Genomic DNA, 57,671 nt, shown 5'->3' with positions numbered 1-57,671 from the left:
TAATAAGCGATCGCGTGCATGAGGAAGTTTAATTCCCGGTATTAAATGCAAATAGTAATCGATGACCCGAGGATGAATGGGTTGAGAGGTCACATAAATTAGACGAATTCGGGGGTTTCGCAAGCGAATTAATGAAAATAGCAATCGTTCCTCGTATAGATGAACACCGGGAATTTTTTGGAGTTGTTGTTGATCGAGGGTGACGGATGGAATCACTAAAACATCGTAGTCATCTAAACTCAGTTTATCTACGGAAACTTGCTGACGGAGTTGATTTTGTAGAGACTGAAATTGTTTAATAATCTCTTCTGAGGAACTGCTAGATGCTGACATAAAACCCCCCGATAATCTGAATGAATATTTTAATTTTAGTTGAGGAATCGTCAGAAGATGTGGGTTTCGACAAGAATCTCAAACAATGGCTTAAAGTTTCTTCTCAAAATGGTAAGAAGTATAGATTCTTGGTTTTGCTCCTGAGTCACCCATCTGTTATTCTTGATAGAAATCTGTTTCTCCTGGTTGGCTGGTATCCACAGATAATGATTGAGTGTACCTGATCCGAGGTGAAAATGGCTATATAACTATGGACGTAGTTTCCACAGATCTCCCGGTTCAAAGATTAATTCGAGTTGATATCCTTTCTGTTCGAGGGTTTTTCGTAAGGAAGTTGAAGGTCGAAGGATGAAAACCCTTTTATATTTAGGAATCAAAGATAACTGGGGTTGCTGACTCATTAAGATAAATTTAACGTCTTTATCGAGTAAATAACTTAATGAAATTGTCTCTCCAAAATTAATATAGTTATCCCCTTGATCGGTGACAACATAAGGGAAATTAGGCACATTAATCTGACGAGCAATTTCGGGATTCCAATAGCTGAGGCTTTTAGACCACCAAGTTTCTGAATAAGCACTCAGACTCGCAGAAATAATGCTAGCAGTCAAACAAAGTGCTAACATTCCTCGCCACAAACCCACGCCATCAACCCATGAAAATCTACCACTATTAATGTGAACAGCAAATAAATAAGTTACCGCAAGTTGAATACCGGGAAAGCAAGAAACGAGATAACGAGTAACAGATGAACGTTGTCCTCCCATTAGTAAATCGGGTAAAACTAAAATCAGGAAAGGGACGAAAATTGAAGTGAGAATAAATTGTCGAGTCAAGGCAGGTGTTCGTTCACAAACTTGATACAAACCGATTAGAATAAGAGTTAAAAATGGTAGTCTTAAGAGATAAGTCCAAGGATTATTAAATCCAAAATCAATATCGATCAATAGGGAGGTAAAGCTGAGTATCCAATATTTGATTAAATCTAACAGACTGAGAGAAGCTTGAGTCCAATTGGTTGTATCGATTGCTCGTTGCAAATTGGAAATCATCACATGAATCCAAGGACTGAATAAAATCACAGCGACAACTAAAGCACTGAAGAATTTGAGCAATAAATAGAGGGAGTCTTTTTTCAGTCGAGATGAAGAAACCAGGAGAAAAATATAGGCAAATTGAGCAATAATAGTTAAGCCAAAAAAAGGATGTGTATAGAGTCCTAACGTACAAGCTAAACTATAAAGCCCCCAAAATAACCAACCGCTTGAACGAATTGATTTGAGGAGTAAATAATTACTGGCAATGATGAATACAGTGAGTAAACCATATTGTCGTGCAGTTTGAGCATGGATAATATCAATAGGAGATAAAGATAAAAAGGCTGTCGCTAGTAAAGCTGTGAAATGAGAACCAAATAATTCCAAAGCTAAACCGTACATGAACGGTAATGCCAATAAACTCAATAATGCAGGTAAAAAACGAGATGCGGTTATCGAACTTCCAAAAATAGACATCCAACCCCGAGCCATGAGAAAGTAGAGCGGAGGATGTTGAGGATCATCGATAATTAAGGAATTTATCGTATCGATAAAGTTGGTATTAGGTTGAATGCGTTGGTAGTTTAGGAGTGAGGGGGCTGCAACAATTTGATTATCAAAAAATTCGGGATAAACTTTTGTGAGCGTCAATCCTGATACCCTAAAGTTGGTATAGACTTCATCATGCCAGAATACTTTTCGATCTAGTTCTATAAAACGAAAAACTACACCGATAAGAATAGAAATCACTAATAAAATGACAAGATATCGATGCCGAGTCCCTGTAAACAACTTATATCGAGAGAACATTTTTCAATCAAAAGTTACAATGATAAATGATACACTCTCCAATGCCGTCACGTTTAATTTTTAGCGTGTATTTCTCAGCATTGTTGAGAAATGAGCTTAGTTTATCATATTTTGGCAGATCTATAGAAGGGAGTGAGCCGTTTCTCGGGCATCCTCCCCTGTGTTTGACTCTCCATCCTGTTTTTGATGAAAAAGTTCTGGCGATTGTCAATGAATAAGTGACTTTTCAAATCATGGATAGATTCAACAACGAACCAGGTGTTGCTGTAAAATTTTCATTAATTCTTTTTCATTCCAGGGTTTAGTAATGTAGTCATTTGAGCCTAATTGTTTTGCGAGTTTCCGATGACGCTCATTATTGCGGGAGGTGAGGATTAATACAGGCAGTACATCGCTTGAAAATTGACGGCGACAGTGACCTAAAAATTCAAATCCATTCATTTCTGGCATTTCTAAATCACAAATCACAATTGCAACTTGACTTTGTTTTTCGAGCTGTTTTAATCCTTCTTTACCATTGTTAGCTTGCAGAACATGATATCCCTCTTTTCGCAACATTGTAGATAAGGATTGACGAGTGGTAATCGAATCATCAATTACTAAAACTGTTGAAGATTTTGAAGGATTAGATTGAACTCGATTCGGCAATATTTTTAGCTGATTAACAGCAGATTGCTGTTGTTGATGCCAATAGGCTAATAATTCTGGACTATCAATCACAGGAACTAAACGACCATCTCCTAAAATCGTACAACCGTAGAAGTAGGAAGGCGAATTCAAGATTTCACCAAAAGGTTTAATGGTTAGGTTTTGTTCCATTAAAACCTGGTCTATTTTTAAGGCTACTGTGTCTAATCCTTGGGAAATTAAGAGCAGTATATAATTTTTATTTACTGTAGATTTTTCATTTATTTTTAAATTAACATGATTATTTTTTTGATTTAATTTTATTTGATTTGGATAATTATAGTTCAATAAAACAGACTGAACTAACGGGATTTTCTGCCCACACCAATTATAGAATTCTCGTTGACTATCTATCTGAATATCTTGAGAAGATGCTGAGACAATTCCGGCTAAGGTATCTAGAGGAATCGCAAATAAACTTTCAGCAATTTCAAAGACTAATAACTTTGTAATGGTCAGCGTCCAAGGTAAACGTAGAGTAAACGTTGTGCCTTTTCCAAGTTCTGACTGAATGGTAATATATCCTTTTAAGGCTTCAATTTGATTGCGAACCGCTTCTAAACCGACTCCTCGACCTGATAAATTGCTAACTTTTTCCCTTGTTGAAAAATCTGGATAAAACAAGAATTCATAAATTTGATTTTTAGATAGTTTTTCTGCTTCTTTACTGGAAATTATGCCTTTATAAATGGCTTTAGAACGAATTTTTTCAAGATCAATTCCTTGACCGTCATCTTTGATTTCTAAATAGGTATAGTTTCCCTGTTGATAGGCTTTTATTTCTATTTTTCCCTCAACGGTTTTTCCTCTCAACTGACGAACTGCGGGGGGTTCAATTCCATGATCAAAAGCATTACGAATGAGATGAACTAAAGGATCATATAATTTCTCTAAAATTGCTTTATCAACCAAGGTTTTTTTACCTTTAAGTTCGAGTTTAACTTGCTTTTGTTCACGAATTGATAAATCTCGAATCATCCGAGGAAATCGATTCAAGAGTGACTCTACAGGTAACATTCGGGTTTCTGTCAGATGCTTTTGAAGCTTGTGTAAGGTTTGTTGGCGTTTTTTAATAATTTGTTGACTTTGAAGGGTTAACCACTTCATATCATAAATCACTTCTCGAACTTGATCCAGTTCTTCTAATGTCCTTTGAACTAAAACATTAATGGATTTGGAGACTTGACGATCTTCCTCTTGATTAGATTGATCATTAGAACGATAAAAATCTGTATGATTTTGAGCTTTGACTAAGCTTTTCCGAAGTTGATCTCGAAGACTCTCTAAGCGTTCAAAAGCGGTTTGTGATTTTTGATTATTTAACAGGAAACTATTGTCTTGAGTTGCAAGTTCTCCCACTAAATTATTAATCAGATCCAAACGACTCACATCAACTCTAACCCCCAATGACATGGCGGAAGAAACTGGGGAAGTCACTGGAGTCGGAGAAGCTATTTTTTGAACTTCTTGTTGAACTTCTGATTTTTTATCTGTAAGTATCGTTTTTTGTACTGTCCAAAATTGCGCTAAAGCCAGTACACCAATTTTTAAATGAGAGAGCGGATTAGTTTCTAACTGGGCTAAAGTTGTTTGAGCGATCGCGCAAAACTCTGGTATATTTAACATATTTCCCAAAGTAGCGAACATCTCAACCTGAGTTTTAATTTCTTCGCTAATATTAGATTTTGGTTTAACTTGTGAACCGTTTAAGTTGACCTCTTCTTCATCGCTAACTTTCTCAAGTTGTTCATCTAAAAAGCAAAGATTGTTAAGTTTTTCGGTGTCTTCGAGAGAACATCCGAGTTTGGTTTCTAGTTGCTGTAAAATCGGAGAAATCGTGGCGATCGCCTGTTGATTATTATAGTCACCAGATTCGACTTTTTCTAACAGTGGAACTCGGAAACCATCAAAAGCTTGTAACAAAATTTCAGCCAACTCTGAACTTCTCAACTCCTGTAGAGATGTTTCATTAACTTCTTCTACCTGAATATCTTCTTCGTAAACTTCTTCTTGACTTCTATCTTTTGTCAACTCAATTAACGCCAAACTCAGTTTACCTCCTTCACTTCGATCCCCTTCTAAAACAGCTTTTTGTCCGGTCCAAAGATCGGTTAAAGCGACTTTTGAAATTTCTTGATAAGAATCAGGATAAAGTTGTAAAGCCTCTAAAGTGGTTTGAGCGATCGCAGTAAATCCAGACAAGTTTAACATACTCCCCAAAGTTGCTAACACCTCAAATTGAGCGTGTAATTCTTCTTGAATATTTTGAGGAGGAGAAGCCAATAAATCTTGAATACGGCGTAAACCCGCAGGAACTTCTTGATCAAATAGAAACAGCGTCATATCCATTTCTAGGGGAACTTCAGGAAGTTCAACCGCTTCTTCGAGGAGATATCCGAGTTTAGCTTCTAGATTCTCAACAATCGGTTGAACCCGAGTCAAGGGGCTTTCTTCGTCGCAGTAACCCGTTTCAATTTGTTCAATAATCGGTGATTTTAAACAATCAAAAGCCTGTAAAAGTAATTCTTCTAATTCTAAATCAAAAACCGTATCTTCTGGATATAAAGATCGAATCCCATTTTCTAATTGATGAGCAATTTGTTGAATTCCCATCAAACCCACACAAGCCGCTCCCCCTTTAATTGAATGAGCCGCCCGCATCAGTCCATGAAGTTTTTGAATGTCATGGGATTGAGAAAGATTCATCAATCCCTGTTCTAAAATTTGTAATAATTCCAGAGATTCTTGTACAAAAAATTCGTAAGATTTGTCTTGAGTAATCGTTGACATATTCCTCTTTAAAATAGGTATTTTTTTGATGAAAGCGGAAAAATCAATTGTAGAGGCGGGTTTAGAACAGTGAACAGTCTTGTAGGGGTAATTCATAAATTACCCCTACCAGCTATCAGTTCTTTTGGTTATTATCTGTTTACTGTTTACTGATCACTGATAACGGGTTACTGTTCTAACTTTCAACTTTGAACTGAGAAACACCCGTTTGCAATTGACCTGCAACCCCCAACAATTGAGTAAATGAATCCGCCACTTGCAGAGATTGTTCAGAAGTCGAACGAGCGATCACAGCCACTTCTTTAATCGTCTGAGAAAGTTGACCTGAAGTTTGCGCTTGTTCGGTTGCAGAATCGGCAATTTGTTCAACCAAATCTCGAATAAAATGACTAACCTCCACCAATTCTGTTAACGTTTGACGAGTTTGTTTAACAAGCTGAGTTCCCGTCATTACCCGCTTTAAACCCACTTTCATCGCCCTGACAACTTCATGAGTTTCAGCTTGAATTTCCTCAACAATTTGCTCAATTTCTTGCGTCGCACTCGCGGATTGTTCCGCTAAAGTTCTGACTTCAGTGGCGACTGTGGCAAATCCATGACCATCTTCACTCATGCGGGTACTTTCAACAGAAGCATTCAAGGCTAAAACATGAGTTTGATTGGCAAATTCATTAATTAAATTCACCACCCGAGAAATTTTCTGAGAAGCCTCTCCCAAATTTTTCACTTTTCGAGCGGTAATATAGACTGTTTTTTGGATGGCTAAAATACTCTCAACGGTGTCATTCATATCGTGATCACCTTTTTGCAAAATCTCCGATGCTGATCGCACTTTTGACTGAGCCGCCTGAGCATTTTTAGCCACGGCTTGAATTGAATCTGCGATGATTGAAATTTGATTCAGTGCGTTATTCATTGCATCAGCTTGACGTAGTGCTTCATTGGATAACTTCTGAATATCTTGTTCACTCGCCACCGCCGTAGACGTCACCACATTCGCCCCCGATTGTACTTTTAAAACAAGCTGTTGTAAACTTTCAATGGTGGCATTAAAAAAGTCGGCAACCGTTCCCATGACCCCTTCATTCACTCGCGCCCGAACCGTTAAATCTCCATTAAACGATGCTTCAATATCCCCTAAAAACGCTTCGATTTGAGACTCTAATTGTTCTTTTTCTTGCTGTTGTTGAATACGGGCTTGTTCTGCGATCTGACTGGCTTGTTGAATTTGAGTTAATAATTGTGCCTGTTCCAGTGCATAACCGACTTGTAATCCCACCTGTTTAAACCCTTCAATTTCTGATTCAGTCCAGTTATACTTTTCAAAACATTGATGAGCTTCAATCAATCCATACAAGCTTTGATTGACAAAAATCGGCACACTCACTAAACATTTAACTTGCCATTGCTGAAGTTGCTCCTGATAAACTTTAGTTAGAGGGGCCTTTTCTAGATCTTCAATCACCATGATTCGGCTTTGGCGATAGCGTTTCAACAGTTCAACGCCCAGTGGTAAACGCAGCTCATAAAGCGGTTGACGGTCTTCTTCTGAGTTTGAGTCTTTTTCAGCCAAAATTTGAAAACAATAGGGTTTAACAGCCTCACAAGTCAGCGTCACAGCCGTTTGACCGTTCTGCTCCTCGTTAAAGCGATAAATAACAAGGCGATCAGCTTTAATTAATTCTAGGGATTCTTCAACAGTTGTCTGAAAAATCCGTTGCGGATCAAGAGATTCACGAATCCGAGAACCAATCACACTTAAAAGTCGTGCTTGTTGAGTCGCAGCCTGTTGTTCTTCGAGTAAGAAAGCTTGATCCAAAGCATAACCAATTTGAATCGCAATCTGCTGAATTAACTCAACTTCGTAGGGTTTCCACTGACGCGCATGGGTACATTGATGCACAATTAATAACCCATGTAATTTTTGTTTGGCAATAATCGGCGCCACCACCATCGCCTTGACTTCAAAAGATTCTAACTGACCGACTTGACATTCGGTTAATTCACCTGAATAAACATCGTTGGTGACTTTAACTCGACCTCGAAAATAGGGTTTAATGTAGTTTTGCGCTAAACAAAAGTCTTCAACTGCTAATCCCAAAGTTTTTGTCAGTTCCGCATTCACAGATTCGGCGACAATTGTTCCCGTCCAATTGGGATTAAATTGATTAACAACAACCCGATCAACACCCAAACTCTCTTTTGTTTCTTCAACGGCGGTACTCACAATATCTTTGTAGTTGAGAGATTCGCGAATGCGAGAACTAATAATATTTAAGCGACGGGCTTGTTCGGCGGCGTTTTGCTGTTTTTGTAATAGCAATGCTTGATCAAGCGCTAAACCCACTTGAATCGCCAGTTGTTTGGTAAAGTTAATATCCGACTCGCTCCATTTACGCGGACTTGAACATTGATGAATAATTAACAATCCATGTAGTTTAGTTTCCGCAATAATCGGTGCCACGATGTTAGCTTTGACACCCCAAGGTTCTAACATTTCAGCGTAACATTCCGCGTGTCCTGACTCCTGAAAATTATCTACAGAGCTAACTCGACCTCGAAAATAGGGCTTGACAAAGTTGTTAGCAAAGCAAGGATCACCCAGTTGTTTTCCTAAAATTACAGGCCATTTACTATCAACAGATTCAGCAACAACTTTGCCTTCCCAATTTTGATTAAATTGGTAGATAATCACTCGATCTGCTTTAATAGCCTCTCGGGTTTCTTCAACCAAAAGATCAAACACTTCTTCGGGGTTGTAAGAGTTGCGAAACTGAGTCGTAATTTCATTCAGAAGTCTGGCTTTTTTGGCGGTGGCTTGTTGTTGTTCGAGGAGATAGGCTTGATCGAGGGCATAACCCAACTGCACCGCAACTTTTCGCATTAAATCTATTTCTAATTCTGTCCAGGCTCTTGGCGCTGAACATTGATGAGCAATCAATAATCCCATCAATTTTCGGTTCACTAAAATAGGCGCAACCAGATTGGCTTTCACTCCAAAAGGTGCTAATTGACTCAGATAACATTCCGTTAAACCCGCTTCAAAGATGTTTTCCGTAGCGGCGACTCGTCCGCGTAAATAGGGCTGAATATAGCGTTGAGCAAAGCAAGGATCATCGATTAAGGCTCTTAATGCAGTCGGCCATTTACTATCAACAGATTCAGCAATAACAGTCCCTTTCCAATTGGCATCAAATTCATACACTAAAACGCGATCGCTGTGGAGTGCAGCCCGGGTTTCTTCGACAGTGGTGGCTAAAATATCCTCAACTTCAAAAGATTTACGAATTTGAGCGTTAATATGGTTAATTTGTTGGGCTTGATGAGTAGCGGCTTGTTGTTTTTGGAGGAGCAAAGCTTGGTCAATCGCGTAACCAATTTGAATCGCCAATTGACGGAAAAATTCGATTTCGGCTTCTACCCACACCCGAGGTTCACTACATTGATGGGCGATAAATAATCCGTAGAGATAACCTGTGGGATTGTCTGCGCTTTTAACTAAAATTGGGGCGACAAGATTAGCTTGAACCGCGAAAGGTTCGAGTTGACGAATATGACAGTCGGTGAGTCCAGCTTCGTAAATATTGGGGGTAGCTTTGACTCGACCTTTTTGATAAAATTCGACATAGCGCTCGGCAAAACAGGGATCGGCAATTTTAGCGCCCAAAGCAGAAGGCCATTGAGCATCGACGGACTCCGCGATCATTGTACCTTTCCAAGTCGGATCGAAGCGATAAACAACCACCCGATCACTTTGTAAGGCTAAACGAGCGTCTTCAACGACGGTTTGACAAATACTTTCAACGCTGAGAGATTCTCGCATCCGCGAGGTGATAATATTAATTAGTTCGGCTCGTTCGGCTGCGGCTCCTTCTTTTTCGATTAAGTTTTGCAGTTGGTTAATACGATACTCAATATTTGAGCGTAAGGTGGTTAATTCTTGGGATAAAGCGGTGGTTTTGGCTTTTAATCCGGTTCGTTGTTGGGGTGAATAAACGGATTGGGCTTCTGCATCCACCACAATCGGAATAATCGCTGAATTATCCATCCCATTTTGAGGGTTAAACGGTTGAGTGTTTCCCGAATAGGAGGGTTTAGAATGGTTATTCGATAAGTTGCTCGAATGGGTAGGGTTTAAGGGTGAAGCTGTCATGGTTAATGGGTGAATACAAAGGGTAAGTTAATACGAAATCAGTTCTGAAAGTTGTTAATGTTCAAGGAACTGAATTAAAGCCGCATCTAAAAGGAGTAAACGTTCACCCTGGTAATTCAGCCAAGCTCCTTTTATACAGTTATTTCGAGCTGGATGATTTAAAATGGTTTCAGGTAGATTTGCTGGATAAGACTGGATTTTTTTAGTTTCACAATTCTGGAGTTGTCCGACTTGATGAATTAAAAATCCGAGAGATTGTCCTTGAGTTTTGACTTTTAAAATGCTACAAAATGATGAGCTGAATTTAGCGGTTAACAAGGGTTCAAATCCCATCCAGTAGCTGAGATCAATTGCCCATAAAACTTCACCTTGCCAGGGAAAAACGCCAACGACTTCGGCTGGCATTCCAGGAATCGGAACAATTTCATGGGGGGCAATGTTGATAATTTCAACCAGTTGCCGTGTCGGTAACATGGCTTTTAGACTAGGTGTAATCGAGAAACTCAGAAAGTTTTCAGTTTCTTGAATGCTAGATTGAGGAGTCATAATACGCAAAAACGCGAAACACCAAAAAACTCGCTTTTATACCGATAATTGATGCTATAGGGGCGGGTTTCACCTAGATGTATGTTTCTCACCAACTACCGACATAAACCCGCTCTCTCTCACTCTTCCCATCTGTAGCATTCTTGTTTAAACTTCATATTATTTGATTAATCCTTTGATCGTTTTGACAATTTCTTCTGTATTAATGGGTTTACAGATATAAGCCGATGCTCCCTGTTTTAAGCCCCAGTTTTTATCAAATTTTTCTGATTTACTGGAGCAAATGACAATCGGAATTCCGGCGGTTTTTTCCTGATTTTTGAGTTCACGACACAAACCAAAGCCACTTTGTCCGGGTAAAACAACATCCATCAAAATGGCATCAAATTTTTGTTTAGCCAGCATCGCTTTAGCCGCTTCGGCTGTAGTCACACTCAACACATGAAAGCCTGATTTTTGTAAGCATTCGGTCAAGATTTTAGCTTCAGTTGTGCTATCTTCTACTACTAAAATGTGAGCCATTTTAAAAACCTCCAAGTTCATTCATTAAAAGGCAGCTCATGTGAACCGCAAAATTTTAACAATAAAGTAGTCAGGAGTCAGGAGACAGAATTCAGAATTTAATTCTGTGCGACTGGCGGATGAGTCTTGGGGTCTAAATCGACCTTCAATTGATTTGATTGCTGACTCAGAAATTCTGACTTCTGAATTCTTCTTTAATTGCTATATCTGACATTTTTAGCGACCTTTTTAGAGAGATCATAGAGAAACGAAACACCAGATTAACCACTAACTAATAGATGCGAAAATAGACAATCAATTTCTCAACCCATTCTTGGCTCAATTTAGAAAAAAATTGAGTAGATGTGAGCGCTTGTTCCCCTCAATGGACTCGAAACAGGGGATATAAATACTTGAAGGAGCCGCAGATATCAGGCTTTGAATTATAGATGGCTTAGACGGATAAAAATGTAGTGTGCCGCTCATAATTCCCCAGCCAACCCATCGGTATCTTTAATATTCACCGACTCCGAGTTCAAAGTTATTGCTCATTTCGAGTCCCTGGTTATTTCCCTCCGTTGTCGTATCAGGTGATTTTGAGAGATATCGACGAACAATTTTCAAGGTTTCGTTAGGATCAGGCGGTTTACCCAAAAAGCCGGATGCTCCGATCAGTTTTGTGCGACTGCGATCAATCACATTATCCCGACTGGTGAGAATAATCACAGGGGTGTTTTGAAACACGGGTGCTTTTCGCAAAAACTGACAGATAGTATAACCATTCGCATCGGGCATCACCAAATCTAAAAAGATTAAATCGGGTTTGTATTTTGCCACTTGTGCTAAGGCTTGTACTGGATCTTGCAGCCCGATCACTTGATATCCGGCAGGTTCGAGGATATTTTTCATCACCTGAAACACTACTGGACTATCATCAATACAAGCGATTAACGGCTTTTGTTGATTCGGTTTAATGGACTCAAGTTCAGACTCCCCAGGGGTAGACACCCAACTGGCGGTTCTCAAGTTGAAAGTCGGGGCGGGAAGATCGGGAACGGTTCGCAACTGCACTAACCCTTTTTTGATCAAGGGAAGTAAGGCGCGAGTCACAGAAGTAACCGACTTCCCCAGACGCAGGGAGATATCCCAGAGGGTAAATTTGCCATTGAGGTATTTATCCCAACCCGATAGGGTTTCCGAGTGAACGGGTTTTCTGAGAATCGGCGCTTCTGTCGGGTTCATCGAACCTAAGCCTGCGGCTTCCCATTGCGATCGCAGTTGTGATCCTTTGGTGAGTACAGGTTCAAATTCACTGTAAGATAACCCTAAACCCAAGGAGACTTCTGAGGTAGCTTCTGGAGTCGGTTGGGCTTTGGAAATCGTATCGGTGCAGTTGAGTAAAGAAAATAGAATTTCTAAGGTGACATATCCGATAATGGTTTTGGCTTGAGTGACAGTAAGCTGTTCGTTAGCAACGCCTTGATAGAGGAGTTGATATTCCCAAGGTTTCTCGTTATCGAAGGAAACCGAATTCGGCTGGGGTTTCCAGTTGGGGCTATTTTTTTTGAGCGCTCGATGCCAACGTCGTACCCGATGAAAGTCACTCGTTGCATACAGAAGGTTGCCGTTGTAAATGTGCAGTTTTCCTTCTTTGGCGGGACTTGTGAGAATGACTTCACCCGATGCGAATTGTTGACAGAGGGTTTCTAATTTTTGAGTTAAGTTCTCTAGTTTTGCGGATTCAGCACTCAAACTCTTATCCTCCTTAGAGTTGATTAATTCCATAAAAAATGACAAGATGTTAGCTCCGTAAATTCGGAGTTTCCCCCCTCTTTTCAGCACCCTTTATTTATAAATAGCCTGTTAGCCTGATTTCTGTCCGGATGAAATTTATGGAGTCTTTTTCTGATGAGAATCTCTAATCTGATAGTTTTCCAATCTTCCGAATAAATCAAGCCGCTTGACCCCGATTAGCAAGTTGAAGGTATCCGAATTTTTGACCCATCTTTGGCGGGAAAATTCTATTTTATCAATGACTGCCTTTCACTTCCATTATACCCTTATTATAGGAATCCCGAGCAAGTTTATGAATTATTTCTAATAAATTTTTACTTTTATTCCGGTTTTCTTCCAGATTTTTCCCTTCGTCTCCAAGTTCTTTTTTATACTGATTTTCCAAAATATCAAGTTGCTTATTGTAATATTTTTTTGCGTCAAACTCGAGTTCTGACTTATCGATAAAAGGAGAAGTTCTTAAGCGGATCAGGAGATCTTGTTCTCCATTCATTTCTAGAGCAAATATTGACAAATTTTCCGTTCCGTATTCCACCTGTAAAGTTTGAAACGCTAGGTAAAAAGCTTGCCAATCTATCCCCGATTGAAAAGTAATATCAACCGTTTCTAAAGCGGGTTGAAACAGCTTCGTAAATTCTCCCACTCCCAAGGTTTTGTTAGCATCACGGGGACAACGTTCTTGTTTATTTTCTTTGAGATAAATATACTCACAATTGACTCGTTGAAGCCGAGTCGAACGATTGAGATCCCAGTCTTCAATACAAGCCCCTGTTAGAGTCGCCTCTTCAAAATTGGTTCCTAGAACTTGCGTAGCGCAGAGGTTGGCTTCAGTCAGGTTCGCTTGGCTAAAGTTGGCTTGGCTGAGATCAGCGCCCCGTAGGTTGGCTTTCCACAGATCGGCTTCACTGAGGTTAGCCCCACTGAGATCGGCTTGACAGAGGTTAACTCCCCACAGATCCGCGCCTCTGAGATTCGCTTCTCGTAGATCAGCCCCCCAGAGATCGGCATTGATTAAATTCGCTCTGCTGAGATCGGCTTTCCACAAGTTGGCTTCTCGTAGATCCGCTTCTCCGAGATCTAATCCTTCTGTACCTTGGTTGAGAATTTGCCATACCAGTTTCCATTTTTTCTCCCAACTGGTTTGCAGATCGATAATCGTTCCTTTGAGGTAAACGCCTCGAAAATCAGCTTTCCAGAGGTTCGCTTCACTGAGGTTAGCAGACTCTAGGTTCGCCCCCCACAAGTCAGCTTCACTCAAGTTAGCATTCATTAAGTTAACACCTGTGAGATCGGCACCTCGTAAGTCTGCTCTCCACAAATAAGCCCCACTAAGATCGGCATCTCCCAGGTTAGCGCCTCGTAAGTCTGCTCTCCAGAGGTTGGTATCACTTAAGTCTGTTCCTCGCAAGTCTGCTCCCCACAGATCAGCACTCCAGAGATCCGCCATCCACAGGTTCGCGCCACTGAGATCCGCGCCACTAAGATCTGCGGCTCGTAAATCGGGTTTGACTTCTAGATTGTTTTCTCTCCATTGATTCCACATCTCTACTCCCTGTTTAAGTTGGGCGAGATGTTCCTCATTAGCCATGCAAAATCAGCTCCTGATGCTTTAACTTTGTTGTTCAGAACTGCTCTGAAGCCACGCGCTTTCCTATTTTGCTCTGATTTTAAGATCAGGTGACACGCTTGAGAATTAACAAAAATGATCAACAAACTTCCTCGTCATGTTTGACTCGAGTTCCTTGTGGATCGCCCTTTCTATCTATTTCTGCTGTCTGTCAACTGCCAATCATTGACGAGAAATACGAGAAATATTTCGCAGGCATTTCCCTGCTCATTCAAGGCTTTCTGTTATCCTGACTCAACCTTTTTCAAGATGAGCAGAACAGATGTATCCTTTTGAAATATGATTAAAACTCTTGAATAGAGAGCTTTCGCTTGCTATTTGTAGACTTGTAACAATACACCCATTCTCTACTTTGAAGTGACTTGACCTCAGTCTCAACTGTTGAAGATGTAAACAGCGCACCCTATTCACTTAAGGATCATAACTGAGTCTTGGGCATTTTGTCAACGTCACTCAAATTTCACTACCCAAAAATACTGAGAACTTGAGCATACTCGATACATGATTCACTCACCAGTCACCCGTGTTTTCACTTAACACTCAACAGTAACCAGTAAACACTCAATAGTTAAAAAACTGCTCAAGTGATCACAAATTCATGGGTTTGGTTACTCGCTTGTACAATCTCTGTGAGGGTTTTACGGGTTCGTTGAACTAACTCGGTTTCCCGAAGAACTCGTTTTAAACCCACTTTCATGGCGTGTACAACCTCGTGAGTTTCTGCTTGAATTTCGGCAATCATTTCTTCAATTTCAGCCGTTGCATGACTCGACTGTTCAGCTAAGGTTCGCACTTCAGTCGCCACCATCGCAAACCCTCCTTCTTGATGACTCATCCGACTGGCTTCTACTGAAGCATTTAACGCCAAAACATGAGTCTGACTGGCAAACTGATTAATCAGTTTGATGATACGCGAAATTTTCTGAGAAGATTCTCCCAAATTTTTCACTTTTCGAGCGGTGACTCGGATGGTTTTTTCGAGGCTCAAAATACCTTCAACGCTGCGGTTCATTGCTTGATCTCCTCTGTGCAGAATCCCCGCAACGCTTTGAACTTGGGTTTGTGCCGCTTGTGCAGAAGTCGCTACTGCTTCGATAGAATGGGCGAGGGTTTGAATTTGTGCCAAAGCATCGATAATTATCTCTGTTTGCTGCACCGCTTGGCGAGATAAATGTTCTACATCTTGTTGACGTTCTGCTGCCGTCGTGGTGACGATTTCTGCACTGTGATGAACTTGAGTGACTAACTGTTGTAAACTTTCAATCGTAGCATTAAAAAAGTCTGCTACCGTTCCCATCACCCCTTCACTCACCTGCGCTCGCACGGTTAAATCCCCTTGAAAACAATCTTCAATTTGATCTAAAAAGGTTTCAATTTGATGTTCGAGTTGTTGTTTTTGTTGCTGCTGCTCGTTCATCATTTGTTCGGCGAGGCTGCGACTTTCTTGAACTTCTTGCAACAGTTGAGCCTGTTCGAGAGCATAACCAATTTGTAAACCGACTTGTTTAAACCGTTCGATTTCGGAATCTTGCCATTGATGGGTTTGAGAACAGTGATGGGTTGCGATCGCGTATAGAGTTTGATTAACAAAAACAGGAATAATTAAAGCCGCTTGCACTTCCCATTGATGGAATTGTTGTCTTTCTTCAGGGGTCAGTGAAGCTTCCATATAGCCCGATTTTGTAGGCTACTTAAATTGTGAAAAACTTGTTCCATAAACAAGAATACCTACACTCTGGCTCCAATGTCAAGGGAATGACACAAAATTTTTTTGATTATAAAATCAGCTACACTTTTTGGGCTACAAGAAAAAAAGGCAGGGATCACTCCCTACCTATCAAAATTAATCCGTTAAACTTGGCAATCTGAAATTAGTAGCGATAACCACCGGACTGATCGCCCCGGTGAATAATGAAGCTTAAGACTTGGCACTGCTTCACATTGTCAAAACCTGCAACCCGAATGAAACACTTGGGATATTCTTGACGGCAAGCTTGAATTTCCATCATTACATCACGAACCGTTGTTGCGTTAAACAGGGGGAGTTTCCACAATGTCCAGTAGCGAACTTCCGGTTCTGCGGTTTCGTTGAACTCAACAGCAGGAATGAAACCCTGAGACAGCATATATTGAATTTGCTTGTCAATTTGAGCATCAGTCAGAGGAGGCAGATAAGACAGAGTTTCGTAGCGACGCTCTTTTGGTAAAGTTTGCATTGCGATTTCCTAAAACGTTAAAAGGTATACAACAGTCAAGCTATCAGGTTCTATTCGTCCTGATTCGGTTCGGAATCCATTTGAAATTCGGGATGAGGACTGGTGTCAGACAACGAAACCTGGGTCATCCGTTCAAGGTACTGACGGCGATGTTCCATGTTGCTTTGCTGAATAGATTCACGCACCATTTCCGGTAAATATTCCACCACCTCTTGAGCGAGATGTTCTCGCACCGTCATAATTCTGAAAGCCATTTCCTGGTTTTCCTGAAGCATCTCTTTGAGATACGCTTCTCCGTCTTGAATTTTTCCGGTGGACGAGAATCCACTCAACCAAATTGCTAAACCGGGGTTTGTCTCTCTAAGCTGAGAGGAAACCAGCCGTACAGCCTGGTAAGTGAGGTAGCTTGATAGTACCTTGGTCGTGTCTTTTGCAACTTTTTTGATATCCATGTCTGACACCAACCTCCAAGAGTTCTGAGTTTTGAATTCTAAGTTTATCTACTTATCGCTTAAAATTCATTATCATCACTCTGGAAGCGGATTTAGAGTGTATCCATTGCTTCAAACTCGAACTTGATTTCTTTCCACAGTTCGCAAGCAACAGCCAGTTCAGGACTCCACTTGGCCGCTTCGCGGATGACGTCGCCGCCTTCACGGAACAGGTTACGACCTTCGTTACGCGCTTGGATACAAGCTTCGAGGGCAACCCGGTTTGCAGTTGCACCCGGAGCATTACCCCAGGGGTGTCCGAGAGTACCACCACCAAACTGTAAGCAGGAGTCGTCGCCGAAGATTTCAACCAACGCAGGCATATGCCAAATGTGGATACCGCCGGAAGCAACGGGCATTACTCCAGGCATGGAAGCCCAATCTTGGGTGAAGTAAATGCCGCGATCACGATCTTGTTCGATGTGGTCTTCGCGCATCAGGTCAACAAAACCCATTGTGATGCCTTTTTCGCCTTCCAGTTTGCCCACAACTGTACCGGAGTGCAGGTGGTCGCCGCCGGACATCCGCAAGCATTTGGCAAGTACGCGGAAGTGGATACCGTGATTTTTCTGACGGTCAATTACTGCGTGCATTGCACGGTGAATGTGTAATAACAGACCGTTACGACGACACCATTTTGCTAAGGTAGTATTAGCGGTGAAACCACCTGTCAGGTAGTCGTGCATGATGATCGGGGTGCCAATTTCTTTGGCAAATTCTGCCCGTTCCAGCATTTCTTCGCAGGTGGGAGCAGTCACGTTCAGGTAGTGACCTTTAACTTCTCCGGTTTCTGCTTGGGCTTTTTCAATCGCTTCTTGAACGAACAGGAAGCGATCGCGCCAACGCATGAAGGGCTGAGAGTTAATGTTTTCGTCGTCTTTGGTGAAGTCTAAGCCACCGCGCAGACATTCATAGACTGCACGTCCGTAGTTCTTAGCGGATAAACCCAGTTTGGGTTTGATGGTGCAACCGAGGAGGGGACGACCGTATTTGTTGAGTTTGTCGCGTTCTACAGTAATTCCGTGAGGAGGGCCTTGGAAGGTCTTCAGGTAAGCGATAGGAATGCGTAGATCTTCTAAACGCAGCGCACGTAAGGCTTTGAAACCGAAAACGTTACCAACTAAGGATGTCAGCAAGTTGGTGACGGAACCTTCTTCAAACAAATCCAGAGGATAGGCAATAAAGCAGATGTACTGGTTGTCTTCACCGGGAACTGGCTCGATGTCATAACAGCGACCTTTGTAGCGATCGAGGTCGGTCAAAAGGTCAGTCCAAACTGTTGTCCAAGTACCTGTGGAAGATTCGGCGGCCACTGCGGCTCCAGCTTCTTCTGGGGGAACTCCCGGCTGGGGCGTGACGCGGAATGCAGCCAAAATATCTGTATCTTTCGGCGTATAGTCGGGCGTGTAATAGGTCAGTTTATAGTCTTGTACACCAGCTTTATAGCCAGCTTTCGACTGTGTGCGGGTTTGAGAGTAAGCCATAACTCCTTGATATCTCCCTTGTCGGAATCTCTTATGTTTTGGTCTTTGTGCCAAGATATTTAAGATAGTATCAAGAATTGGTACCCGTCAACCTTGAATCTTTTTAAGATTTACATAATCTTTGTTTATATTTCTTTAAATCCCACTACATTTTGAGACATTTCCCTGAAAATCTGTTTGTCTTATCACTAAACTGAAACGATTAATGTTAACTTTTTTAACGATTATGACGTAAAGACTGTGAAGGTTGTTAGAGAGGTTGTCTATATTGATCAGGCAGCTATGCAGAAGGCAGCTATGCAGAAGGCAGCTATGCAATAGACAAGAGGGAATTTGAGAATTTAGGGTTTAGAAAGATGGAGGGCGGCATATTCATCTTTACGCAGTAAACTGAGAAGCGAAGAAGATTCAAGCTCAGAAATCCCGACAATTTCTAATGTTTTTTCTCCCATCATTAAGGCTGATTCTACAACTTCCGGCACGACATGACTCACCCCAATGGCTAACATTTTTTCGCGCTGTTCTAAATTTCGAGTTCGGACAACTAAGGGTAAATTGGGATAGGAACTTTGCAACAAATTGACTAATTTTTCGGTAATTTTAGACTCTCCCACCGTAATCACAACGGCTCGCGCCCGATGAACTCGAACCGCCGATAAAATGCGAGGATTATTGACATCACCAAAATAAACGGATCGACCGACTTTTCTCCCGGCTGCGACTTGATCGAGATCTTTTTCTAGGGCAAGATAGGGAATATTCATGCGTTCAAGAATGGTACAAACGACTTGTCCGACTCGACCATAACCAATAACTAAAACGGCTTTACGGCTGCGAAGTCTGCGTTTAGATGAGGTTTGTAAATGATCTTCGCCCATTGCAGTTGGAGATAAACGTTGTGTCAGTGTATCCCCAAACCGGACTAATATTGGTGTTGTCACCATCGAAATGACAATAATCATTACCAACCAAGAAAATGCCTCATCACTAATTAATTCTGTGGCTACGGCTGCACTAAATAACACAAAACCAAACTCCCCATTTTGGGGTAAGAAAGTCGCGACTCGCAACGCGGTTAACCGACTGAACCGAAAGGCTAAACACAACCCAAATAAAATAATCGCTTTGACTAACATTAAGGCTAAAGCATGACCAACCATTTGAAAGCTTTCCTGGAGAAAAGCATCAAGATTAATCGACATTCCTACCGAAATAAAGAATAAACTCAGCAGGAGATTTTTAAACGGTTCAATTTCGGCTTCTAAATAGTGGCGATAGTGAGAACCCGACAGCAACATTCCGATAAAAAAAGCACCGAGAGACATAGATAACCCGACTGTATCCATCACCCAAGCTGAACCAATAACCGTTAAACCGACAATTCCAGCGATCGCTTCTCGGTTGCGTTGACGAACAACAATTTTCAGGACAAACGGCACGACATAAAATCCCAGAAAATAAACAACTAATAATCCGCCGAAAACATTTGCGCCTTGTTGCCAGAAGGGAATATTATGAGTTTGAGTGGGTTGATTCGATAAGAGCGGAACCAATGCCAAAACCGGAACAATGGCAATATCTTGTAACAGTAAAATTGCAAAAGTGGTTTGACCGAATTCGGTAGAGGTTTCATTACGTTCTTCAAGTAACTGCATGACAAACGCTGTCGAAGACATTGCCAAACCCAAACCCAAAATTAAAGCCGCATTCCAGGTATAACCGAGAAATTGGGTATAGAGAGTAATAGCGATCGCTGTTACACTGAGTTGGAGTGAACCCAAACCAAAGACATCTCGACGCAGTGACCACAATTTTTCCGGTTGCATTTCCAAACCGATGATAAAGAGTAGAAACACAACCCCCAATTCAGTAACCTGTCTTAGTCCTTCGGGGTCTTCTGTAATGGCTAAACCAGACGGGCCAAGAACAACTCCCGCCATTAACAAACCGACAACAGAACCCAGTTTGACTCGTTTGAATAGGATGACGGAAACGGTTGTAATCGTCAATAGTAAAACGAGGTCTAGTAAAATATGGTGCAAGCTCATGTCATTTTAGATATCTGTTTAGCGATGGAGAAAAAAGAAACCCGAAAGAAAAAGTTAGGGAGTCTGCGGTAGACTGAATCAATTCCCTAAGATGGATCGTCTATATTCAAGGTATCGTTTTTAACAGTGAACAGCGCAAACTTGCGGCCCGGCGGAAACCGCCAGAAGCACAGTTTGTAAGAGAGTGACCAGTGATTTCGGCGATCACGGATTATTTCATCTATAATCTGAAATTTGTAAACTGAAAACTGTAGACTGTAAACTGATAACACTGTTCATTGTTGACTGAAATCACTGCTAAGTTGTTAACCCATCGTGGATTATCCTGTTTCATCTACACTGCACTGCATCAACCCCAAGTGTTCTAAACCGGACGGTCAGCCTTGGGGAAATAAATATTGTCTACGTTGCGGCGCTCCCCTACAACTCAATAATCGCTACATTCCTTTACGGTGTCTAGGAACGGGAGGCTTTTCAAGGCTTTATGTCGTTTGGGACTTGAAGACGAAAACAGAAAAGGTCTTAAAAGTCTTGCTGGAACCGTCCCCAAAAGCGTTAGAACTGTTTGAACAAGAGGCGAATGTTCTAGCACAGATGCGTCATCCGGGGGTGCCGAGAGTGTCGCCGGATAGTTATTTTGTCCTGAAAAAACGCAACGCCGCCATCTTGCCTCTGCCTTGTTTGGTGATGGAAAAAATTCACGGGTTAACGTTGCAGGAGATTTTAGATCAACATCCTCAAGGGTGTCCAGAAGAATGGGTAATTGACTGGTTGCAGCAGGCTTTAGATATTTTACGGGAATTACACGGACACAATATTATTCATCGGGATCTCAAACCGTCGAATTTGATGTTGCGATCGACTCCTGCGTTCCCGTTGGCGGTGACTCCGACACAAACGCATCAGTTGGTGATGATTGATTTTGGGGGCGCTAAACAAGTCGGACAAATGATGTTAAGCGATCGCGAACCCACGCCAAGAAGCAGCACTCGTTTGGTTTCTCCGGGTTATAGTCCCCCTGAACAAATTGTGGGTGCGGCGGTCGGGCCACCGGCGGATTTTTATGCCTTGGGTCGGACTTGTATTCATTTGTTAACGGGTGCTTTTCCGGGTGATCTTGAAGATCCGATAACGGCAGAATTACGATGGCAGCATCGAGCGGTTGTCAGTCCTTGGTTTGCGAACTTACTGGATCAAATGGTGCAGGATCAAGCCAGTCGCCGCCCGCAAACGGCAAGCGAAATTCAGACCTATTTGTTGAAAATTGCTCGTCAGAAACGGCATCCTCGCCGGATGATGTCGCTGTCGCAGGCTTGTTTGGATGTGGTGAAAACGGCTTTACTGGAAAGCGATCGCGCCTTGTCGAACCTGCTTAAAGGGGTAGGATCTCTCAGTTTTCAACTGATGCAGGTGAGTATGGCGACGTTGTGGGGAATGGGACTGGCGGGGGTTGGGGGTATTGTCGGGGCGGTGTTGGGGTTGGTGTTGGCTTATTGGACTCCCCTGGGTCAAGCGTTTGCGGAGGTTTTATCGAGTAATTTTCCGTTGTGGTTTCCAGGGGCGGCGCTGAAATTGGGAACGCAAATCTTGGTGTTGGGTTTAGCGGGTTTGGGAACGGGACTGGGTTTAACGGATGCGGGGGGATTTGACATTAACCGTCGTTATGGACGGGCGGCGGTGATGGGGAGTGTGGGTTATATCGTCGGGGGAATGTGTTGGCAAATGCTCCGCTTTTTTGGGATGATACCGGGGTTAACGGAGTTACAGTCAATTGCACAACTGTCTATGGGATTAGCGACTGCACTGCTAACGTTAGGGTTAGGGCTACCCAGTCATCGTTGGGTTTATGCGGTGATTGTGGCGGTGGGAACAACGGGGATTTTTTGGAGATTGAGTTTAGATCCGACGTTTCCGCCTGAGATGTTGCAATTTCCGGCTGTGATGACTCAACCGCAGTGGCGAGAGTTTTGGTTGGGTTTGGGGTTTGTTGGGATTTTGGGTTGTACAACGGGTTTATGTTTGGCTGTGAGTCATTATCTAATTGTGCCGATTTTGCGTTGGTTGGGATGGCGGTAGACAGTTATCAGTGACCAGTGACCAGTGACCAGTGTTTTCAGTTTACAGTTAACAGTCATCACCTGACCAGTGTTTTCAGTTTACAGTTAACAGTCATCACCTGACCAGGGTTTTCAGTTTACAGTTAACAGTCATTACCTGACCAGTGTTTTCAGTTTACAGTTAGTCGTGAGTCGTTAGCAGTGATCAATAGTAAAGTTTATGATAAAGCTTATAAATTTGCAATTCGGATGGTCAAGGCTTATAAATATTTGTGTGAAGACAAGAAGGAGTTTGTTTTATCTAAACAGCTTCTCAGAAGTGGAACCAGTATCGGAGCAAATATTGCTGAAGCGAATGGGGAAATCTCTAAGGCTGAATTCTCCGCTAAAATGTCGATAGCTTATAAGGAGTGCTTAGAAACTAAATATTGGTTGTGTTTACTCAAAGATACCGACTATTTAACGAAAGAGTCATTTGATAGTGTTTATGCAGATGTTGAGGAATTATCTAAAATGCTTTTCTCTATTGTCAAATCATCCCGAATCATTAATGACTGACCTAGAAATGATTAACTGTTCACTGAAAGCAACTGGTCACTGGTTACTGGGGGGCGGGTTTATAACAGTTTTGCATGGGAAGATATAGATTTGTTCGGAACCCGCCCCTACATAACTGGTTACTGATAACTGTCTTCACTGGTCACTGTTAACTGAAATTATGAGTATTACTATTCAACAATTAATCCAATACAAACAACTTGGGCGTGCGATCGCGGTGTTGACTGCTTATGATTATGCGATGGCGCGAATACTCGATCAAGCAGGTGTGGATGTGATTTTAGTCGGAGATTCTCTGGCGATGGTGGCGTTGGGCTATGAAACGACTTTGCCCTTAACGTTAGAGGAGATGTTGCATCATGCCAAAGCGGTGCGGCGTGGGGTAAAAGAAGCGTTGATGGTGGTTGATTTGCCGTTTTTAACTTATCAAGAAAGTCCTCAACAGGCGATGCGATCGGCGGGACGGGTGATGAAGGAAACGGGGGCGCAGGCGGTGAAGTTGGAGGGGGGATATCCAGAAATGGCGCAAACGGTGGGTTTTTTGGTACAGGCGGGTATTCCGGTGATGGGTCATGTGGGGTTAACGCCGCAGTCGGTGCATCAGTTGGGGGGATTTCGCAAACAGGGGAAAACGCCTGAAGCGGCAGATCGGATTTTAACCGAAGCGATCGCCCTGGAGGAAGCGGGAGCGTTTGCTGTGGTATTAGAACATATTCCGGCAAAGTTGGCGCAGGAAATTACCCAAAAGTTAAGGGTTCCGACGATTGGTATTGGGGCGGGGGCGCATTGTGATGGTCAGGTGTTGGTCACGCCGGATCTGTTGGGGTTATCGGCTTGGCAACCGCCTTTTGCGAAAACTTATGCCAATTTGCAAGAAACGGTAACTCAAGCAGTGCAGCAGTATTGTGATCAGGTCAGATCTAGACAGTTTCCTCAATAGATCAGGGTGGTCAACAATTCTTAACGGATTTAATAATTTTATGGGTTGACAAATTGTGAAAATTATGAATTTGACATGAACTTTTCAGAAGCAACTTTACATTCAACCCCCTTATGTAAAGCTTTTGTAAAGCGATTCGATCAAAAATTTTAAGTCAAGCTAGTTGTGTAAAACTTGAGGGAATATTGGTGAAGTTTGTGCAGAAAGAAAGTTAATATAGGCTCTGACTAAAAGACTAACTTTATGTATTTTATCGGGATTGGAAATGAGTCATACTAAATTCATCAAAGGGTTTAAGTCGCAAAGCTCTCATTTCTCTCAATAATGTGGAGTAGACATACGAGAAGAGATATGGAAAAGATTTCCAGTCTCTTCTTTTAGTATTTTTGCAGTGATGAATACAAGAAAAACACTGATTTCCGAATCACTAAAGTTTAATTAAAATTTTAGGCTTGCAATTTTAAATCAAGTGATTTAAAATCAAATAGATGAGAAATGTCGGCCACCAAAAACTGTTCAGTTTATTCATCGAAAGTTTGGGGTCTGAAACCCCGTCCTTGAAGGACGGCTTTAATTATTCAATTAAACATACTCACAATTTATATGTTAAAATGTGAGACATGAGTGAAAAAGCCTACCGATACCGTTTTTACCCTACTCTTGAACAGGAAGATCTGTTGAGGAGAACATTGGGGTGTGTGAGGTTAGTGTACAACAAAGCACTAGCTGCACGCAGCGAGGCGTGGTATGAGCAGAAAGAACGAGTTGGCTATTCTCAAACTTCTTCGATGTTGACAAACTGGAAGAAAGAAGAGGAATTAGACTTCTTAAACGAGGTGAGTTGTGTTCCTCTTCAACAAAGTTTAAGACACTTGCAAACCGCTTTTACTAACTTTTTTGCGGGTCGGGCAAAATACCCAAACTTCAAGAAAAAACGTAACGGTGGGAGTGCTGAATTCACCAAGTCAGCTTTCAAGTTTAAAGAGGGTCAGGTTTATATTGCCAAGTGCTTTGAACCTTTACCCATTCGATGGAGTCGTCAGCTTCCTACTGGTTGTACACCCTCAACAATAACGGTCAAATTAGACCCGAGTGGAAGATGGTTTGTTTCTTTGAGAATTGATGATCCAGTAGACCACAAACTAAAACCCGTTGATAAAAAAGTGGGAATTGATCTGGGAATTACCAGTCTGTTTACCACCTCCGATGGGGTTAAAGTTTCCAACCCCAAACATTTTGACAAGCTATACAAAAAACTCAGACGCGCTCAAAAATCTTTAAGCCGAAAAACTAAAGGTTCTTTTAACAGAGAGAAAGCAAGAGTCAAAGTTGCTAAAATTCAAGCCAAAATTGCTGATTCCAGGCGCGACCATACCCATAAGCTAACGACTCAACTAATGAGTGAAAATCAAACGATAGTCGTTGAGGATTTAGCTGTAAAGAACATGGTCAAAAACCATAAGCTAGCTAGAGCAATTAGTGATACGAACTGGGGAGAACTTGTCCGACAACTGACTTATAAAGCGGAGTGGTACGGGCGGGAATTAATCAAGATAGATAGATGGTTTCCCAGTTCAAAGCGATGTTCCAATTGCGGATACATTTCAGAAAAAATGCCGTTGAATGTCAGGGAGTGGGATTGCCCCAAGTGCAACTCTCACCATGACCGAGATATCAACGCAAGTATAAATATTTTGGCGGCAGGGCTTGCCGTGTCAGTCTGTGGAGCGACCGTAAGACCTGAAGAGAGCAAGTCTCGGAAGGCAAGTGCTAAGAAACAGAAACCCAAATCGTAAGGTTTGGGAATTCCCTTCGTCTACGGAGGGGAGGATGTCAACTGTTCTGTTCTATGTTTAAGAACAGTCATCAATGCTAAAAACTCAATGAGTCTAATCGGCTCATTTCAAGGTAAAGGGTAGACATTGATTGAGCAATGGTCTACCTATTTTTATTAAGCTTTGAAGATAATTACATTTCTCTCGAAGATAAACTCGCTGTAGTCAGCTAAGTCGTCCAGTCCAATAAAGTTGAGTAAGAGTTCAGCAAGTAGCCAAATCAAGGTTTTAGCAAAGAACTTTTTCCATCTGACTTGCATGACAATCACCTCCTAGACAAAACGCTTACTCCAAAAACTACAGCCTCAAATAGATTGAAAGATAACCGGTTTACGACTCTACTGCTACATACATCTCATGCAACAACACTTATGCAGTTTTTAGGAGCATCTGAATCAAATGTACAGAGGGAAGGTGATGACATCCGGAAGCTCATCCTAGCATTAACATGGGGTCATTGGGATTAACAAAAACGATAGCGTTTTTCACCTGTTCGATGTTGGTGATCTCCGTCACAATTCCCAGAACATTTCCGGTTTTTGTTTCTTGAATGAGAGTGCCTTGAATATTATCAATATTCGCCGGAAGGTTCGAGGTAATCTGTGTAGAATCAAAGGAACTCACCGTAATATTTTCCATCCCAAAATTGGCGACAATCAAAATCTGATCGCTTTCTGCGGTGTTCAAATCAGTAATCACATCGGCATCAGTATTGATTCCCGCCAAAACAAATTGATCCGCTCCTTCATTTCCGGTTAAAATATCAACCCCTAAATCTCCAATTAACAGATCGTTTCCTTCACCTCCAGACAAAGTATCATTATCTCTACCTCCTCGGACAATATCATCGCCTTCACCGCCCCAAATTTGGTCGCTCCCTCGATTTCCATTGATTAAATCGTTGCCCAAATCGCCACCAATCACATCATTTCCCTGACCGCCTCGGATGACATCATCACCGCTTAAACCTGCAATTGTATCTGCACCTTGATTTCCATTGATCACATCCATCTCAACAGAAGCAATCAGGAAATCATCGCCATCTAAAGCCAAAATTCCGCCGGGGTTTTCTGCTGTCCACTCCGGTTTTATTTCACCTGTTGGTGGAGGGATTATTCCTGAACTTTGAGGGGCTAAAATATCCTGATCATTGGTGAGAAGAAATAATTGGGATGAATTACTTGAACGGTTCATCCGAGTTTGGTAATCGGTGATAAAATCTGAATCACTTTGAATTTCTATGAGTTCATCTTGAGTGATTTTACTCGAATTTAAGGCTGATTTTTCTTGAGAGAATAAGGTTTTAATCAGTAAGTTTGCAACAGGTTCAGCCACATCCATTAATGGAGTATAAGCGGGAAACAGAACTTTAACGAGAGGTTCAAATACAGGCCAGTTGCTCTTAAAAAAATTCAGAACGTTATCAAAAATATTCAACATTTCAAGCTCGTTTACAATCGATAAATGGTGCTGTAGTGAATGGCAGTTCGTTGTCTTTTAGGTGATTAACAGGTTTTGTATCCCCTCTCGACTTCATCCAAAATCCTTTAAATTATCACCCTGATACAGCTAGTCGAGCCAAGTCCTGCGTTTGTCAATGCTTTACCACCTTTGGAGATTAGAAAGGGGGAGGAGCCACCCTCCCCTGTTTCGTCACACTCGTTGGTCTCTGTTGCTTGATGCAGGTGTCATTGGAGGAATTCCGGACTAATTACTAAAAAAGGACAACTGGGGACTGCGGATACAACAGACGTGGTAAAGTTGACGTTGATCAGGCGGATTAGTTTCGGTCAATTTTCCCAAAAAAATGAAGTTACAGATAATATTTGTGAGTAGAGGACGCAGAAAGACCGATCAAAAAATATTATCTGTTTGAAGTAATCCCTTTCTAAGCCGTTGATTTAGGCTGGTATAATTTTAAATTTGCAAAAGATCAATAAATGTGTTTAATCAATTATTGAGAAAGTTTATTAAAAGTTGAATTAATTCTTCCTTCAGAACTATTTTTAATTGCTATTAGTTGTATAAACTAGAGATAAATCCTTAATTGTTGAATCAAAGGAGACATTGTGGCTACTGACAATCGTCCCAAAGTCCGCAAAGTTCTCATTCTCACCCTCGTGCTGAATGTTGTGGTTATGGCAATCAAAGCAACTTTGGGGATATTAACTGGATCTTTGAGTTTACTGGCGGATGCGTTACATAGTGTTACAGACGGTGCTAACAATATTATTGGTTTAGTGGCGAATCAATTTGCTTCTCCCAAACCTGACCGAGAACATCCCTACGGACATCAAAAATACGATGCTTTGGGTGCGTTGGCGGTGACGGTTTTTCTATGTATTGCTAGTTTTGAAATACTCAGTAGTGCAATTGAACGCATTTTTGTCGGTGGAGATGCGATCAAAATTGATTCGGGTGCGCTCTGGATTTTGTTAATTGTATTAGGAATTAACATTTTTGTTGCCTACTACGAACGGTATATGGGCAAAAAACTTGGAAGTGCGTTCCTAGTTGCTGATGCCCAACATACCATGAGTGATATTTGGACAACTTTAATGGTCATTGCTGGACTAATTGGTGTGTGGTTAGGTCGTAAATGGAATGTTCCTCAATTAGAAGCTTTAGATGTGGTGATGGCGTTTCCGGTTGCAGTTTTAGTCTTTCATAGTGCCTGGGAAATTCTCAAAGAAAATTTACCTTGGTTAACTGATAAGATGGCAATTCCACCGGAGAAAATTCGATCATTAGCGATGAGTATTCCGGGTGTTGTGAATTGTCATGCCATTGCTTCTCGGGGTGTTGTGGGTCGTCAAGTTTTTATCGAAATGCACCTGATTGTTGAGGCGGATGATGTGAAAACGGCGCACCAAATTACCGAAGAAGTCGAAGCTAAAATTGAACAATATTTTAGTCCGGTTAGAACGGTCATTCATGTAGAGCCACCGAGTTATAAATCTGAGCGGATTACCTACGAGGGAGACTCAGAATAATCGTTGAACTAGGTTCAGTCTGCTAATTTTAGCAAGATATTGATGGGATCAAGATGATCGCAATCTTTTCACATTTTGAATTTCACGCCGTACAACCTTGACAATTTGTGATCAGTTGCGCTATCACTTATTCTGAGTCTGTTAATCGGGATTAGCTAAAATACTAACCTAGTTCTAGGATAAATTTACACGAAAAGTTCGAGATCATCCCCCAAAATTAAGATAAAAATGCCATTACCAACTGTAATTTTACCAGGCTTTTTTGCAGGTGCAGAAGATTACTCTCTACTCGCACAATATCTCAACCAACAGGGAATTCCTGCGGTTGTGGTTCCTCTGCGAAAACGAGATTGGTTCCCGACGGTTGGTGGACGTTCAATGGTGCCAATTTTGCAGAAAATAAATGCAACCGTTCAACAGGTTCTGCACCAATATTCAGTTCCTAAAATTAATCTTGTTGGTCATTCTGCGGGCGGATGGATCGCCAGAATTTTTATCGGTGAAAAACCCTATATTGTGCATGGTGATGTTACAGAAACCGTGATGGGTTTGTGGAATATGTACCCGGTTGTTAACACTTTAATTACACTGGGAACGCCTCATATTAGCCAAGAACGTTGGACGAGAAAAAACCTCGATTTTGTTAAAAACAACTATCCGGGTGCGTTTTATTCTCAGGTGCGTTATGTTTGTATTGCGGGTAAAGCGGTTTATGGTACTCGAACCTTTAAAACTTGGCTTCCTTATAATAGCTATCAGCTTACCATTGGTCAAGGAGAAACTTGGGGAGATGGAATTACGCCTGTTGAAGCAGCACATTTAGAAGGGGCTGAAAATATTACTTTAGACGGGGTTTGGCATTCTCCCCGCTCCCCTGGAAAATGGTACGGTTCATCTGATATTGTTGACACTTGGTTAGACTATTTAACCTAACATATATTCTCTTTTTAGTGATTTTATCTCCTAACTTTAGCCAATGAATACTGATACAAATGATCTCAGATACTCTGAACAAACTGCTATTGAAGAGAAATTTCACTTAATTCTTTTAGCCAGTCGCTTGTTATTACAAAATAGTGTCGCAACAGGTCGAGTTCATCAAGCGGTTTATCAACTCGCTGATGTGTTTAATTGGCCTGTGCGTTTGTTTGTAGACTACAAAGTTTTAACATTAACCGCTCAAATTGGAAATCAGTTTATTTCTCGCTTTAGTCGCAGTGTTCCGGCGATGAATATTAACATGGCTGCCATTACTCGCGTCTATCAAGTTATTGATGCGATCAAACAAGGGAAAATCAAACCTCAAGAAGCCGTTGAAGAACTCGAAAAAATTGATGGGGGTTTGCCTCATTATAACCCTTGGTTGCTGATTTTAATGTTAGGGATATCTTCGGGAAGTTTGGCTAAACTTTTTGGGGCAGACTGGTCAACATTTTTGATTGTTGGTATTGCAACTGCGGTCGGCGTTTTCTTGCGTCAACAGTTCGGAAAACGGCGACTTAATCCCTTTTTAATTGCCTTTTTAGCGGCTTTTGTGAGTGGATGTATTGGCGGTGTTGCCGTGCGTTTGGGTTTGAGTACAACGCCCGAACTCTGTTTAATTGTACCGTCTTTGATGCTCGTTCCGGGGGTTCATTTAATTAATGCTATCTTAGATTTATTGGAAAATCATATAACCATTGGCATCGCTCGTTTGGGTTTAAGTTGTGTTATTTTGAGTGCCATTGCCTTTGGGTTATTATTAGCGGCTAGTGCAACAGAAACGTTAATTTCAGCCAGTAGTAAAAGCGTTCATTTACCCTTAGCTGAAGATATGTTTTTTGCGGGGTTAGTTGCAATGGGTTTCGCGCTATCTTTCAACGTTCCTAAAAAAATGTTAGCGGCTTGTGTGTTGTGTGGAATGGTGGGTCATGGCACAAGAGAAATCTGTTTAAATTTTGATTTAGGAATCGTTTGGGGGAATTTAATTGCTTCTACTCTTGTCGGTTTGATGACGGTTTATTTCTCTCAACGCTATCAAGCGCCTTCTGCTGCGATCGCATTTGGGGCGGTTGTGGGGATGATTCCGGGCGTGTTTATTTTTCGGGCAATTAGTGGTTTAACTCAAATTTTAGCGTTAGGAACTGAAACCGAATTATTATTATTAGTTAATACCGTTGTTGCTGCTACTAAAGCGGTATTAATGACTTTAGCGATTCCGGTTGGTTTAGCAATTCCTCGGTTATTATTTTTTAGGTTTGAGTTAAAATAAAGAAGAATCATTAGCCGGAATCAAGGTTCACTATTCTTGAAAACAGCATCAAAGATGGAACGAGAAAGTCTGAAGTTTATTTGCTGTAGTCTGTCGTAAAATTCATCAAGGTTATCTATTGTAATTTTACCCTCTTGACTCAGCTTTTTGATCAGAGCTAACGTTCCTTTTACATTTAACCCTAAATTTACAGCCCTGCTGCGTGCTGCCCGATCATCTAAAATAATTAAATCAGCTTGTAGTTCAGTTGCTAATGAAATCGCCTCCGATTCTCCTCGCCCCAAATTTAGATTTAAACGGTTCACCAGAGAAAGTAAACAAGTTGAAACAACCTGAAGTGTTTCTGCTTCTATTAAAGGTGAAATCACCTGACTGACTTGATCACTTTTAGCCTCAATTTCTTCAACAACCCCAGAAGGAATATAAAACTCATCATCACGGGCTAAAAATATATCGAGGAATTGTAACTTGACGAGAAAAATAATCGGAGATGAGTTGATGACAATTTTCACGATTTCTACCAAACGCTTTCTTGTGTAACATCTTCCTCTGTTAAATAGGAAAACTCAATTCCCAACAAATCTAAAGTTTGTAACAAAGCCTCCTCATCAAAATTCATCACTTCTGCCGCTTTCCTTAAACTAATAATCTTAGCCGTTAAAGCACCCAAAACAAACAAAAATATTTCCTTTTTTTCAGGTTCTGCGAAAATCGGTAAAGATGTTGCTATTTCTTGTAAACGAGTTGTCGAATTCATGGGGTTAATCTCCTCAGAAAATTCGGATGAATCTTAAAGCTGGAGTCTGTTTTACATTATATCAAAAACTCGCACAATAGGTAGAGCGATTCCTCGGTTATTATTTTAGAGATTTGAGTTAAAATAAAGTAGGATAATTACACAGGTTTTTCAAATGACGGTAAAAACTCCTATTGTTAAACCCATTAGTCAAATGAACTTTTCACCCGGAAGTGTGGTAACAATTCCTAATGTTAATTGGCAGGAATTTGAAGCGATTTTACAAGAACTCGGAGAAAAGCGATCTTCGAGAGTTGTTTATAGTCACAACACTTTAGAAATTATGGTTCCTTTACCCGAACACGAAAAACCCACAGAAATTATTTCTGATATTGTCAAAATGCTGTTAAAATCTCTAGGGAAACGATACGAATCTTTTCGTTCAACAACGTTTAAAAAAGAAGGAATAGCCGGAGTTGAACCGGATGCTAGTTTTTACATCGAAAACTATCAACAAATGATCAACCGGCGCCGACTCGAACCGAACGATCCGCCCCCAGATTTAGCAATAGAAATTGATGTCACTTCCCCAACAACGTTAGCCGCTTACGAAGCCCTAGAAGTTCCCGAACTCTGGATTTATCATCAGGGAAAGTTAAGCATTTTTCTGTTTGAAAACGGCAAATATATTCAATCAGAAACTAGCCCCAATTTTCCTAATATTGAGATTTCTGAAATTGTTTCTACTGCGGTTGAACGATCTTGGCAAGTTGGCAGTTTTCAGGCGTTAGAAGAAGTCGAAGCAATGATTTATCAATAATTTTGATAACATTAGACTTAAACTACAGCAAATTTATCCGCCTTAACCAAGCTAGAAAGTTCGCCGATTTCCAGATGTTTATTAACGAGATCGTTCAAGTTTTCCGAGGCGAGAATATCGACAGGAACCGACAACGTTAAGCCTATTTTTAACTCGAACTCAACCACCTTAGAAATACTGGGTGATTTGTATTGATTCCCTAGATAATTTATAGCTGATGGGTTAACATTAATCTCTTGAATAGTCCAAATGATTAACTTGATTTGAGGATGTTCAACTTGAATATGAAGAGATTTCGCTAACTCTCGTTTAATGCTATTTGATGCAATAGCTAGATGAGGATGCCAGTCATACCAACCCGTTACTTTTATTTGTAGGTTAATTTTTTCGAGTCGGGGTAACGGTTTAACCTGTGCTTTGAGTTGTTGTAATTCTTCTTCTATTTCTAACTCTCTAAATTTACGTTCCCAAGGCAAATCAGGATTAATTAACTCGGCAACTTCTAGCAAAGCTTCCGTATAAAAAAATGAATCCAAATAAGCATCATTAATTCGTTCTTCCATGCGACAAAAAGCTTGAGTTGCGCTTTCTCCGGGTGCCATTTTATCAACTTTTTCAATCATTTTAAAAGCACCGTAAATTCCCAACCCGACAACGCCACCTGCAAACGCCATTGTTGCACCGCCAATACTCACCGCAGTTCCCGCAACTCCTAACCCCATTCCACCAAAAATACTGAACATTCCGGCGCCAATTGTTGCACCGGTTGCGATGGGAAAAATGACATCAGGATCGCTATTTTTGAGCGCTTCTGTTGCACCATAAGCCGCAAAACCAACGACTGAACCCGCAACCGCAACGGGAAAGCCACCAACCGCAACCCCCCCAAATGATCCGACTAAACCCATGTTACCAATTGTCGCCGATAAACCCACTCCGGCTAAAGTTCCTGTGGCGGGATACATGATGTCTAAATTGGTGTTTTCAGGGTAATTGGGTTGAAAGGAGTAGTTCATACTTTCTTAACTTGATTAAAACTTCTAGGTTTAAATTTAAAACATAAACCCCCGAAAAAGCATCCGTACAACCACTGAACTTTTAGCGCTTACTCAGGGCTTGTATAAAAATTCAACTCCGTGATCCTACTGAATAAATCAAAAAAAGTTAGGATAACATTATTTTCCGGATTAACAGGCGATCGCATTGTCGAAACTAAATAAGGCAAGAGGCAAGAGGCAATCTTGTAAGAGGCAAAAGGCAATCTTGTAAGAGGCAAAAGGCAAAAGGCAATCTTGTAAGAGGCAAAATTCATAATTTATAATTTATCGTGCTTTATTTATTTGGATCAAAAAATGAAAAATATTCTCCGGTTTCGCCACATAAAAATTAAAGTGATTTTAGGGATAATTCTCACTGGGGTAACAGTGCGATCGCTTCCCTATCTCGCTCCCATTCGCGCCCAAAATATCACGCAAGATAGCCTCGCGGTTGAATTTAGCGATCGCTATGGACAGCCCCTCGGAATATTACTCAGCCGCGATCAAAATCATACCACAGTTGTGCCGTTAGATCAAGTTTCACCGCATTTTATTCAAGCGATTATTGCCGCAGAAGATAAACGATATTATCAACGGGGTGCGGTTGATAGTCAAGCAATTATCCGGGCAATTTTAGAAGCGATACAAGCCCGAAAAATAGTCAGTGGTGCGTCTACTATTACCATGCAACTCGCCCGAATGTTGGAACCCGCACCGACAACATTAGTGAATAAAAGTCGAGAAATTTGGTTGTCTTGGCGGTTAGTTGCGGGAATGAATAAAAATGAGATTCTACAAGCCTATATTAACCGTTTACCAATGGGGGGAAATCTCTATGGAGTTGAAGCGGCTTCTCGCACTTATTTTAACATTCCTGCCACAGATTTAAGCTTATCCCAAGCGAGTTTACTGGCTGCTTTACCCAATGATCCAACTGACTTAAATCCCTACTACAATTTACAAGGGTTAAAACAGCGTCAACGCTATGTTTTAGATCGCATGGTTGAGGATGGTTATATTACCGCCAAACAAGCCGAACACGCTAATCGAGAAAATGTAGAATTCCAACTTCCTCAACTCGGGGTTATGGCTTCTCCACACTTTTTATTTTGGGTATCTGAACAGATGAGTTATTCCTCTGAAACTTCTACCCCAAAACCTCATATTCAAACGACTCTAGATTTAACCTTACAACAATTTGTAGAAGCCCAAGTTAAACAAGTGGTGATGGCTTTAGCGGATAAAAATGTTAATCATGCAGCCGCAATTGTGATTGATAATAAAACGAGAGAAGTCTTAGCTTATGTCGGTTCTCCCAACTATTTTAATACCCGCAACTTAGGAAGTAATGATGGGGTTCAAGCTTTGCGTCAACCGGGTTCAACCTTGAAACCTTTTCTCTATGAACTCGCTTTAGAAGAAGACATAATTCAGCCTCATACAATTCTCGCAGATGTTCCGACTTATTATGCGATTCCGGGTGCAAAATTGTACAGCCCAATAGATTACAGTGAAACGTTTTTAGGCCCTGTGAGAGTGCGGTTAGCCTTAGCCAATTCTTTAAATATTCCGGCTGTGAGAGTGTTAGAAAAAGTCACCGTACCCGTGTTTTTATCGCGTTTAAAAACCTTGGGATTTAAACATTTAAACCAACCTCCCGAACATTATGGTTTAGGATTAAGTTTGGGAAGCGGAGAAGTAACATTATGGGAACTCGCCCAAGCTTATGTCACCTTAGCAAACCAAGGACAGTTTAAACCGTTAGTTACAACTTTAACCGAAAATTTAACTCAAAATGAGCAACAAATTGATCGCTCTGAAACTTGGCAAATTATTACTGATATGTTGAGTGATTCTCATGCGAGGGCGGCTGCATTTGGAGTTGAATCTGTGTTAAATTTACCCTTTCCCGTTGCCGTTAAAACAGGAACTTCTTCCGATCATCGAGATACTTGGACAGTCGGATTTACAACAGATTATACCGTCGCGACTTGGGTAGGAAACTTTGACGGAAAACCGATGCAAAATGTATCCGGCGTGATGGGTGCGGCGCCGTTGTGGAGTCGAATTATCATGCACTTACATTCCCAAGAAGAACCGCTTAATTTTCCGGTTCCTGCTGAGTTAGTAAAATTGCCAATTTGTGCAACAACGGGAACAAAACCAACTTCAGATTGTCAGTCGGGAATTGTGTTAGAATATTTTCATCAAGATGATGTTCCAGCTTATCAAAGTTCGGCGGAAAACTTGAAGTTAACACCCGAATATAACGAATGGTTAGCCCGACAGCAACGGTTTGATTTAACCGCCAATCAACTGAGGATTTTATCGCCTCAACCGGATGATTATTTTTTGGTGAATCCTGATCAATCTCCGCAATTAGAATTTAAAATGATGGGAAATAGTCAGGAGCCTGTAGAATGGTGGTTAAATGGTGAGAAATTAGCGACAAAATCAGTTAATTCTTTATTTTGGCAAATGCAACCGGGAAAATGGACGTTAACGGTTAAACAAGGCGATCGCAATGAAAGTGTAGAGTTTGAAGTGCGAGTGGCTGAACCCAAACCCTATCATCGGGGTTTTTCAGTCGTTCAGTCTGACAACCCGTGAAGTAGCTTCAAGAGAGAAACCCGGTTTCTCAAAGAAACCGGGTTTCTTTTGGGGTAATCTAGAAAAGATGTAACCCGACTCAAGAAAAATGAAACGTTTAGGAATTGTGACTGCATTTTTTGTGGGAACTAAAATATTAATCAGTAATATGGTTTTCGCACAACTCCCTGACAGCTATGGGGCGATCGCAATTACTCCTGATGGGAAAATGTGGGGCTATTCTTTTGATTATCCCACGCGAGAACAAGCGGAAAAACGGGCTTTACAAGAATGTGGACAGTCTACCTGTAAAATACAAGTTTGGTTTAAAAACGCCTGTGGTGCCGTTGCTAAAGATCAAAACGGAAAACTGGGTTGGGCTTGGGCTGATACACGCCAACAAGCAGAAGCCGCCGCCGTCGCCGCCTGTGGAAACGGAAGTTGTCGCACAGAAACCTGGGCTTGTACGACTCGTTATTAAAACGGCTTCTAGCAAGCAAGATACTTGCACTTAAGAGCAATTTTTGGGGATGAATTCAGTTGACCCGAAAATGGCTAACACCAATTCGCGATCGCAAAAACTCTTAATCACCCTAACAATTTTAATAGCAATATAGGTTATCTTGGGGTTTGGTATGTTCTTCTCCGGTACGAACCACCCCAATTAAAGTCGAAATAATCACACAACGTTTCTGCTTTTCTAAGTTTTTGTGTATGAGTCCCAGGCGTCCTTTGGCTCTCGGGTTGCCGTGAGTGCATTCATCGGTAGATTCATAGATGGGACAGCCTTTATAGTTAAATAATGCGCGATAAACAGTCCCCGCATTTCTAACTGAGTTATCAACAGGATCTACTTTGAGAAGAGTCGTTTCCAGTCTACCCTTATCGTTTTTTACTTTATCATCTATTAACACACCAGAAGGCAAGCTTTCCCAAGCACTATCTGATAAGTCATTTGGAGGAACACTCGCCAGATGAACCGCCCATTGAACTCGGTTATCTTTCTCTCGAAAACTAGCCTGAACAGAGGTTTTCTGACGTTTGGCTTCACTTTGAGCGCTTCGCATTGCCCAATACACTCGGTTTGCACCTGTACGCAGTTGTTGACGACTAATGAAACCCATCCAAGCGGGAACTGCTATTCCAGCAAATATACTAATTAATCCAACAACTAATAGGATTTCGGTTATAGTATATCCAGTGGTATATCTAACTTTTGAACTTGAGGCGAGGGAGGTAAAAGGCTTACGAGAAATCTGGCGATCGCATTTTAATCGCGTGTTTGGTTTCATTGAGTTGCAGCCCTGATTCAGAATTAAAAATGATTAATTCTATCTTACATCAACTTTTAATTTTACGGGCATCCAGTTGGATTATCATCACCCTCAGATGTTATCATTGCACCTAATATTGTCACAACTTTTACACATTGTTTTAAGCCTCCATCAGGATTAGAAACTGTTACCGTGAAACCATCTGTATTTTCAGGTTGTGGGCCAGAACTCACAGGTTTAGGATATTCTACTGCTCCCATGTAATTAAAGGTAATTGAATCAATTTCGGGGCCGTTGCTATTATCAGGATCGGCATCATCATCATTATTAGCTTGAACGTATATTTTGTGTGTTCCTGTTGGAACTTCTCCCTCCAAATTTAACGGTTCCCAGAATTTATCAGCGTCAGGAGTACCTTCTAAATAAGTGCTAAATTCGGGCGGAGCAGTAGTAGGATCGGCAGCTTCTCTAAATGCAACAACATAGTTTTGCTTGTTTCGTTTGGCTTCTGCTTGTGCGGTTTGCAACGTTCGTAACACTTGACCATTAACGGCTCCTACTCTTTGACGGCTCACAAAAACATCCCAAACGGGAGCCGCGATCGCTGAAAAAATCCCAATCATCACAACGATAACCGCCAGTTCAACTAATGAAAAACCCGACTCAGAAGATGAGTAAGAAGTTGAACTAGAAGCCGATTTCTTTAGAGTTTTAAATAGTTGTTTTTTCATGGCTTTTTATTAATGGAGTTGAAATTGAAATCTTCAACTATGTTCTAGCTACCACTCGAAATCGGTGTACTTTGTCCTTGAACCTTCACGGTAGCAGTGGGAAAGAAGGATGATTTGTTTGCACTATAAGGAGCGTCAGCATCCTTACGACGCAGAGCATTTCCTCTAATCGCAACATGAGCAATATTTCGATCAGAATCAACGCAAGCGACAAAACTATTAGAATCTGTTTTAATTTTTAAAATGTTATCGTTTTTTCGAGCGCCCGTTACTAGATTAGTAAGTTCACCACCTAGAGCATTTACACAGTATTCATTTGTGGCGTCACCGGGTAATGCAACTGTATTGTGATCAATATAGTTAACTAAAACTTCAGCAAGGTTTGCAGGATAAGCTGTATTTGGATCTTTCTTCCAAGTTTTCGGATCATCTTGCAAAGCCTGAAAGCCTAGAGTTTTTTTCTGACTATCCTTCAAATCAGCTACGGGATATTCATTTCCTGTTTTCGGATTTCTTAAAGCTCCCCGAATTTCTGCACGAACAATTCGAGCCGGACATTGGCCTGCATTGCTTGTGGGATTACACCAAATATTGCTCTGATTATTTGTGACTAAGTAATAAGCAACCAACGCATCGACATAAGCATCATTACAGGGTTTAGTAGTATCATTACAATCTTTAGGTTGAGTCTTGCTATTGAAGGGTAAAGAGTTTGTAAGCAGATGGCGCTTCCAAAAGACTAAAATAGGAGTACCATTATCAACAGTTGGAAGTTCAGCCTGGATTTTAGTCAAACCGTCTTTGTCATAAATATACCGAGCCTGATTCAAATCTTCTGCTATGTAATCAACGGCACTATTTACTTCTTGGTCAGTGATAGCTTTGAGTCCTTCTCTATTATCATCTTCGAGAATACTAATCACAAAACCTAACATCGGAGTGATGATCAAGAACGCTAAAATCGCTCCCACCATCAACTCAATCATCGTAAAACCGCTAACCGATAGACCCTGGTTTTTTCTTGTTCTATTTTGGATTTTAAGGAGCGATCGCAATAAATTATTCATGGTCTTCTGCCCTGATACTGAATGGTTTAAACTGATGGAGTTCTATCTTTCACCTTAAGGACAATTGATGAGATCGGAAATTCCTAATTTATTATTGATTCTGCAATTTGTGTCCTTATACTTGTCACCCCCCGACGAATTTACAGAACTAATCGAAGTTGAAAACTGAACCATTGGAGCGGTGCGATCGCCAATTGCGTTTGTAATCGCTGAGTTTTGACCGTCTTTTTTTAAGGTTTGACCACTAGAAAAAGCATCAGCCCGATAGACTCGAACTAATAGATTGTATCCAGTCTTTGGATCTACACTATGCAACTGCACAGGCTGAACAAGCATATCGACTAAACTATTGGACTGACAACCCGCATTTTCATCGAAGTTGACACAATACAGCTTATTGGTGTTGTTCACATAACCTTCTTTGTCAGCAACAAAATCACCTTGAGTTGGGGCTGTATTTGTGGTATTACCAGGGGCATTATTTACAATCTCGGTTACATTACCTGAATTCGCTCTGAGAAAATCAACATAAGCTTTCCCAGCTTGAGACGCCAATTCTAACCGTTTGGCTTGAGCGCGAGTTCCAACAGATAAAGCAATCATTGGCGCTACAGACACCATCAAGATAGAAACTATAATGATAGCGATCAAACTTTCGATTAAGCTGTAGCCAGACTCGCTAGATTTTTGAGGTTTGGGCTTGAGTAAAATCATCTTTTTTTCCTCCTTTTTGTATTTTGTTAGCCACCGTAGTTCGTGCAATCTGTTCCGGTTAATCTCACTCGATTACCATCACGAGCTAGAGCATTAGCACCACCATCAGCAACTTTTGAGCATAATAGAGCTTGTACCCAGGGATCATCTCGGCTGACTTGACGGAAGTAGTCATCAGCTTCAGCGCTCGGTTGAGCAAACTTGCTGGCGTAGCGGTCAGGCGTTTGGGAGAGCAGACCCACATCAAAACCCCAATTTCGGTCAGGAGGTAAGAAGAACGGAGTACGTCCATCTGAGTTCCCAATTCGGTAAACGCGCCCTTTATTACTACTGTCTTCGTTACCAAATATTCCGGGATGTTGAGTAGCTGCATCACTCTTCATGGACTGATAGGGAGCCGTTGCATATTTACTCCGTCCTGTTTGAAGGAACGAACCGAAAATTATCGTGCTTTTCTGCTGTTTTTCTGAAATAAAGTTCTCTAAGAAACGAGGTAAGTTTTGCAGACCCCCGTTAAATTCTCCGGGTCGTGCGGGAGTATCGCCTGTTCCAACAATCAGGTTGAATGTTCCACCTTGACTCGATGGTCCTTGTAACCACCAAGATGTCGTATCAATCTTATCGTTGGAGCCTGTAGGCGAGGGAAAAGCAGCAATATCAGTGTTTACGTTATTGACTTGGCCTGCATGAATCTGTAACACAGGAACTAAAAGTGGTTGAAGTGTACCACTACTAGAACCAAAAGTGCGAGATGTATCTGGAGTAGCAGGATCGTAATACCACAACGGAAACTCAGATCCCCAGTTTTTGGCAGTTCCGTTGCGAGTTTGGAACCATAGAGTTTCGTTCGTGCTATTCGGAGGAACTGTAGTTGCTGTATAGGTAGCTATGTTGCTACTTGGATCGATTCCTAATGGAATTGGCAAGTTACTACTGTCTGGCTTAAGATTATTACCATTGCGCTCAAAAGCAACGCGACGAGGAAAACGTTGATAATCTGGAGCAGGTGGACGAGAAGTTGTACCAGAGCCGTCAATCGTATTAAAATTATCACCATCACTGAAAGCCTTTGATGCAGTCTCCGTAGCTCCACCATCTTTATCAACCACAACCCAATCATCAGGCTGACAAGCTGAAACAGGAAGCTTGAGACACATTTCCATTACATATTCAGAGAAAGTGGTTCGGCGACGTTGAATTGGGGTAACAAAGTTGTTGAAGTAGGAACTATTAGCCGGATTTTTATTAGTCACCCGGTAATCTTCATCTGTGTACAACTCATTGGGTTCAGAGGCTGCTGTATTAATAGTACCGTCTTGATTTGTATCAAACTCTGCACCACTACTCAAACCATTAACAACATAATCGTTATAAGGGTTGAAACCTGCTAACAGTCTAGCCATCTTAGCGGTGATTTGGTTTTCTAAAATTGGTAAACTACTATTATCAATAGTGCCGTTCTCATTCAAGTCAAGACCAACATCACTTTCGATAACTCGATCTCCGAGATCATTATCTCCATCGAAGTTATAACCCCCACCAATAACGACATTACCTGCATTATTTCTCAGGTCAAAATCTCCTTCGTTACGGAAACCTGGGCGAAAACCTTCTTTCAAGCTGCCATCATTTCGAGTGAGCAATGTGACAGCATCAGAAATAACCGTTGCAGGTCGCCAGTTATCTCCTTCTTTACAGTCTGGTAATCTGGGATCATTTTTCCGACAAGCAAAGTTTTTATCAAGAGTTTTGCGGGTGTAAAAATCCTTCCAGTCTGTTAATTTCTCGGTAAATTCTTCCTTAGTATGGAGGTTAAAATCACCCCAGACGTAAACAGGGACGTTACTGGCTAGAATTAAACCTTTTTCATAGACGAAATCTTCTCGACTAGAACTGTCATCATTTTGACCATCATCGGGGTTTGCATCATTACGAGCGAGTCGTTCGCCGTTAATCAGCATGATACCGTTTGGACGACGACTCGGATCGATTTTGAAATCTGCTGCACTTTTGTCAACAGTCGTATCACTAAAATCGGGTAAGGCATCATCACGAGTCGCGTAGATAATACCACTCAATGGTAAATAGTATTCTGTACCGCCAACAATCGGCCCTGTTTCAACAGGAAGACTTTGAGTGACGGTTGTATTTCTCAGAGTATTGAGATCAAGCTGAGTTACCCGCACTTCCAGAGGATAACGATCTTCTAACGGTTGTCTGTATGTTTCTGGTAAGCTTGCATTAGCTGCCACAGTACCGTCTCGATTGACTCGCAGGCTAAACGTTTCATCAACAACGGGTGTTGTTGTATTATTCGCATCAAGCGCCTTGACTTGTCTTGCATCTAAGAAAGTGGCTTCTCGAATCGCACCATCGGGGAGAGTCGTGTAAAGTTGAGTTGTGCGCGTCAGAGGATCACCAACATTATTCGTTGATGAATTCACTGGAGTTGCACCCGCTAAAATATCTAATGAACATTGAGCAGAATAAACGGCTGCGTGTTCTTCGAGGGTCAGCCCAGTAGTGAAGTTTTTGGGGTTCTGAGAAGCTCGGTAGAGTGGCTCATTGACTAGCCTTCCATCGGGATAAATCAGTTTAGCCTGTTGTGTCAGGTCAGCGTTACTAAAGCTTGTGGGTACGGGGTAAACTATCCCGTTATTAGAGCGCCCTGTATTTATAGTTGAGGCATTCCACTTTAAACCTTCTTCATTTTTAGCAGTGAAACTGGTTGAGGGGTCGTAGTAACTGCTGACACAAGCAATGGGTTCGAGATCATCCCTCTCTAAAATGGGTTCATCAGGTTTATCAACATACAGCTTTGTATCGTTAATGTTTTCTTCTGCTGATGCGTAGTGATATACAATTGTCGTTCGCATCCGCAGATCCCCTTTAGGGTTTGTGTCGCTTGCGGCTAATGGACTCCAAGCTGGTGTACTTATCCAACGAGCGCTCAGATTGGTTTCGACTTTACTTTGAAAAGTAGCTGCGGCTACTGGAGTCAAACCATCTGTTTGATACAAGTCATCGTTCTTATAGATTTTAGACCCCGGAATTACAGTACCATTTTGCTTATAAGCAGGTGACATGGGCATTGTATCCGGCCAGACTACGGTAAAAGTATCCCCCCCACTAGCAACAGGTTTGTAAACTCCACTCACTACTTCATCGACGTTCATCGTCGCCGGAATAGGAGGAGGCAAGAACGATTTACCTCGGTTGTACACTCCCGCCCCTGTCACGACTAACAAACCCCCTACGGCTTCCGAGGGTTCAACGGGATCTCGAACAGCGTCTTTTTCCCAGTCGCCATTGCGGGCTGTCTGCCCAGTGTTCGGGATCTCTGCAACCTGAGTTTGGCGATAACGCCCATCCACGTTTCCTGCCCATTTTCCTCCCGTGATATCCATTTCGTAGCCTCTGCCGCGCCATTCTCCAGTAGCATCAGGTTTAAAGAAATATCGCAAGGGTAGGTTATTTCCCACTAAAATGCGATCGCCAATCTGTTTTTCTCCACTCTCTTCAAAACTCGGATCGGCATCATCCGGTTTTGTAGCGGGCAGGTTATTAATTTCCAAGCCCAAGGTTGTATTTGCACTCAACCCATTGGTGTCCACAGGGAGCATTGCAGGAAAATTCGGGGCTAACTCTCCTTTAAGGGTTTGTACTGTTGCAGTTGCAGTGTTTGTATTCGCTTCGGATATTTCTTTGAAAGGAACTTTGCGAGTGACTTCTTGATAGTAAGAAGGGTTAGCCGCTAGCGGAGTGCCATTAGCTAGTTTTAAGGCTTCAATGCGGTTGACGTAGGCTAGGGAGTTGTACAACACATCCCTTGCTTTGTCTGAACCTACTGAGTCATTGCCGCTTGTTAGTGTTAGTTTCTTTCCACCTGGAAGATCATTTCCTGCTGTTAAACCTGGATCGAAAAGATGAACTTCAACGGGTCTAGAAATATTATCCTTATCAACTGTACCAACAACTACGTTACCTGCAACTTGAATTTTACTATTATCGGCTTTATAAAAACAGGAAGCCGGAGAGCTAACTAAATGAAGTTTAATCCCTTGGTTTGTGCTACGAGGTGAAATAATTAAGTTACTATTGGTAACAATACGACCATTCAAGTTAAATGTAGGACCCGGTGAAATATCGAGGTCATCTTCGTAAATTACCGCGTTGTTAACAATCGGTTCTCTGCCATAATCTTGTTGGAGTTCTAATGCAGAGAATCCTGGAGTCCCTTTAAAATTATCGTAATTATCTGGTGGAATACCTGGTATATCGGGACGAGGATCATCTTGAGTTATTGGTACTGTTACAGTATAGATAAAAAAGCTTTTCTTCAGTAAGCCACTTGTTGTTTTTAGCCAACCTGTATCACCCACGAGCGATGCAGAGGTACCACCCGCAGCAACACAAGCATTCGAGAGAGTTCCTGTATCTACAGGGAGTGTTCGGGCATCTAAAGGCACTCTCGCTCTTGATTCCTGATTGTTAGCTCCCTGTGCTGGGGTTCGGAAGAAGATCCCATAATAGGTTAAACTGTCATACTGAGTATCGTTGTCTGTATCAACCGGGAAACGCCAAGCCGTTTCCATCTGATTGCAATTATCAAGGTTATTTTGTGTACAAACCGTTAAACTACCTCCTGAAGTAAAACTAACCTGTAAACGTTCCTCATCTCGAAAAGTGTATAAGGCAGGATCACTCAAGGCATCATACAATGAAGATTCTGTAGGAATACCCCGACTAGATTGACCTGTTTTTCGGCTTTCATTTCCGCCCCCAAGTAAGTCTTCTAACTTCGCTCTGGCTCTATCTAGGGCTGGTGTCGCCGCTTGCAATACAGCCTGCTCTACTCGACGGTATTGAGCCGTTTTCGCTCGGTCAAACGATCGCAGGGTAATCGCTATTGTTAACAATACCACCACCAACAACACCATCGTTACTGTAGGCAAGACAAACCCCGCCCGACCCTTGCGATCGCCTTGGTTCATCGCCATCCAAGTTCTCAACAGCGATCGCATCAGCCTTTGAATGATTCTCTCAATAGACTGATACACAGTCTGTAACCGAGATTGTATTGACATTTTTGACTTATTATGCTTAGACATAGACTTGTCCTGACTTTCAGTCACGTTTGGTTTGTTGGTAGTCGGGTGAGGACAACGCCACAACCCTAGTATTAATAGTTAGTTTCAGGGGATAAGGCACTGTTGGCTTATTTCAAGCTCAAGCGTTTGATTTAAAATAGAGGTTGGTTATTATCCGTTCTAACATCCCACCGTTAGCGTTTCCCTAGAGGGAAGGTTAAATCAAGCTACGGCTCCGGGGACAGAATCGACTAGAAAAATCCAGTCCGATACACCTTTTAATAGATAGCAAATCTGTTTGATATTAGCATTCCTTCCATCACACAAACTCTGTGCGATATATCACACCTCCTTTCCATTTCCTACAACTACAGAGTTTAATGTTATTCTTCCCAACTTCAGCTCAAAAGCGATCGCCACTTTTCAAATTTATCGAGGGGTGTCAACCCGTGCGATCGCTCTTGGCTGTTTCAGTTACCTGTTTGGGTGGCGAAGCCATTACGATCAAGATGCTTCGCCACAAAATCTGAAATGGGTATTAGTTTAAGATGCGCCGCCAATATGGATATCTCGCACTCGTACCGGAACACAAGCATGAGTCATTTGGGCGAGTTGCATCGGTTCACCTTTTCCACAGTAACTTGTTCCCAATTGTTCCCGTTCAGATTCAGGGCCAATTGCATCAATTTTATTCCAAAATTCTGTGGTCATGGCGTGATAGGTGACATCTTTTAACATTCCCACAACTTTACCGTTTTTCACCTGCCAAAACGCATCGCCTCCGAATTGGAAATTACGCCGTTGTTGATCGATAGAAAAACTGCCAATTCCATCAATTAAAATCCCATCTTCGGTATCAGCAATCATCTCTGCTAAAGTAGCAGTATGACTGTCATTTTCTCGCCCTGGTTCTAAGCCTAAATTGGGAATACGAACCATCGGTACACTTGACCAACTATCGGCATAAGCACAACCATTACTGCTGACTCGTCCGAGTCGATAAGCGGTTTCGCGATCTGTTAAATAATCCACTAAAATTCCGTCTTTTACCACATACCAATCTTGCGCCGGAACGCCTTCATCATCATACCCCATTGTACTGCGTCCTCCTGCTTGGGTGCGATCGCATTTAAAGTTTACCCAAGGGGCGGCATATTGGAGTGTATTCAGTTGATCGGTTGTGGCAAAACTGGTGCCTGCAAAGTTAGATTCATAGCCATAAACCCGGTCTAATTCCGTTGGGTGTCCGACGGATTCGTGAATCGTTAAATAGAGGTTTGAGGGCTTTAAAATCAGGGTTGAACGAATGCCAGACGGCCCTGTAGGAGCGTTAACTTTTTCTATCGCTTCTTGGGCGACTCGATCAATTTGATTGTTTAAATCAGCGATATCAATATGTTCATAACCCCGGTTCAAAGGCGGACGTTCATAACCGCGACTTTGTGCATCTCCATTAGCAATTGCGGTACAACTAAAACTGGGATGACTGCGGTAAATGGTTTGTTCAATCACCGAACCTACAGTTGAAGCAAAGAGTTTATCTTCTTGGGTAAATTGGAGAAAAGACATGGCTTTTTTGATGCCTTGTTCTTCGTAGGCGAGTAACCGTTCATTGATATTCAGTAAAAATTCGGCTTTCTCAGCAATGGGAACTGTAAACGGATCAATTTCAATCGGTGTAATGTAGCTATCTTTGTACGCTTCAACGGGAACCAACTGCACGGGATTTTGTAGAGAAAGACGGCTTCCTTTGGCGATATCAACCGCTAAATTGACAATTCGCGTCACTTCTTCGGGTGTTTTTCGATGACTCGCAGCGAACCCCCAAGCGCCTTTGAGTAGAACTCGTACTCCAAAACCTGAGCTAATATTATCTTCGATCCGACTCAAAGAGCGATCGCGAGCAAAGAGGTTTTGTTTACGATAAGTGCAGAAGCGAACATCTCCATATTCACATCCAGCTTGACGAATTAAATCAATAGCAAGCGTCGCTAATTCTGTTGTTGTTTGGCGAGTCGGTGCAAGTACCATATCGTGATTTTTGAGTTCTCTAAATATTGTAGTTTATATATGTTAAACCTTTTCAGCCGATTTGCACAGTTTCAGGGTAACATTTAGGGTGAATTTTCGGTAACAAGACTGACACATCAACCCGGTTTCTCAAGGGAAATTAAACATTTCCGGCTTTGCTCGCCAACAAGAAACCGGGTTTCTTTAGCATCCATTCTAAATTTCATCTAAAATAGCATTAAACCCCCCAAGGAGTCTCACCCATTACTCAAACAACACCGAATCAAGTTTACTGGACAACGGCTGATTTAGAGTTATTACCGGATAAGGAACTTTGCAATCTTAGCAAAGTTTGTAAGAGAGTGACCAGTAAAAACTGGTAACTGATAACTGTATAACTGTAAACTGTAATGAACCCGCCCCTACAGAATAATTATTGATTAGTCGGACATCATATAATTTATCGCTTAGATTGGGGGTCAAGCGCATCTCTTAAACCATCGCCCACATAGTTAATACAAAGAACTGTTAAAAATATCGCTAAACCCGGAAATAATGCCATGTAAGGAGCCGTTTCAAGATAGTTTTGAGCATCAAAAAGCATTCGTCCCCAAGTGGGAACATCGGGGGGAAATCCTAACCCTAAAAAACTCAGCGTTGATTCGGTAATAATCGCATTTCCGACGGCTAAAGTTGCAGCGACAATAATTGGACTGAGAACATTCGGGAGAATATGAACTCGAATTAAACGAGAAGGTTTTGCACCAATCGCTTTCGCTGCCATTACAAAATCCATTTCTTTTGTTGTTAGAAAACTGGCTCTCACTAACCTCGCAACAGACATCCAAGTTAACCCACCAACCACCAATACAATTAACAGAAAAATGCCAACTTCTGGCCCAGCAACGGCTTTCATCGGTTCTCGAAAAAGGTAAATTACTAATAATAATAACGGAAGTTGAGGTAAAGAAATAAATAAATCGGTGATTCGCATCAATAAACTATCAATTATTCCGCCATAAAATCCAGAAATTGCTCCGATTAATGTTCCCACAAAAATAGCAACCATCATCGCCGCCACACCAACGGTTAAAGAAATTCGCCCACCTGCTAACATTCGAGCGAGTTGATCTTGTCCGAGATCATTGGTTCCAAAAGGGTGTTCCCAACTGGGCGGAGATGCAGAATTTCCAAAGTCTATTTTATCAATGGGAGTTGTATAAATTAACGGCAAAAAGACAACAGCAATAATAATCAAAAGTAAAACTATTAAACCAAAAACAGCCATTTTATCCCGTTTAAATCGTCGCCAAGCATCACCCCAAAGGGTTCGAGGTTTTGTTAGATTAGATTGAGATTGATTAATTACAGTCATGTCTAAACGTTTAAATTTGCTTTAAGATAGAAAGAAGAACATTAGGAGAGAATCATCATGGTTTCTCAACTCGAATCTCAGACTTCTTCAGAGGTTATTTATCCCGAACGAGATGGTCAACCGATGTCAGACAATACCATTCAGTTTCGCTGGATTCTCACTCTTTACTATAACTTAGAGTGGCTATTTGCTCACGATCCGGCTGTATTTGTGGCGGGAGATTTGCTCTGGTATCCCGTTCAAGGTAATAATAAAATTCGTCAAGCTCCTGATATTATGGTTGTGTTTGGAGTGGCGAAAGGCGATCGAGGTTCCTATCAACAGTGGAATGAAGGAAATATTGCACCCCAAGTTGTTTTTGAAATTCTCTCTCCCGGTAACAGGTTAACAGAGATGAATAAAAAGCAGGTTTTTTATGATCGTTATGGGGTAGAAGAATATTATTTGTATGATCCTCAGAAAAATGATTTGAGTGGTTGGCTACGAACGGATGAACGTTTAGATGTGATTGATGATGTCAACAATTGGGTGAGTCCTCGATTACAAATTCGTTTTGAATTATCGGAAACTGACCTTAAATTATATCATCCTGATGGAAAATTGTTTTCAACTTATTTGGAGATTCAAAACCAGTTACAACAAGCTGAACAACAGTTAGAACAGGAACGTTTACGAGCAGAACAAGCTGAACAACAATTAGAACAGGAACGTTTACGAGCAACAAGGTTAGAGGAGTTATTACGATCCGCAGGAATTGATCCTGAACAAAACAGCTAATTAATGAGTTTTCAAACCATTAGGGTGGTGTTTCAATCACCCTTTTTTATTTGTATTGAATACGCGGATCTAATATTCCATATAACAAATCAGCGATTAAATTAAAAATTACCACCAAAATCGCATAAATAAACGTAATCGCCATGACAACAGGCGTATCACTGCGATAAATAGATTCAACGAGTAATGCTCCAATTCCCGGGATTCTAAAGATTTGTTCGGTGATTAAAGCACCCGTAAATAAACTGGGAATATCTAACGCAATTAACGTGACAACTGGGATTAAAGCATTGCGTAAAACATGACCTTGAATCACGTTAAAATTGGGTAATCCTTTTGCATAAGCCGTGCGAACATAATCTTGATTTAACTGTTCTAACATCGAAGATCGAATAAACCGCATCAACACCGCAGATTGATATAAAGCCAATACAGAAATCGGCATAATTGACTGTTTGATTTGTTCTATTAATGTTTGCCAGTTGGTCACTTCTAAGGTACTATTATAAATAAAGGGAAACCAGTTTAACTGAACGCTGAAAATAATAATAAACAGTAAACCCGTGAAAAAAGGCGGTAATGAAAATCCGAGAAAGGCGAAGGTGGTAGCAACTTGATCAAAAATTGAATAGCGTTTAATGGCGGAAATAATCCCCAGTGGAAAGGCAATTAACATCGCAAAAAAATAGGCTGAACCCGCTACCCATAACGTTGTCGGTAAACGTTGTAAAATCAGTTCACTCACAGGACTACGACTGGTAAAAGAATAACCCATATCGCCCTGAAGAAAAGCCCAAGCCCATTTTAAATAGCGAATTGGAATCGGTTGATCTAAACCCAAAGATCGACGAATATTTTCTCTCACTTCTGCGGTAATTGAAGGATTGGTGGCAAATTCTCCCATCGGATCTCCCGGTGCGATCGCTAAAATTCCAAAGACTACAATACTAATTGCTATTAAAGTCGGAATTGCACTCAGAAGACGATTAATTATATATCGCGTCATAAACTCTTAATCGACTGGATTTTAATAGACAATTGCTGAAAACTGAGTTATTATAGAAGATGTTGAATCAGTCTAGCATTAAAACTCGATTCCAGCTATAGCAGTATAAAATGAGTGGTGAACTTCCAGCAGGCAAGATGCCTGCACTAGAGGGTTTCTGAGGTTGCTAACTTTCACACCTGATTTTCAATTGCTATAAAATTAAAGGCTAATATTTGTTTATTTTGCAACTGTGTCTATTCAATCTAGTTCAAAAATTCCAACGCCTGAAGACATCAAAGCCATTGATGATCAGCTTTCCCAACGGTTTATTCATCTCGATCCGGCAGGTTACTTTATTATTTATGTTGATCGAGAAGCGGGTTTAATTTGCGCGGAACACTATACGAATAATATTAACGATCAAGGACTCGCCGTTGACCCCGAAACAGGCGAACCTTTCCCTTGTACGGGTAGTTTGAAGCGTCAACCGAGCGCAGTTTTTCAGGGAAGAACCGCGAAAGAATTGGGGGTGAAAATTACAGAAGAAATCAATCCTTGTCCGTTAAGCTGTTTGGATCACGCGCTTTACTTAGGACGAGAATTTATGAAAGCAGAAATTGCACTCTTAAGCGGACAAGAGTACATTCAAGACTAAGCAAATTACTAACAAAATCGCCAAACTGGGGGATCGGTGAAAAGAAACACAAGCTGTTCCCCTCGCCCCCAGAATAAACGTTTACAGGTCGCCACCGCGAAAAGCCAGCAAAAAGATGACCACAGGGCCAGCAATCACAATCAGCGCTAACATCGTAAGCTGGGCAATGAGTTCAAAGTTGATGTTGCTGACAAAGTTAGTGATAAAGTCCATTGTTCCTCCCGAAGAAAGCCAGTATTTGTCTGAAAGATTGAGTTATGCTAAGAACCAACTGTTAATCATACAGGCGATCGCACAGTTTTTTAATAATTGTTACAAAACTCAATATTTGCGGGTTTGGGCTTCTCGAAGAAGCAGAGGGGAGTCAACCCTAGCTGATTTAAAATGTAAGCAATGGCTAAACGTAGCGATATTCTAACGATGACTGCTTATACAATTGATTTTAGTTCTGTTTGTCAAATGAGTGACGAACAATTTTATCAACTTTGTCGGAAAAACCCGGAGATAAAATTTGAACGCAATGCAACCGGAGAATTGATGATTATGTCGCCGACGGGGGGAGAAACTGGAAATCGTAATATTGAAATTGCAGGAGATTTTGTCTTTTGGAATCGTCAAAATAAATTAGGTAAACTCTTTGATTCTTCCACTTGTTTTAAACTGCCCAATGGTGCTAATCGTTCTCCTGATATTGCTTGGATTAAACAATCAAGATGGGATGAACTCACACCAGAAGAAAAAGAGAAATTTCCCCCAATTGCACCGGATTTCGTCTTAGAGTTAATGTCTCCTTCTGATAGTTTAAAAGCGACGCAAGCCAAAATGCAAGAATATATGGAAAATCAAGTTAAATTAGCTTGGTTAATTGACCGCAAAAATCTCTATGTTGAAATTTATCGTTTAGAAAAATCAGTAGAAGCCTTCAATTCTGCTACAACGTTATTTGGAGAAGACGTGTTACCAGGCTTTATTCTTGACCTAAAAATTGTCTGGAGTTAATCGTTAATCAAGGAGAGATATTCTATGATTGCTCATTCTCAATCTCAATTTATGACAGCCAAAGAGTATTTAGAATGGGAAGAAAAACAACCGATAAAATATGAATATATCAACGGTCAAGTATTCGCGATGACAGGGGGAAGTTTACCCCATAATTCTATTGCTTTAAATTTAGCTTCTGCACTCAAAAGCCATCTACGAGGAAAAGGCTGTAAAGTGTTTATGGCTGATGCAAAAGTTGGGGTTTCTAGTAACGGCCCCTTTCATTATCCTGATATCATGGTAACGTGTGACAGTCGAGATCAAACTGCCCGTCAAGTCATTTATTATCCTTGTTTAATTGTAGAAGTGTTATCTCCGAGTACAGAAGGTTTTGATAGAGGCAAAAAATTTAGACATTATCGCAAAATTGAAACGTTGAAAGAATATGTACTGGTTGACACTGAAAAAATGAATATTGAGTGTTATCGTCTGAATGAACAAAATAAATGGGAATTAACCTCTTACTCCCCAGAAGAATTAGCAATTAATCAAACCGAACTCGAAATTAATCTAACCAGTGTTAATTTTAACAGTCCAATTTCTTTAATCTATGAAGATGTCGTTTTTCCTGATGAAAATTTAGAAGATTTGGTGTTGAGTTGAGGTTCAAAACGGATTTCAAAATCCATCAAAAAATCATAATTTATTTTTCTTAGCGGTAACGGTGGTGAAGTCAATCAACTTGACAAGCTTGTATTATAATTGTAGTATATAAATTATATCTGATAGACAACGACGTAATCTGACAGTGCCGTAGACTTCTACGGTAAACTAAAGGTTGTATTGCAAGCTAGCCGCAAATAAAGGTAAATCATGGCTGAACGTAGCGATGTAAACGGAAAAGAACAAGAAATGGCAGCCAAATCTTACAAAGATACGGTGAACCTGCCACAGACTAAGTTTGATATGCGGGCAAATGCTGTCAAACGGGAACCCGAATTACAAAAATTTTGGGCAGAAAATCAAATTTATGAACGTTTATCTGAAAATAATCCGGGTGATGCGTTTATCTTACATGACGGGCCGCCCTATGCCAATGGTGCCTTACATATTGGTCATGCCCTCAATAAAATTCTAAAAGATATTATTAACCGTTACCAAATTTTGCAAGGGCGAAAAGTGCGTTATGTTCCCGGTTGGGACTGTCACGGTTTGCCGATTGAATTGAAAGTTTTACAACAAATGAAACAGTCGGAACGGGAAGAACTCACCCCGTTAAAACTGCGTCAAAAAGCAAAAGAATTCGCCCTAGAAACGGTTGACCAACAACGAGAATCTTTCAAAAGATATGGAGTGTGGGGAGATTGGGATAACCCTTATTTAACCCTAAAACCAGAATACGAAGCCGCCCAAATTGGCGTGTTTGCCCAGATGGTTCTCAAAGGTTATATCTATAGAGGATTAAAGCCTGTTCATTGGAGTCCGAGTTCAAAAACAGCCCTAGCTGAAGCGGAATTAGAATATCCAGAGGGTCATGTTTCTCGCAGTTTATTTGCGGCCTTTCCAATGACTAGCTTGGCGGAAGCAGTTAAATCAGAATTAACGCCTTTTCTACCCGATTTAGGTGTCGCGATTTGGACAACAACACCCTGGACAATTCCGGGAAATTTAGGCGTTTCGTTGAACCCTGAATTAATGTATTCTGTGGTTGAAACACAAAAAAATGCGGAAAATCCCATTCCGTTTAAATATTTGTTAGTCGCCGCAGAATTGGTCGAACGTCTATCAGCAACGTTTGGTCAAAATCTCACCGTAAAAGCAACCGTAAAAGGCAAAGATTTAGAACATTCCACTTACAAACATCCCCTATTTGACCGCGAAAGTCCGATATTAATTGGGGGAGATTATGTTACCACAGAATCCGGTACCGGACTCGTTCACACCGCCCCTGGTCATGGTCAGGAAGACTTTATCGTTGGTCAACGCTATGGTTTACCTGTATTGTGTCCGGTAGATGCAGATGGAAACTTTACCGCAGAAGCGGGTGAATTTGCAGGATTAAATGTTCTCAAAGATGCCAACGAAGCGGTTATTAAAGCCTTAGAAAAAGCAGGTTCACTCATTAAAGAAGAACCCTATCAACACAAATATCCCTATGATTGGCGAACCAAAAAACCGACCATTTTTAGGGCAACTGAACAGTGGTTTGCGTCCGTTGAAGGGTTCCGCGAAGAAGCTGTAAAAGCCATTCAAAATGTGCGTTGGATTCCCGCCCAAGGCGAAAATCGCATCACTCCAATGGTGGCGGAACGTTCAGATTGGTGTATCTCTCGTCAACGCAGTTGGGGCGTACCCATTCCTGTTTTTTATGATGAAGAAACAGGTGAACATTTGATGAACGAAGAAACGATTTCTCACGTTCAAAATATCATTGCTGAAAAAGGTTCAGATGCGTGGTGGGAACTGTCTGTTGAGGAGTTATTACCCGAAAAATATCGCAAAGATGCGGCAAAATACCGCAAAGGAACCGATACAATGGATGTTTGGTTTGACTCCGGTTCTTCCTGGGCAGCAGTCGCCAAACAACGGGGGTTAGGTTATCCTGTCGATATGTATTTAGAGGGTTCAGACCAACACCGAGGCTGGTTTAATTCCAGTTTATTAACCAGTGTGGCTAACTATGGTCATGCGCCCTATAAAATCGTATTAACTCATGGATTTGTTCTTGATGAAAAGGGACATAAAATGAGTAAATCCTTGGGGAATGTCGTTGACCCGGCGATTGTGATTGAAGGCGGTAAAAACAAAGACAAAGAACCACCCTATGGGGCTGATATTTTGCGGTTGTGGGTGTCGTCTGTTGATTATTCAACTGATGTCCCGTTGGGGGGAAATATCCTCAAACAAATGGCGGATATCTACCGCAAAATTAGAAATACAGCCCGATTTTTAATTGGAAACTTGCATGATTTTAACCCCGAAAAAGATGCGGTTAGTTATGAGGAATTACCCGATTTAGACCGATATATGCTGCATCGGATCACGGAGGTTTTTACAGAAATCAAAGATGCGTTTGATCAGTTTCAATTCTTCCGCTTCTTCCAAACGGTGCAGAATTTCTGTGTTGTAGATCTGTCTAATTTTTACCTTGATATTGCCAAAGATCGGCTGTATATTAGTGCAGATAATGCCTTCCGACGTCGCAGTTGTCAAACCGTGTTAGCGGTTGCCTTAGAAAACCTCGCCAAAGCGATCGCACCTGTCCTCTGTCACATGGCGGAAGATATTTGGCAAAATTTACCCTATGCGACTCCTTATTCATCGGTATTCGAGTCAGGTTGGGTGAAATTAGAGGAAATTTGGAAACAACCGGAACTCGCTAAATTCTGGCAAAAATTGCGGGAAATTCGCGCAGAAGTTAACCAAGTCATGGAAAAAGCCCGAAAAGAAAAGATGATTGGTTCGTCTTTAGAAGCGAAAGTTTTACTGTATGTTTCTGATGAGAACTTCCGCAAACAGTTAGAACAAATCAACCCATCAACTACAGAGTTAAAACAGCATAACGGCGTTGATCAATTGCGTTATCTGTTTATTTGTTCTCAGGTTGAACTGTTAGAAACCCCCAACAAGTTAAAAGGACTTGAATACAGCGATGAGTCTGAAGACTTGGGTATTGGAGTTGTGAAAGCTGATGGCGAAAAATGCGATCGCTGTTGGAATTATTCCGTTCATGTGGGTGAGTCTACTGAAGATCCAACCATTTGTGAACGTTGCGTCGCCGCTTTAGCAGGGGAATTCTAAACCCAACAGTAGAGTGCGTTAATATCGTTTGACGTACTCTACTTTTACCTAATTCCGATTAACTAAAGTTAAGCAAAAGGTAATCATGGTCAATTCAACAGTTAAACAAAAAATTCTGAAAGCCATTGAAGGAATGCCAGCAGATGTTACGTTTTCAGACGTTATGGAACGTCTCTACTTTTTGTATAAAGTAGAACAAGGACTTAAACAAGTTGAAGCGGGTGATGTGATTTCTCACGACGAAGCCAAAAAACGTATTAAGACATGGCAACAATAAATTGGACAGGTCAAGCATTAGCTGATTTGGAAGCAATTGGTGACTTTATTGCTATAGATGCACCAAGTTTTGCTCAAGTATTTATAGATCAAATATTTGCAGCAGTCGAACGTTTAGATGTCATATCTGTCCGACTAATCAATAATTATTCTGTAAGGGCGGGTTCTACAATATCTTTACTACTACTGAGAGATTGAGATAAACCCGCCCCCCTGAGAAGAAGTCAGAAGGCTCTGGGGCGGGTTTATTTAACTGATTTGCAGGGAAAACATACATCAACTCGAACCCGCCCCTACAGTATTATTTAACCTCTATTATTTTGTAAATTTTTTCGGGCATTACGTCGCCACATTTGGGGTTTAATTCGTCGCAACGCAGAAGCGGTAAATTGTTCGTTCCATTCTTCTTCTGAAAGTTCTGCCAACTCACTTAATTTTGGGTCAATATTTCCCGGATAAGGTTGAAACGCCTCAACATCAGTTTCTTTAGCAAAGCGTTGATTCCAAGGACATACATCCTGACAAATATCACACCCCGCAACCCAACCGTTTAAATCAATATTCTCCGGTAACTGTTCGGCGCGATTTTCAATGGTATGATAAGCAATACAGCGATTCGCATCCACCACAAACGGTTCTGTTATCGCATTCGTCGGACAAGCTTCAATACAGCGCGTACAAGTGCCACAATGTTCGGTATGGGGAGAATCTGGCGTTAACTCCAAATTCGTTAAGACTTCCCCCAAAAACACCCAAGACCCATATTCTCGTGTAATTACATTACTATTTTTCGCAATCCAACCGATACCCGCCCGTTGCGCCCAAACTTTATCAGATATCGGGCCAGTATCGGCGTAATATCGCGCTTGAATGCCTTCTCCTTGGGCTTGTAACCAGTTGGAAAACGCTTTCAACTTCTGGTGCATCACCTTATGGTAGTCTCGCCCCCAACCATAACGGGAAATTTTGCCATATTCAGCCCCTTCCCGACGTTCGTCAGGGGTGTAATAGTTCAACGCCACACAGATAACGGACTGCACCTCTGGCATGACTTGACGAATATCCTGACGTCTGGGGTTTGCCATCCAAGCCATCTCTGCTTGATAGCCTTGATTCAGCCAAGCCTGTAACCGTTCAACTTCGGCTTTGGGTTCAACAACAGTCGCTATCCCAACTTTGTGAAATCCGAGGGTGATGGCTTGCTGCTTGACTTGATGCGCTTGGACTGGGGGATACATGACCGTCGGATGTAGGGATTATATAGCACAGGTGTTGCTTTCAATGTAGCGATCGCGTTTACATTTTGCCATAAAAATATATTATTATTACAAATCAAAGTAATTTGCAAGTTTTATTTGCAAAACTTTAAAAAACGTTACATAATAGAAACCAAAGGAAGCAAGACTCAAGGTCAGCTCCTAAAAACGGTTATTTACCAGAGGAGTCTCAATACCTACTATGACTTTTACCACAGAGCAGTAACCTAGTTGACAATTTATGGTACAACACGGTACTATCTGTAAGATAACAGAATACATCTATGCAACGAGCCTTCAAGACCCAACTCAAACTTAATAACCGTCAAAAGACCTTAATGGC

45 protein-coding genes (1 of these 45 running past the window's edge) are annotated in these 57,671 nt (G+C 41.4%); 17 read left to right on the top strand and 28 right to left on the bottom strand.

The annotated features are described in order from the left end of the window. The 13 genes from VB836_RS23320 to VB836_RS23260 form a co-directional block, all read right to left on the bottom strand. A protein-coding gene (locus tag VB836_RS23320; protein ID WP_323223011.1) for a peptide ligase PGM1-related protein crosses the window boundary here: on the bottom strand, positions 1-333 show its 5' end (the start). It extends 1,284 nt beyond the left edge of the window; the window shows 333 of its 1,617 coding nt (coding positions 1-333); its start codon is at positions 331-333; the stop codon falls past the left edge of the window. 248 nt (positions 334-581) lie between these two features. Beyond that, positions 582-2,180 (bottom strand): glycosyltransferase family 39 protein, encoded by a 1,599-nt coding sequence (locus tag VB836_RS23315; protein ID WP_323223009.1) that lies wholly within the window; start codon positions 2,178-2,180, stop codon positions 582-584. 243 nt (positions 2,181-2,423) lie between these two features. Beyond that, positions 2,424-5,753 carry a hybrid sensor histidine kinase/response regulator gene (locus tag VB836_RS23310; RefSeq protein ID WP_323223008.1) on the bottom strand — a complete coding sequence of 1,110 codons (3,330 nt, stop codon included), beginning with the start codon at positions 5,751-5,753 and terminating at the stop codon, positions 2,424-2,426. A 79-nt stretch (positions 5,754-5,832) separates the two neighbouring features. Further along, on the bottom strand, positions 5,833-9,810 hold the full coding sequence (locus VB836_RS23305) for a GAF domain-containing protein (protein ID WP_323223006.1): 3,978 nt from the start codon (positions 9,808-9,810) through the stop codon (positions 5,833-5,835). Positions 9,811-9,864: 54 nt separating this feature from the next. Further along, a complete protein-coding gene (locus VB836_RS23300) occupies positions 9,865-10,356 on the bottom strand; it encodes a chemotaxis protein CheW (RefSeq protein WP_323223005.1) in 492 nt (163 codons plus the stop codon). Positions 10,357-10,515: 159 nt separating this feature from the next. Beyond that, positions 10,516-10,878, bottom strand: a complete 363-nt coding sequence (locus VB836_RS23295; RefSeq protein ID WP_046277114.1) for a response regulator transcription factor — start codon at positions 10,876-10,878, stop codon at positions 10,516-10,518. 492 nt (positions 10,879-11,370) lie between these two features. Continuing rightward, positions 11,371-12,642 carry a response regulator gene (locus VB836_RS23290; protein WP_323223002.1) on the bottom strand — a complete coding sequence of 424 codons (1,272 nt, stop codon included), beginning with the start codon at positions 12,640-12,642 and terminating at the stop codon, positions 11,371-11,373. A 244-nt stretch (positions 12,643-12,886) separates the two neighbouring features. Beyond that, positions 12,887-14,239 (bottom strand): pentapeptide repeat-containing protein, encoded by a 1,353-nt coding sequence (locus VB836_RS23285; protein ID WP_323223000.1) that lies wholly within the window; start codon positions 14,237-14,239, stop codon positions 12,887-12,889. Positions 14,240-14,858: 619 nt separating this feature from the next. After that, positions 14,859-15,947 carry a methyl-accepting chemotaxis protein gene (locus VB836_RS23280; RefSeq protein WP_323222998.1) on the bottom strand — a complete coding sequence of 363 codons (1,089 nt, stop codon included), beginning with the start codon at positions 15,945-15,947 and terminating at the stop codon, positions 14,859-14,861. Positions 15,948-16,149: 202 nt separating this feature from the next. Then, a complete protein-coding gene (locus VB836_RS23275) occupies positions 16,150-16,494 on the bottom strand; it encodes a ribulose bisphosphate carboxylase small subunit (RefSeq protein ID WP_046277109.1) in 345 nt (114 codons plus the stop codon). Positions 16,495-16,544: 50 nt separating this feature from the next. Next, positions 16,545-16,946 (bottom strand): RuBisCO chaperone RbcX, encoded by a 402-nt coding sequence (gene rcbX / locus VB836_RS23270; RefSeq protein WP_323222996.1) that lies wholly within the window; start codon positions 16,944-16,946, stop codon positions 16,545-16,547. 92 nt (positions 16,947-17,038) lie between these two features. Beyond that, complete coding sequence (locus VB836_RS23265) at positions 17,039-18,469, bottom strand: form I ribulose bisphosphate carboxylase large subunit (RefSeq protein ID WP_323222993.1); 1,431 nt, start codon at positions 18,467-18,469, stop codon at positions 17,039-17,041. A gap of 341 nt (positions 18,470-18,810) precedes the next feature. After that, positions 18,811-20,517, bottom strand: coding sequence for a monovalent cation:proton antiporter-2 (CPA2) family protein (locus VB836_RS23260; protein ID WP_323222991.1), 1,707 nt, complete (start codon positions 20,515-20,517; stop codon positions 18,811-18,813). 315 nt (positions 20,518-20,832) lie between these two features. Here VB836_RS23260 and VB836_RS23255 point away from each other — a divergent pair, with 315 nt between their 5' ends. The 4 genes from VB836_RS23255 (at position 20,833) to VB836_RS23240 (ending at position 25,868) form a co-directional block, all read left to right on the top strand. Then, complete coding sequence (locus tag VB836_RS23255; protein WP_323222989.1) at positions 20,833-22,593, top strand: serine/threonine protein kinase; 1,761 nt, start codon at positions 20,833-20,835, stop codon at positions 22,591-22,593. 182 nt (positions 22,594-22,775) lie between these two features. Beyond that, entirely contained in the window at positions 22,776-23,132 is a 357-nt protein-coding gene (locus VB836_RS23250; protein WP_323222986.1) for a four helix bundle protein, read from the top strand. Positions 23,133-23,292: 160 nt separating this feature from the next. Continuing rightward, positions 23,293-24,072 carry a 3-methyl-2-oxobutanoate hydroxymethyltransferase gene (panB, locus tag VB836_RS23245; protein WP_323222983.1) on the top strand — a complete coding sequence of 260 codons (780 nt, stop codon included), beginning with the start codon at positions 23,293-23,295 and terminating at the stop codon, positions 24,070-24,072. Between the two features lie 620 nt (positions 24,073-24,692). Then, entirely contained in the window at positions 24,693-25,868 is a 1,176-nt protein-coding gene (locus VB836_RS23240) for an RNA-guided endonuclease InsQ/TnpB family protein (RefSeq protein ID WP_323222981.1), read from the top strand. Positions 25,869-26,023: 155 nt separating this feature from the next. Here VB836_RS23240 and VB836_RS23235 read toward each other — a convergent pair whose 3' ends face one another. Both VB836_RS23235 and VB836_RS23230 read right to left on the bottom strand, forming a co-directional pair. Further along, on the bottom strand, positions 26,024-26,167 hold the full coding sequence (locus VB836_RS23235) for a hypothetical protein (RefSeq protein WP_323222978.1): 144 nt from the start codon (positions 26,165-26,167) through the stop codon (positions 26,024-26,026). Positions 26,168-26,339: 172 nt separating this feature from the next. Further along, complete coding sequence (locus tag VB836_RS23230; protein WP_323222974.1) at positions 26,340-27,347, bottom strand: calcium-binding protein; 1,008 nt, start codon at positions 27,345-27,347, stop codon at positions 26,340-26,342. 629 nt (positions 27,348-27,976) lie between these two features. On the opposite strand from VB836_RS23230, the gene VB836_RS23225 reads away from it, so the two are divergent. The 3 genes from VB836_RS23225 to VB836_RS23215 all read left to right on the top strand — a co-directional run bounded on the left by VB836_RS23225 (position 27,977) and on the right by VB836_RS23215 (position 31,151). Next, positions 27,977-28,900 (top strand): cation diffusion facilitator family transporter, encoded by a 924-nt coding sequence (locus VB836_RS23225; RefSeq protein ID WP_323222971.1) that lies wholly within the window; start codon positions 27,977-27,979, stop codon positions 28,898-28,900. Between the two features lie 228 nt (positions 28,901-29,128). Further along, on the top strand, positions 29,129-29,833 hold the full coding sequence (locus VB836_RS23220) for an esterase/lipase family protein (protein WP_323222968.1): 705 nt from the start codon (positions 29,129-29,131) through the stop codon (positions 29,831-29,833). A gap of 43 nt (positions 29,834-29,876) precedes the next feature. Next, positions 29,877-31,151: a threonine/serine exporter family protein gene (locus tag VB836_RS23215; protein ID WP_323222965.1), complete on the top strand. Its 1,275-nt coding sequence runs from the start codon at positions 29,877-29,879 to the stop codon at positions 31,149-31,151. 20 nt (positions 31,152-31,171) lie between these two features. Here the strand turns inward: VB836_RS23215 and VB836_RS23210 are convergent, their stop codons facing one another. Together VB836_RS23210 and VB836_RS23205 are read right to left on the bottom strand one after the other, a co-directional pair. Continuing rightward, entirely contained in the window at positions 31,172-31,663 is a 492-nt protein-coding gene (locus tag VB836_RS23210; RefSeq protein ID WP_323222963.1) for a DUF3368 domain-containing protein, read from the bottom strand. Between the two features lie 5 nt (positions 31,664-31,668). Further along, positions 31,669-31,908, bottom strand: coding sequence for a hypothetical protein (locus VB836_RS23205; RefSeq protein ID WP_046277536.1), 240 nt, complete (start codon positions 31,906-31,908; stop codon positions 31,669-31,671). A 154-nt stretch (positions 31,909-32,062) separates the two neighbouring features. On the opposite strand from VB836_RS23205, the gene VB836_RS23200 reads away from it, so the two are divergent. After that, the gene (locus VB836_RS23200) at positions 32,063-32,707 is read left to right on the top strand and encodes a Uma2 family endonuclease (protein WP_323222960.1); all 645 of its coding nucleotides are present in this window, start codon (positions 32,063-32,065) and stop codon (positions 32,705-32,707) included. Between the two features lie 17 nt (positions 32,708-32,724). On the opposite strand, the gene VB836_RS23195 is transcribed toward VB836_RS23200, so the two are convergent. Further along, positions 32,725-33,723: a hypothetical protein gene (locus VB836_RS23195; RefSeq protein ID WP_323222958.1), complete on the bottom strand. Its 999-nt coding sequence runs from the start codon at positions 33,721-33,723 to the stop codon at positions 32,725-32,727. A gap of 336 nt (positions 33,724-34,059) precedes the next feature. On the opposite strand from VB836_RS23195, the gene pbpC reads away from it, so the two are divergent. Continuing rightward, positions 34,060-36,354 carry a penicillin-binding protein 1C gene (pbpC, locus tag VB836_RS23190; protein WP_323222956.1) on the top strand — a complete coding sequence of 765 codons (2,295 nt, stop codon included), beginning with the start codon at positions 34,060-34,062 and terminating at the stop codon, positions 36,352-36,354. Between the two features lie 88 nt (positions 36,355-36,442). Further along, positions 36,443-36,814 (top strand): DUF4189 domain-containing protein, encoded by a 372-nt coding sequence (locus VB836_RS23185; RefSeq protein ID WP_323222953.1) that lies wholly within the window; start codon positions 36,443-36,445, stop codon positions 36,812-36,814. A 121-nt stretch (positions 36,815-36,935) separates the two neighbouring features. Here the strand turns inward: VB836_RS23185 and VB836_RS23180 are convergent, their stop codons facing one another. The 7 genes from VB836_RS23180 to VB836_RS23150 form a co-directional block, all read right to left on the bottom strand. Beyond that, positions 36,936-37,625, bottom strand: coding sequence for a pilus assembly FimT family protein (locus VB836_RS23180; RefSeq protein WP_323222951.1), 690 nt, complete (start codon positions 37,623-37,625; stop codon positions 36,936-36,938). A gap of 62 nt (positions 37,626-37,687) precedes the next feature. After that, complete coding sequence (locus VB836_RS23175; RefSeq protein ID WP_323222949.1) at positions 37,688-38,338, bottom strand: pilus assembly FimT family protein; 651 nt, start codon at positions 38,336-38,338, stop codon at positions 37,688-37,690. Positions 38,339-38,382: 44 nt separating this feature from the next. After that, positions 38,383-39,405: a hormogonium polysaccharide secretion pseudopilin HpsC gene (gene hpsC / locus VB836_RS23170; RefSeq protein ID WP_323222946.1), complete on the bottom strand. Its 1,023-nt coding sequence runs from the start codon at positions 39,403-39,405 to the stop codon at positions 38,383-38,385. A 54-nt stretch (positions 39,406-39,459) separates the two neighbouring features. Then, positions 39,460-40,119, bottom strand: coding sequence for a hormogonium polysaccharide secretion pseudopilin HpsB (gene hpsB / locus VB836_RS23165; protein ID WP_323222943.1), 660 nt, complete (start codon positions 40,117-40,119; stop codon positions 39,460-39,462). Between the two features lie 26 nt (positions 40,120-40,145). Further along, complete coding sequence (gene hpsA / locus VB836_RS23160; RefSeq protein ID WP_323222941.1) at positions 40,146-45,230, bottom strand: hormogonium polysaccharide biosynthesis protein HpsA; 5,085 nt, start codon at positions 45,228-45,230, stop codon at positions 40,146-40,148. Positions 45,231-45,752: 522 nt separating this feature from the next. Then, complete coding sequence (locus tag VB836_RS23155; RefSeq protein ID WP_323222937.1) at positions 45,753-47,240, bottom strand: TldD/PmbA family protein; 1,488 nt, start codon at positions 47,238-47,240, stop codon at positions 45,753-45,755. A 439-nt stretch (positions 47,241-47,679) separates the two neighbouring features. Beyond that, the gene (locus VB836_RS23150; protein WP_323222934.1) at positions 47,680-48,594 is read right to left on the bottom strand and encodes an ABC transporter permease; all 915 of its coding nucleotides are present in this window, start codon (positions 48,592-48,594) and stop codon (positions 47,680-47,682) included. A 57-nt stretch (positions 48,595-48,651) separates the two neighbouring features. Between VB836_RS23150 and VB836_RS23145 the strand changes: the two genes are divergently transcribed. After that, complete coding sequence (locus VB836_RS23145) at positions 48,652-49,371, top strand: Uma2 family endonuclease (protein WP_323222933.1); 720 nt, start codon at positions 48,652-48,654, stop codon at positions 49,369-49,371. Between the two features lie 46 nt (positions 49,372-49,417). Here VB836_RS23145 and VB836_RS23140 read toward each other — a convergent pair whose 3' ends face one another. After that, on the bottom strand, positions 49,418-50,377 hold the full coding sequence (locus VB836_RS23140) for an ABC transporter permease (RefSeq protein WP_046282423.1): 960 nt from the start codon (positions 50,375-50,377) through the stop codon (positions 49,418-49,420). Positions 50,378-50,609: 232 nt separating this feature from the next. Between VB836_RS23140 and VB836_RS23135 the strand changes: the two genes are divergently transcribed. Then, positions 50,610-51,014 (top strand): DUF4346 domain-containing protein, encoded by a 405-nt coding sequence (locus tag VB836_RS23135; protein ID WP_323222927.1) that lies wholly within the window; start codon positions 50,610-50,612, stop codon positions 51,012-51,014. Positions 51,015-51,095: 81 nt separating this feature from the next. Here VB836_RS23135 and psb30 read toward each other — a convergent pair whose 3' ends face one another. Further along, a complete protein-coding gene (gene psb30 / locus VB836_RS23130; RefSeq protein ID WP_046282421.1) occupies positions 51,096-51,227 on the bottom strand; it encodes a photosystem II reaction center protein Ycf12/Psb30 in 132 nt (43 codons plus the stop codon). A gap of 207 nt (positions 51,228-51,434) precedes the next feature. On the opposite strand from psb30, the gene VB836_RS23125 reads away from it, so the two are divergent. The 5 genes from VB836_RS23125 (at position 51,435) to VB836_RS23105 (ending at position 56,270) form a co-directional block, all read left to right on the top strand. Further along, on the top strand, positions 51,435-52,013 hold the full coding sequence (locus tag VB836_RS23125) for a Uma2 family endonuclease (RefSeq protein WP_323223049.1): 579 nt from the start codon (positions 51,435-51,437) through the stop codon (positions 52,011-52,013). Positions 52,014-52,037: 24 nt separating this feature from the next. Further along, positions 52,038-52,658, top strand: coding sequence for a Uma2 family endonuclease (locus VB836_RS23120; protein ID WP_323222923.1), 621 nt, complete (start codon positions 52,038-52,040; stop codon positions 52,656-52,658). 249 nt (positions 52,659-52,907) lie between these two features. After that, entirely contained in the window at positions 52,908-55,796 is a 2,889-nt protein-coding gene (gene ileS, locus VB836_RS23115) for an isoleucine--tRNA ligase (RefSeq protein WP_323223047.1), read from the top strand. A gap of 85 nt (positions 55,797-55,881) precedes the next feature. After that, positions 55,882-56,073, top strand: coding sequence for a hypothetical protein (locus VB836_RS23110; RefSeq protein WP_323222920.1), 192 nt, complete (start codon positions 55,882-55,884; stop codon positions 56,071-56,073). After that, positions 56,061-56,270 (top strand): type II toxin-antitoxin system RelE/ParE family toxin, encoded by a 210-nt coding sequence (locus VB836_RS23105; protein WP_323222917.1) that lies wholly within the window; start codon positions 56,061-56,063, stop codon positions 56,268-56,270. Before VB836_RS23110 ends, VB836_RS23105 begins: the two co-directional genes overlap by 13 nt. Positions 56,271-56,377: 107 nt before the next feature. On the opposite strand, the gene queG is transcribed toward VB836_RS23105, so the two are convergent. Continuing rightward, positions 56,378-57,310, bottom strand: coding sequence for a tRNA epoxyqueuosine(34) reductase QueG (queG, locus tag VB836_RS23100; RefSeq protein WP_323222914.1), 933 nt, complete (start codon positions 57,308-57,310; stop codon positions 56,378-56,380). Between the last annotated feature and the right edge of the window lie 361 nt (positions 57,311-57,671).

Source organism: Limnoraphis robusta BA-68 BA1, assembly GCF_034932365.1.
GTDB lineage: Bacteria > Cyanobacteriota > Cyanobacteriia > Cyanobacteriales > Microcoleaceae > Capilliphycus > Capilliphycus robustus.
This window is presented reverse-complemented; position numbering and strand designations above follow the sequence as displayed.

Excerpts from the sequence above, each read along its gene's own strand:
- VB836_RS23315 (WP_323223009.1), bottom strand. The coding sequence starts at position 2,180 with ATGTTCTCTCGATATAAGTTGTTTACAGGGACTCGGCATCGATATCTT.
- VB836_RS23310 (WP_323223008.1), bottom strand. The coding sequence starts at position 5,753 with ATGAATTACCCCTACAAGACTGTTCACTGTTCTAAACCCGCCTCTACA.
- VB836_RS23305 (WP_323223006.1), bottom strand. The coding sequence starts at position 9,810 with ATGACAGCTTCACCCTTAAACCCTACCCATTCGAGCAACTTATCGAAT.
- VB836_RS23300 (WP_323223005.1), bottom strand. The coding sequence starts at position 10,356 with ATGACTCCTCAATCTAGCATTCAAGAAACTGAAAACTTTCTGAGTTTC.
- VB836_RS23295 (WP_046277114.1), bottom strand. The coding sequence starts at position 10,878 with ATGGCTCACATTTTAGTAGTAGAAGATAGCACAACTGAAGCTAAAATC.
- VB836_RS23290 (WP_323223002.1), bottom strand. The coding sequence starts at position 12,642 with ATGGAATTAATCAACTCTAAGGAGGATAAGAGTTTGAGTGCTGAATCC.
- VB836_RS23285 (WP_323223000.1), bottom strand. The coding sequence starts at position 14,239 with ATGGCTAATGAGGAACATCTCGCCCAACTTAAACAGGGAGTAGAGATG.
- VB836_RS23280 (WP_323222998.1), bottom strand. The coding sequence starts at position 15,947 with ATGGAAGCTTCACTGACCCCTGAAGAAAGACAACAATTCCATCAATGG.
- VB836_RS23275 (WP_046277109.1), bottom strand. The coding sequence starts at position 16,494 with ATGCAAACTTTACCAAAAGAGCGTCGCTACGAAACTCTGTCTTATCTG.
- rcbX (WP_323222996.1), bottom strand. The coding sequence starts at position 16,946 with ATGGATATCAAAAAAGTTGCAAAAGACACGACCAAGGTACTATCAAGC.
- VB836_RS23265 (WP_323222993.1), bottom strand. The coding sequence starts at position 18,469 with ATGGCTTACTCTCAAACCCGCACACAGTCGAAAGCTGGCTATAAAGCT.
- VB836_RS23260 (WP_323222991.1), bottom strand. The coding sequence starts at position 20,517 with ATGAGCTTGCACCATATTTTACTAGACCTCGTTTTACTATTGACGATT.
- panB (WP_323222983.1), top strand. The coding sequence starts at position 23,293 with ATGAGTATTACTATTCAACAATTAATCCAATACAAACAACTTGGGCGT.
- VB836_RS23240 (WP_323222981.1), top strand. The coding sequence starts at position 24,693 with ATGAGTGAAAAAGCCTACCGATACCGTTTTTACCCTACTCTTGAACAG.
- VB836_RS23235 (WP_323222978.1), bottom strand. The coding sequence starts at position 26,167 with ATGCAAGTCAGATGGAAAAAGTTCTTTGCTAAAACCTTGATTTGGCTA.
- VB836_RS23230 (WP_323222974.1), bottom strand. The coding sequence starts at position 27,347 with ATGTTGAATATTTTTGATAACGTTCTGAATTTTTTTAAGAGCAACTGG.
- VB836_RS23220 (WP_323222968.1), top strand. The coding sequence starts at position 29,129 with ATGCCATTACCAACTGTAATTTTACCAGGCTTTTTTGCAGGTGCAGAA.
- VB836_RS23215 (WP_323222965.1), top strand. The coding sequence starts at position 29,877 with ATGAATACTGATACAAATGATCTCAGATACTCTGAACAAACTGCTATT.
- VB836_RS23205 (WP_046277536.1), bottom strand. The coding sequence starts at position 31,908 with ATGAATTCGACAACTCGTTTACAAGAAATAGCAACATCTTTACCGATT.
- VB836_RS23200 (WP_323222960.1), top strand. The coding sequence starts at position 32,063 with ATGACGGTAAAAACTCCTATTGTTAAACCCATTAGTCAAATGAACTTT.
- VB836_RS23195 (WP_323222958.1), bottom strand. The coding sequence starts at position 33,723 with ATGAACTACTCCTTTCAACCCAATTACCCTGAAAACACCAATTTAGAC.
- pbpC (WP_323222956.1), top strand. The coding sequence starts at position 34,060 with ATGAAAAATATTCTCCGGTTTCGCCACATAAAAATTAAAGTGATTTTA.
- VB836_RS23185 (WP_323222953.1), top strand. The coding sequence starts at position 36,443 with ATGAAACGTTTAGGAATTGTGACTGCATTTTTTGTGGGAACTAAAATA.
- VB836_RS23180 (WP_323222951.1), bottom strand. The coding sequence starts at position 37,625 with ATGAAACCAAACACGCGATTAAAATGCGATCGCCAGATTTCTCGTAAG.
- VB836_RS23175 (WP_323222949.1), bottom strand. The coding sequence starts at position 38,338 with ATGAAAAAACAACTATTTAAAACTCTAAAGAAATCGGCTTCTAGTTCA.
- hpsC (WP_323222946.1), bottom strand. The coding sequence starts at position 39,405 with ATGAATAATTTATTGCGATCGCTCCTTAAAATCCAAAATAGAACAAGA.
- hpsB (WP_323222943.1), bottom strand. The coding sequence starts at position 40,119 with ATGATTTTACTCAAGCCCAAACCTCAAAAATCTAGCGAGTCTGGCTAC.
- hpsA (WP_323222941.1), bottom strand. The coding sequence starts at position 45,230 with ATGTCTAAGCATAATAAGTCAAAAATGTCAATACAATCTCGGTTACAG.
- VB836_RS23155 (WP_323222937.1), bottom strand. The coding sequence starts at position 47,240 with ATGGTACTTGCACCGACTCGCCAAACAACAACAGAATTAGCGACGCTT.
- VB836_RS23150 (WP_323222934.1), bottom strand. The coding sequence starts at position 48,594 with ATGACTGTAATTAATCAATCTCAATCTAATCTAACAAAACCTCGAACC.
- VB836_RS23145 (WP_323222933.1), top strand. The coding sequence starts at position 48,652 with ATGGTTTCTCAACTCGAATCTCAGACTTCTTCAGAGGTTATTTATCCC.
- VB836_RS23140 (WP_046282423.1), bottom strand. The coding sequence starts at position 50,377 with ATGACGCGATATATAATTAATCGTCTTCTGAGTGCAATTCCGACTTTA.
- psb30 (WP_046282421.1), bottom strand. The coding sequence starts at position 51,227 with ATGGACTTTATCACTAACTTTGTCAGCAACATCAACTTTGAACTCATT.
- VB836_RS23125 (WP_323223049.1), top strand. The coding sequence starts at position 51,435 with ATGACTGCTTATACAATTGATTTTAGTTCTGTTTGTCAAATGAGTGAC.
- VB836_RS23120 (WP_323222923.1), top strand. The coding sequence starts at position 52,038 with ATGATTGCTCATTCTCAATCTCAATTTATGACAGCCAAAGAGTATTTA.
- ileS (WP_323223047.1), top strand. The coding sequence starts at position 52,908 with ATGGCAGCCAAATCTTACAAAGATACGGTGAACCTGCCACAGACTAAG.
- VB836_RS23110 (WP_323222920.1), top strand. The coding sequence starts at position 55,882 with ATGGTCAATTCAACAGTTAAACAAAAAATTCTGAAAGCCATTGAAGGA.
- VB836_RS23105 (WP_323222917.1), top strand. The coding sequence starts at position 56,061 with ATGGCAACAATAAATTGGACAGGTCAAGCATTAGCTGATTTGGAAGCA.
- queG (WP_323222914.1), bottom strand. The coding sequence starts at position 57,310 with ATGTATCCCCCAGTCCAAGCGCATCAAGTCAAGCAGCAAGCCATCACC.